Source organism: Acinetobacter sp. AYS6 (assembly GCF_025630795.1).
In the GTDB taxonomy this organism is placed as follows: domain Bacteria; phylum Pseudomonadota; class Gammaproteobacteria; order Pseudomonadales; family Moraxellaceae; genus Acinetobacter.
The window spans coordinates 57,672-115,342 of sequence record NZ_JAOTNV010000004.1; the positions used below are offsets into that span (position 1 = coordinate 57,672).

The following is a 57,671-nucleotide window of genomic DNA, read 5'->3' on the forward strand; positions in this document are numbered from 1 at the left end:
TAAACTGGCTACACGACATACACCCACTTCATGCCAAAGCCCCTAAAGTGATCGTTAAAAGTACCGTTGGTGCAGGTGACTCTCTTTTAGCAGGCATGATTCATGGCTTAATAAATGGCTTCTCTGATGAAGAAACATTAAAAACTGCTACTGCAATTGCGAGCCATGCTGTCACACAAATTGGCTTTCGTATTCCCAATCCTGAAACGCTAAACCAGTTAAAAGCCCAAACTACAATCAATTCATTGAGTGAATCTGATGCTAACTGCTAAACATTTATTATTTGTCATTAATAGTCCGCAACAGCAAGTCAATGCTTTGATTTTAGCTCGGAAACTTGCACAAGTCGCATCCCAACAGGGTTATCCAAATAACATTATTTCGCTTGATGAATTCGAAATAAGTGAAAACTTTGATCAAGTCATTATTGTTGGACAACGCCCGAAAGATCTTAACAGCTTTGGTACACATCCATTATCTTTCATTAGCATTGAAGAAATCAAAAAGGATGCTCACACAGCTTTCCAAACTGCCTTAGATCATGTTAAGCCAGCACAAGATTGGCTAAGTGATAATAACTTGGCAGTAACTGCTGCTAAAAAGTTTGTTGCAATCACTGCGTGCCCTACGGGTGTTGCACATACTTTTATGGCTGCTGAAGCTTTACAACAAGGGGCAGAAAAACTTGGGTATGAGATTGAAGTAGAAACACAAGGTTCAGTTGGCGCAAAAAATATTTTATCAGCTCAAGCTATTGCTGAAGCGGACATTGTGATTCTTGCGACTGACATTGAAGTTAATACAGATCGTTTTGTAGGTAAGCGTGTTTATCGATGTAGTACTGGTTTTGCCTTAAAACAAACAGATAAAGCCTTTGCTGAAGCAATCAGTAATGCACAAGTTTTGGAACAAGGTAAGCAACAAACATCAGCAGAGAACAAAGATAAAACCGAAAAAGTTGGTATATATAAACACCTCTTAACTGGTGTTTCTTATATGTTACCTATGGTCGTGGCTGGAGGGCTTTTAATTGCCCTCTCCTTATGCTTCGGCCTAAATGCTGCTGAACAAGCAGGAAGCTTACCAGCCATATTAAAACAAATTGGGGCAGCTGCCTTCATGCTCATGGTCCCGATGTTATCGGGATATATTGCCTACTCAATTGCTGATCGCCCTGGTCTCGCACCTGGTTTGATTGGAGGTTTACTCGCCTCTCAATTACAAGCAGGTTTTTTAGGTGGTATTGTTTCGGGTTTTCTTGCAGGTTATATCGCACTATTTATCGCTAAAAAACTTAAACTTCCTACAAGTTTAGAAGCACTTAAACCAATTTTAATTATTCCGTTATTAGGTACGTTATTTGTTGGTCTTATTATGTTCTACGTGGTTGGACAACCTGTAGCACATATTTTCGAGCTAATGAAAGACTTTTTAAATAACATGGGTACAACAAATGCTGTGTTAATGGGAATTATATTAGCAAGCATGATGTGTATCGATTTAGGCGGTCCAATCAATAAGGCAGCCTACGCTTTTACTGTCGGATTATTGACAACAAATACCTATATGCCAATGGCAGCAACAATGGCGGGTGGTATGGTCCCTGCAATTGGTATGGCCATTGCGACTTTCATTGCTAAAAATAAATTTAGTACAGGAGAGAAAGATGCTGGAAAAGCTGCTTTCGTATTAGGGTTATGTTTTATTTCCGAGGGTGCTATTCCCTTTGCAGCTAAGGACCCAATGCGTGTTATTCCAACTTGCATTTTAGGTGGCGCTGTAACTGGAGCACTTGTTGCATTATTCCATTGCGAATTAGTTACTCCTCACGGCGGCGTATTTGTTCTTTTAATTCCAAATGCAATTAATCACGCTTGGTTTTACCTCGCTGCCATTGCAGCAGGTAGTATCGTTACAGGCATAAGCTATGCGATTGTTAAGAAAAAAATAGAAGAAAAAATTATGACCAGTGCATAATTTAAAAAGGGAGAATTTTATATTCTCCCTTTTTAAAACTATAACTTTATTAAATAAAACTTTAAATTGAAAACTGCTCAATTAACAGCTTCTACTACTCATATTATTTAATTTGAATAGCTCTTGCCATAATCTGTGCTGGCACTTCTTCTGCCAACATTACAGTTAAAGTTGGTTCTTTTTGAGATTTAGTAGATAAATTCTGCGCCTCTAAAACTGTATTGATATCTTTAGGAGCCAATTTAAACATGGCACCAGTTGCAGGATCTACAATTAAAATTCCGATTAAACCGCCAAAAAGAATATTACCAAAATACCAACCACTCAATGTTCCAGTAACTTCTACAGTTTTAGTTTGATAACCAGCTTTACTAAAGGTTACCTGATAACTTTCAGGTTTAAAATAACCTGCTCCCTTCTTCAAACTTACGGTGGCTGGTGTTTGTCCCGTATGAATTTTTACCCCTTTACGGTTTTTAATCTCAATTGTTGCAGATTCAGGAACACTAGTGAAAGTAAGTGTTTGCGAAGAACCAGAAACAATAGTTGCACAACCATTAATTCCCAAAGTTAGAGCAATCAACGAAGTAAGTAATAATTTATTCATCATTAAGCCAAAAAATTTATCAATAATTATTGGAGTGCGCACTATAATAAGCGAAACAAAAAATAACAATTAAAATACAAACTATTAGGTTAACAATTAAACATTTACTTAAGTAACAGTTGTTAAAATATAATTTATAGATAAAAAAGCTAAATTTACAAAGTTAACTGTTTAACTATCATTTTGATTTTATCTATAACAATCAAACAGTTGAAAAGATAAACTTTTTAAATCATTAAATAATAGATGTTTCATGTTAAATGTATGGTAAATTTTATTAATAGCAATACAGGTTAAGATATTGATATTAATAAATATTTATTATTTAAATATCTTAATTTTTCATAATTATGACTTTAGAGACAAAAACTATCTCGTTCAATGCCACGTTCAAATCATAATTTTTTTTCTACGATGCCTTTGCAAGCAAATATCGTTTAATTAACGATCAAGCAAGCCTAGATGCAATCTTGTATATCTGTTCAAAGATTTGAAGGAATTAATGACTATGACTCATCAAGTCACATTAACTTTCAATAAACTTTGACTATAGAAGAAGAGTATTTGTAGTTTATGCAAAGTATAGCGATGCTTATCAAGACAACGGCACTTAAAACCATGTCATTGTTAAATTTAGCTATATAAATTTTGCTCACCAAGTAAAGTCCTGATATAACTTGCTTGATGAAACTATATTTTTCAACTATTAAAGATAGTTCACCAGAAATGCGATCCACCAAGGTATGGGGAAAAGTCAATGACAAAGAAGTATGCGCGTTTTTTACCTACAACAGAATCTTTTACTCTTGAAGATTTTCCATATTATTGGATTACTCAAGTACATGCTCAGTATGTACAAAACATTGATAATGCTTTAAAAAAATATGGTTTAGATAACTCACGTCGACGCATTATGTTGGCTTTAAGCAGTAAGCCCCATGCAAGTGTTTCTGAACTTTCAGATATGATTATTTCAAAAATGTCGACGACTACCAAAATTGTATATCGTTTGAAAGATGAAGGTTTAGTTGAAACTTATTCTTGTCAGACTGATGGTCGAATCACTCGTGTAGTACTTACAGAAAAAGGTACTGAAATGATCAATAAGATTAATGATCTAACCAGTGTCGTACTCGAACAATCGTTCGAAGGAATCACCCCTTTGCAATTAGAAAAAATGATGGAAAGTTTAAAATTACTTTTAAAGAATCTATCTCGTTAAACTGATATAGATGTCTTATAGTCAGTAATAATTAAGCTCTCTTTAGGAGAGCTTTTTCTTTTTTAATAACTTCTCTAGTTGTCGATAGAAACAACACACCACATAAAATAATCAATTAACTTCTCATCTGTTGACTTGAGACCTCAACTCCAGTAGAAATTCTCTTTCAATAACTGAATAGCAAATTTTTGAAAATGGCTAAAAGAAAATACAAAAGTGACAAGTTTCAAGTGCGTCGTATTAACCGTCAATGGTGGGTACTCGAACAAGATCTTGAATCAAACTATTATTTAAAACATGAGCAAGTGGCAACAAAAACCTTAGCAAACAACTATGCTGATGATTATATTGAACAATACTATATGAATCTTTATATTCAACAACAGTTAAAAAAACCTGAAACTGTATAAAAAAAGCCATTTGGCTTTTTTTATTTTTAATACTTAACATTTACAAGAACAAAAATTACGCATAAAAAAAACCTACATCTTGGGGAAAATGTAGGCTATAAAATGCACAAAAAGGAAATATATATCCTTTTTGACAAAAAGAATTTTACGATAATATAAGCCTTTATTTTATATTACTTTTGTAAACTTAATAGTGATTATTGTATTTATTTAAAATTTTTAAAACCTCCCCTATTTATATATTATGATTAAAATTTGATTTATTAAAATTTTTATCTTTCCAATTACTTCGCAACATTTTTTATAATTTATTTTCATTATATTTATTAAGATACGTTTCTAAAAATAATTATAAGTTTCTGTTTTAATAAGTTTTTTACAAAAATAAGCATAAATCTTTTTTTAACATAAGATAATTAAAAATCAATAAATAACAAAAACATAAATTAAATATTAAGTATATAATATATTTAACGCCTTAAATTTAGTTCAAAAAAAAGCCAACTGAAATTTATTTATTGCTGTTTTGGTTACTACAGAAAGATTACAATAATGACTGATAAATAGATTAACCCCATACGATCTTTTCTAGGCAAGTTATGACTTCAATGTCGAACAACACTCAAAAGCATTTTATTGTTGAGCAAATTCCGCTACCGACTTGGGTGAGTGACGAAAATGGCTTGATATTATATTGCAATGTAGAGTGTACAGAATATTGGCAGGATACTTTTTCTCCATTACCTCAGCAATGGTTAGATTTTATATATCCCGTCGATTTAGAGGAAGTCAAAAATAAATGGCTCGAAGCCATTCGCCTGCAGAAAAGAATAGAACTAAAATGCCGACTTTTACAAATTGGCAATCTATATAGATGGTGCAAACTCTCTATTCAGGCATCCAAGTATCGGGGTTCATCTCTAGCCAGTGAATGGTATGTCAGCTTTTTAGATATTGATCACGATATTCAAGAACAACAAAACTTGCAAAAGAACATTGAAATCCAAAATCAAATGTTAGATATCAGTGTAGATTGCATAAAAGTATTAAATGTAGATGGCACCGTTTCTCATATGAATAAATCAGGATGCCTCGCTTTAGGGGTTCCTGTTGATGAAACAGAGTTTGGAATGAAATGGCTTGAGCTCTTGCCACCCCATATTCGTAAACGTGGACGCGTTGCTTTAAAAAAGGCGCTTCAAGGTAAAGTTGCCAGATTTGCAGGAATGAGCTGTTTACCCGATCAGGAACCTGAATATTGGGATAATATGCTTACCCCGATTCATCGGGAAAATGGTGAAATCGGCCAAATACTATGTGTCTCACGTAACGTTACTCAACAGCATTTGACAGAAAACCAGCTCAGAAATATGAGCGAGAGAGATGAGCTGACTGGTCTATGTAATCGGCGTTCATTTAAATTCCAACTTAAGCGTACCCTTGCATATTCAAAAGATACTCAAACAAGTGTGGGGTTGCTTTTAATTGACCTCGATCACTTTAAACATATTAATGATACTTTAGGGCATAGCGCAGGCGATCATCTTCTAAAAGTTTTATCCAAACGCTTTAGTCATTGTGTTGATGATGAAAGATGTTTTGTTGCACGTTTAGGTGGAGATGAGTTTGCGGTTATTATTAATAACCTCAAATCTGAAAATGATGTGCGTGACCTAGCAGCTATTTTACTTCAGCAGTTAAATCAACCTATCACCTATTTAGGTAATGTCCTAAATGGAGGTATGAGTATTGGTTGTGCTATCTACCCTCAAGATGCAATAGACCAGTCAGGTTTACTCAGTTGTGCAGATATGGCATTGCATGACTTAAAAGCGCGTGGTCGTGGTGGTATTCGCATGTATGATCCATGCATGATGCAAATGACCGAAACAGTCGCTTCTCAGCTTAATTTAGCACGTCAACTTATTCGCCATCATACCATCCAGCCCTACTATCAACCCAAAGTGGACTTAAGCACCCATCGCGTTGTAGGTTTTGAAGCTTTATTACGCTGGCATACCACTTCAGCTCAAAGAGGTTATCCTGCACAAATTGCAGAGGCGTTTAAAGATTATAATTTAGCGAGTAAAATCGGTGAAACGATGCAACATCAAGTTTTACGTGACATCGCAAAATGGATAGATCTTGGAGTTAAACCTCTTCCTGTTTCACTCAATGCTGCTCCAGTTGAGTTTTTAAGAGACAATTATGCTGAACGGCTTTTGAAAAAGATCAATCAATTTCAAATTCCAACACATTATATTGAAGTAGAAGTTACTGAACATATGCTGGGTGACCGAGGTTCAGAGTATGTAATCCGAGCACTTAATAAATTAAAACAGCATGGAGTACATATTGCACTAGATGACTTTGGTACAGGTTTTTCATCGCTAACCCATATTCGTGATTATCCAATTGATAGCTTAAAAGTAGATTGTAGTTTTATACAAAAGATGCAACATGACCCATCAATTTATGCGATTGTTCAAGCAATTGGATTACTTGCTCCAAATTTATCACTGGGACTCATTGCAGAAGGGATTGAAACTCCGGAACAAGAAGAGTTACTTCGACAGTTTGGATATAGTATAGGTCAAGGATTCTTGTTTGAATCTGCTATTGATGCTAATCAAGTTATTTCAATCCTTAAACAAAATCAGCCCTACTTAGAAAGTCATTACAATGCTTTAAGATAAAATTTTAAATAAGTTTTATTGCCTCGATTCATACTAAAAATAAACAATAACATTTTAAAAACTGTTCATAATATAAGCATAAAGATAAAAATTCGGTGTTTTGACACCATACATTGTCATAGGACAATAAGGAGCAATATATGAGTTATCACCATATCTTGGTTCCAGTCGATGGTTCTCCTACTTCACTCATTGCTGTCAATCATGCAGCATCACTTGCTAAGGCCTTTGGTAGTAAAGTCACTCTAGTATATGCACTTACTATAGATCCTTTCATTTCTGTAGAATTCATTGATAGTACAGAATTAGCACAGGATTATTTTAATAAAGCTAGAGCATCAATTCAGGGCATTTTAGACCAAGCAAAAGAACAATTTAGCCAACATGGAATTTCTGTTGAAACAAAAATTGTTGAGGGTCAAACAATTCACACAGAAATTATTAAAGCAGCGACTGAGCTTAAAGCGGACTTGTTAGTCATTGGCTCTCATGGTCGAAAAGGGTTTAAAAAGTTCTTCTTGGGAAGTGTGACTCAAGCTCTTTTAGGAGAAATTCATTTACCGGTACTCGTCGCAACTGAATAGTTTTTCTTAAGCTGAAAAAAAACCGATCTTATGTAGATCGGTTTTTTAATACTCGAGGTTACTGAGCCTTATAGGTAAATTTAATCAGAGATCCTGGGTTTTCTAAGGTGTTCGTTACAGAGCCATCATCTTTTTGAACATTTCCAGCAGTATCTGTCAACACATATAAAACATTCCCATCTGGACTTGCAATCACATCACGATATCGGTTGTTGCTCTTAAACATCGGTACAGCATCATCATAAGTCGCACTATAAGTTGGATCTAACTTAATACGGAAAATGACACCACGTTTTAAAGATGGAACCAATAATGTATTTTCCCAACCAGAAATTGCTTTTTTGCCACCCTTGTAAACATAAGCAGATGCTGGTGCAACCGTTGGCCAGCAAATGTAGGTCATATCCCCACAAGTTGGGTCATTATAATTATAGGTATCTTGGACGGTATATAAAGTTTTTAACGGCGGTACAAAATTTTTACCGGTCCATTCAGACTCTTTAGTTACTGGAACCCCTGCTGCTACTTTTAAACCATTTTGTCCTAAATCTTTAATTTGTGCTTTATTGGTTGCTGCTGAATAATTTGCATACGCATAACCACTGTCATCTTTATAACCGGCTACATTTGGCCAGCCATAGTTGCCACCTTTGACAATGAGATTAATTTCATCATCAGAGTTAGGACCCTGCTCAGATTGCAATAATTTTCCATTTGGAGTAAATGCCAAGCCCTGTGGGTTACGATGACCCAGAGTATAAATATGACTAACTACACCGTTAAAACTTGGATTGTCTTTAGGAATACTTCCATCCAGATTCAAGCGTAATACCTTACCCATATAGGTATGATAATCTTTGCCACTCACTTCTTGTTGAGTAGGCGTATGCTGTGCTTGATTTGGTAAGAATAAATAAGCAAGCTGGTTACGTCCCTGATCACCAATCGTATAGTAAATCTTTTGATCTGGACCAATGACAAGACGACCTGACTGATGGTCTTTCGATGAAGGTAAGCCTGCCAATAAATCGACTGGCTTCTCAAGCGTATCAGTTGATTTATTATAGGTGTATCGACGAATAATCGTTTGGTTCGGTAATTCTTTATCTGTAGATTTCGGATTTTTAAATGTACCTGAAATATAGATATAAGGATTATTTTTAAAGTCAGGATGAAAGACAAAGCCTAACAAACCGTTTTGTCCATCAGCATCATTTACAATCTCAGGCACCTGAAATACTGTTTTCACACTGCCCGACTCAGGATTAACCCTTAGAATCTTGCCTGTTGCCCGCTCAGTTAACCAAATTTGATTATCAGGACCCCACAACAAAGCATGCGGCTTATTTAAATTAGAGAGAATAACTTTTTTGTCAAAATTTTCCGTTTTTGCTTTCGCAAATTGAGCCGGAGTAAGAGGAACATCAGCAAAGGCTGAATTGAGCGTCAGTAGTTGTGCAGCGCCTAATAAAGTAATTTTAGCCAATAAATGTTTATTCATGTGTCCACCTTATAAATTGTCAAAATTTTTCGAGAATTTTTAAACCTGTAATAAAGGGTTTGTATGAGTTCTCTATATGATTTGTATTATGATGAATAACCAATCTATTAAAATCTAAATTTCTGAAAGGCTCTGTTGCATAAAAGTAGCTATTCAAAATAAATAAAGTCTCTTTAAGATGAGTGACTTAAACTCATCATTGATCTATTTTTATCTTAATATTTTTTGAATATGAGTATGATTTTAAATAACCACTTATTAACGAAGTAATTGATAGATAAAAATTAATACCTAAAGAGACAATACTAATTATAAAAATATACATCTAAAAAATTTAAAAGATAGAAGCTGTAATTAAAGATTAGTTTTATAAATAAGGATATTTTATGTGTGCAAACTTTAAGCCTATTAAAAAAACTCATGCCAATCAATTAGACTTATTTGAACCCACTTTTGACTATAAGATGGACATCTACCCAAGCGATGATTGCCCACTCATTTTATCTCATCAAAATGAAGTTGAATGGCGAGAAGCTAAATTTGGGATGCTGCCTCCCTATGCAAAAGAAATTGCATTCAAATATGCAACCTATAATGCAAGAACAGAGACTGTGGAACAAAAGCGTTCTTTTAAACATGCGTGGTTAAATGACCAATTTGCTCTTATTCCTGTTGAAGCTATTTATGAACCTAAATACATTAATGGGAAAGCACATTGGTACGGCATATTCCGTCAAGATGGGCAACCTTTTACACTTGCTGCAATCTATGAAGAAACGCTCATTGATGAACAGAAAGTTAGGTCAATGTCACTATTAACCATTAATGCCAATCACCATCCTTTCATGAAAAAATTTCATAAACCTGATGACGAAAAACGTTCAATTATTGTGATACCTGACCATCTCAGAAATGATTGGCTAAACTGTACCCATTCTGAAGCAAAAGATTTTTTCTTAGATATGCCCTTGGATGAATTTATCTCAATGCCTAAGGCCGAAATGAAAAATTATGATTAACCTGTCTATCTATTCGCTTTTGGTAAGCGCAAGTTAGTCAACCTTAAAAACTTATGCTATTCTTCGGCCACTTTTTAAAGCCTCAAATTTTCTATCATCATGACACTTACGCCACCTTAAGTTTATTTACTCTTATTCATTGTAAATAACTCATCACTGTTTAGTGATGTGGTGTAGCCGCTTGTGTTGATATATCACATCACTAGCCTTTTAAAAATTTAAAACTTAGGCTATTTCTCATGTTATCGAATGTCCGAGAACAATGGTTCTCTAATGTCCGCGCAGATATTCTTTCAGGTCTTGTTGTAGGTCTTGCTTTAATTCCCGAAGCAATTGCATTTTCAATTATTGCAGGTGTAGATCCCAAAGTCGGTTTATATGCTTCTTTTTGTATTGCCGTTATTATTTCATTCGTAGGCGGTCGTCCCGCTATGATTTCGGCGGCTACAGGCGCGATGGCTTTGGTTATGACAACGCTCGTAAAAGAACACGGGCTTCAATACTTATTTGCAGCGACAATATTAACCGGTGGCATACAGATTTTGGCCGGATATTTCAAACTTGCCAAACTCATGCGTTTTGTTTCCAAATCGGTCGTTATTGGTTTCGTTAATGCCCTCGCCATCCTTATCTTTATGGCTCAATTACCCGAGTTAGTAAACGTGACTTGGCAGGTCTACTTATTAGTAGCAATTGGTTTAGGAATTATTTATCTATTCCCCTATATTCCAAAAATTGGAAAGTTTTTTCCTTCCCCACTTATTTGTATTGTGATAGTCACATTACTCGCTATTTTCTTAGGTTTTGATGTTCGAACAGTTGGTGATATGGGTTCGCTACCAGATACGTTACCTATATTTCTAATTCCCGATATTCCTTTTAATTTAGAAACACTTCTTATTATTCTTCCATATTCATTAGCGCTTGCCGCAGTTGGCTTACTTGAGTCGATGATGACAGCAACAATTGTTGATGAAATGACTGATACAGCGAGTGACAAATTTCAAGAGTGTAAAGGTCAAGGTATAGCGAATATTGCCTCAGGTTTTATGGGTGGAATGGCGGGTTGTGCCATGATTGGCCAATCAATGATTAATGTAAAATCAGGTGGTCGTACACGCTTATCTACTTTTTGTGCAGGTATATTTTTACTTATTCTAGTTGTCTTTTTAAGTGATTGGTTAAAAGTGATACCTATGGCAGCTCTGGTTGCTGTCATGATTATGGTATCGATTAGTACGTTTGAATGGAAGTCACTTACCCACTTTAAAGCCAATCCTCAAAGTAGCAACATCGTTATGATTGCCACAGTTATTGTGGTAGTAGCTACTCATAACTTAGCATTAGGCGTATTAACTGGCGTATTACTTTCCGCCTTGTTCTTAGCCAATAAACTTGAAAATGATATTCACGTGAATACTTCACTTGAAGGTAAAACCCGTTTGTATGAGTTAAGAGGACAAATATTTTTTAGTTCGTCTGAAAAGTTTATACAAGGTTTTAATTTTAAAGAAGATATAAATGAAGTCATTATTGATCTTACTCATTCTCATATTTGGGATGTGACTTCTGTGGCAATGCTAGATTCGGTAGTAAATAAATTTCAAAAGAACAATATTAAAGTAACGGTGCAAGGTTTAAACGAAGCCAGTTCAATCATGATTGATAAGTATGGTACCCACGCAAAAATTTAAAAAAAGGTCCTTCGGGACCTTTTCTCCATATTAAAGACTAATTTTTTATTAAGGCGACTTATACAATAAACGATTTGGACTACCAGAAGGATTTTTTACCACATTTGTACTTGCTTGATTTAAAAGATTAGTAGAGATGGTTTGTGGGGTCGCAGTAGGAGTACTTTGCAACATTTCAGCAACTACGCCTACAACATGTGGAGTAGCCATTGAAGTACCATTTAACACTTTAGTAGCTGTATTACTCCCAATCCAAGAAGAATTAATTTGGCTTCCCGGTGCAAATATATCAACACAGCTTCCATAATTAGAATAGCTTGCACGCGTATCAGTATTATCTGTAGCAGCAACTGTAATTGCCTTACTTACTCTTGCTGGAGAAGAATTACATGCATCTGCATTTGAATTACCTGCAGCTACAACCATGACATAACCATTATTAAATAAATTTTCAACTGCGCTGTCTAAAGAGGTACTTGCATCCCCTCCTAATGACATATTCACTACAGCTGGTTTTTTACCATTTTTTAATATCCAATCTAAACCTGCAATCACATTACTTGAAGCGCCAGACCCATCGCATCCTAAAATTCGAATTGGAACCAAGCTTACATTTTTAGCCACACCATAAGTACTACCACCCACTGTGCCTGCCACATGGGTACCATGGCCATTACAATCCGTTGTGCCGTTTCCATCAGATATTGCGGTATAACCACTTAATACTCGTCCAGAGAACTGTTGATGCGTAGACAATATTCCTGTATCAACAATATAAGCCGTTGTCCCAGAACCTGTCTGTAAGTAGGAATAAGCAGAATTTAATGGTAAGGCTTTTTGGTCAATACGATCTAGCCCCCAATCTGGGTTGCTTTGTGTAGTCGCATCAATTTTCATGACTGTGTCATTTTCCACTGAAAGTACCTTCGGATTCTTTTTCATTGCCTCGACAAAAGCAGCACCTGCTGCATCAGGCAGATAAACCGCAAATCCTTTCAATACGGTATCATAGGTTTGTAACACCTTACCGCCATGCTGCTTAGCAATACTTTGGGCCAGATCATTAGGGGGACCAACATCCTTATTGAGAATAACAATATATTGGTTTTTAATAATTCCTTTTGCTTGAGAAGAATCTAGAAGAGAACTTGTTGTATTTGGTGCTGCATGGACTAGATTGACGGCGGCCATTGTTAAGAAAGCAGCCGTTATTTGGCAAAACTTCATGAAAAATCTCCATATCTTTTTATTCATACATCGTTGTTATGATCTATACTGTCGTTATATTTAAGAATTAAACTTTTTTGGAAAGAAATCTTTCTTTGCCTCCCCTCCATCAAAACTAAATCATATTTTCATAAAATTTTATTTTATACAACGCTAGTATCTTTTTTTAATCGGAAATGTGAACCAATTCAAAAAATATAGAGCTAGGTCTGAAAATTAATTATTCTTTAAGGTAAGATTTCAAGCAGGATTCACAATATAAAAATATATAATCATTACCAATAATATAAAAGACGAAATTGCAAGATAAGTACCCACTGTGTTAAAACTTCGCAAAAATTTCCAGATATCCATATATATAACGAGAAGATTGGTTATAAAAATTATTTCAATATTCTACTTAAGCTGCAATAAGAAGAGATTTACAAACTTTTTAACTATAAAAGTTCAGTATGAAATGCGTAAAAATATATTACTCATAAATCCTAGTAAATAAATAAAGCTCAAAAAACATGAATGATTAAATAAAAATATAAAAACAAGTATTATAAATTAGTTTTGTTTTTTAGTTCAGGTAATTCTAACTTATGCCCCGCCAAATGATGTTTACAATTAAAAGCGTACTCAATAAAACCTTCTTTTATAAAATAATGACAGCGCCCAATAATACTTATGTCTGGATTAAATGTTGGTTTTTCAAGGCTACCGTTAAAGGACCACTGACATCCATTAGAAAAAGGATACTCTACCGGAATATAGTGAAGATGCCCACAAGCCGGACACATATGCTCATACATCCCACCTTCAAAATATTGTACCTTCATAAAGGTTCCTTTATTAATAAAAAAACCAACCCTAATAAATCAACTCATCCTAAATAATTAAAAATACTATATATTATTTAATTACTCATGCTAGCTTTTATTTTTTATATTTTAATTTAATTAAAATTTATGACAGATTGATGAAGGCTAAAATTTCATTTTAAAAATCATTAAAATTAGTAAAATATATTTGAGTTTAAATTTTAATTCAGTTTTTTCCTTAATTATTACATCCATAAAATTATTAACATTTCTTATGTAATTGTTTTCATACATTTATATTAAAAGAGAAGAAATCATAAAAAATTAAATAAAAAAGTCCGTATCTTGGGAAGCTACGGACTTGAAACTCAACTAAACAACAGCTAAACATTTTGCCGCTTAGTGAGAAAGCACTATCTTTTTAATCTAATTAACTTTGTCAGTCAGGTCAATAAAAACAAATAATTTCTATAAAAAACAGGTTGAGTTGTGATTTATTTCACATTTATCTTCAAATTAAGCTTAACTTAACTCTCTTATATAATTATATTTCAATTCAAATACTTAAAACAATATAGACTTAAAATAGTGCTCTAAAATAGAATAATGATTAATCTCTGGAATAAGCTTAAAAGAAACAAAATTCGGTTCTTGTCCTTTTTTAATTTCAAAATAATTTTGGCTTTGCCATTTCAACTCTTCGAGTTCAAGTTCACCACATAAAATTGAACATGGAATAGCAATCCGCTTGGTGTAGTAAATAGGACTATATTTTAAAATATCTTCATTTGACAGATTAAGTGCATGATTTAAATGAGTCCTGCGTATAGGTTCTAAATCATAAATTCCGCTTAACAACACCATCTCAGATATGAGTGGATGGCCTACTGACAAGGCAGCAAGATGCGCTCCTGCTGAATGCCCAACCAACACCACTTCATCGGTTCTCCAGTGTTGTTCTCGAATAAAATCGAGAGCTTGATAAACTTGAGAAGCAATATCCGAAATTTTGCTTTGGGGAGCCAGATCATATTCTAAAAGAATGCATTGCACTCCTTTTGAGAGAACATGCGGCACGACAAATGCAAAATCAGATTTATCGCACCATTGCCAATACCCCCCATGAATAAAAATAACAGTCTTCTTGGCTTTCTCTAAAGGAAATAAGTCTAAGGTTGACCTTGGTTGTTTGCCATATTGGATATCTCTAATATGAGTACATGTTTGGTAGACCGCCATGCTTCTGCTTTGAAATTCTGCCAATATCTCATGTTCATTCGCCACGGTACTAGCATTGTCATATGGTCTCATACACTTCTCACTTCAATGGTTTCTCATGAGCATTTAAAGTAAGCTTGGCTGACGAGCGTTTTAAATAATAGAAAAATGTAAGAACAACAACTAATGGGATTCCAAATTGTAAAGTCGACTTAAACTCATTAGTAAACCAAGTCGTAATCGTAATACTTAAAATCGCGATTAATCCCAACAAAGAAATTAACCGACTTGCTGGTACTTTAAACTTTAATACTAGCCCCTGTTGTGCCATATTTTTTCTAAAAAACATATGGGTAACAAAAATACTTCCCCAAGTAAATAATGCTCCAAACATAGAAAGAGCAATCATGATAGGAAAAGCAGAAGCTGGATTAATTGTATAGATAATACTCGCAATGCCAATGCCGACCGCTGACAATAACAACGCATTAACTGGTACACCATTACGACTAATACGACCAAATAGTTTTGGTGCATCACCTGCTCGTGATAAGCTAAATAGCATACGCGTTGAGATATAGAGCATACTATTCATGGCTGATAAAGCCGCAACAATTACAATAAAATTTAAAATACTATCTGCATAGGGAATGCCGACAATTTTCATCACCATCACAAAAGGGCTAGTTGCATCGGCTCCAATTAAAGTTGTCCATGGAACAAGTGCCACAATAAGAAATAGAGACAATAAATAAAATAGGATTAAGCGAATTGCAGTACTTTTAAAAGCTTTCTTAACGGCTCTTTCCGGATCTTTAGCCTCACCTGCCGCAACAGCGATCATTTCGATACTTAAATAACTAAATATTGAAATGATTACCCCAATCCAGACACCACTAAAACCATGCGGGAAAAAGCCACCATGCTCGGTTAAATTAGAGAGAACCTGTTCTGTTCCTCCATGACTTTGAGTCAAAATGCCAATTGCTAAAAGAATAAATACAATAATCGCAAAGACTTTGATCGTTGAAAACCAATATTCAACCAACCCAAAAGCTTTAACACTATAGGCATTTACTACAAGCAAAGTTATCGAGAAAAAAGCGATCCAGATCCAAGAGCCCACATGTGGAAACCATAATTTCATATAGTCAGCAACTGCTGTAATTTCTGTACCAACAGCTAATACAATGCATGCCCAATAACAATAACGGACTAAAAAACCCGCCAGTGGACTCACATAATGCTCAGCATATGCTCCGAAGGAACCCGACGTCGGATGCTGAACTGTCATCTCAGCCAAACAAGCCATAATAGCAAATGCAATTAGACCACCAATCGCGTAACTCACAATAACAGCAGGACCAGCAAAGCTAATTGCAAACTTGCTACCCATGAACAGCCCTGTACCAATCGCTCCACCAATTGCAATCATTCCCATTTGCTTTGCAGATAATTTCTTATGTAAACCTGCTTCTCTATTTTGTATTTCATCAAAACTGCTCATAGGCCCTCCTAGCCATTTTTCTGATAGTGCCCACTAAATATCAGGTCACTTCGCCTCTAACCAGATAACGCTCATTTTTCCATTCGCTATTCAGCATAATCTGCTTAAGATGCTGTACGGCATTCCATATATCTTCAAAACCGAGGTATAGAGGAGTAATCCCAAAACGTAATACTTCTGGCTCTCGATAATCACCAATTACACCTCGAGCAATAAGCGCCTGAATAATTTCATAGCCGAACTCATGTCTATAACTGACATGGCTACCACGATATTGATGATTTAAAGGTGTAATCAGTTCAAAACCAAACTGAGCACATTCTTGTTGAATAAGTTCAATAAATAAATCTGTCAATTTAAGAGATTTCTCACGTATTTTTTGCATATCTACTTGCAAGAAAATATCGACACCACATTCAATCAAACTCATCGAAATGATAGGTTGAGTTCCGCACAAATAACGACGGATACTATTCGCTGGCTCATAATGCTGTGCCATATCAAATGGTTTCTTGTGACTCCACCAGCCTGATAAAGGTTGCCAGAACTCGTCACGATGCTTTTGATTTACCCATAACAAAGCCGGTGAACCTGGCCCGCCATTTAAATATTTATAAGTACATCCAATCGCAAAATCACTATTACTCTGGTTTAGATCCATTGGCACTGCGCCAACCGAGTGACATAAATCCCAAATAATCAAAGCATCTTTAGCGTGAATTTGTTGATTAATAGCTGCCATATCGTAGAAATATCCGGTTCGATAATTCACATGAGAAAGTACAACTACTGCTACATCTTTTTCTAACACACGTGATAAATCATCTGTGCCCTCAATCAATTCAACTTGATAACCTTGGTGAATCAAATCAATAAAGCCTTCAATAATATAAATATCGGTTGGGAAAGCATCTTTTTCCGCCACAATAATTTTACGTTCTGGAAATTTTTCGGCTTGAATTTTTACAGCAGCTGATAAAACCTTAAATAAGTTTAGGGTCGTAGAATCAGAAATTACCACTTCACCCTGCTCTGCACCGATCAGCTTTGCAACCTTGTCGCCTAATCTTGTCGGTAAACCCCACCAGTCTGCCTTATTCCAACTATTAATCAGGTCCTCTCCCCATTCTTGGGAAATAATATGCTGAGCGACTTCTAATGATTTCTTTGGTCGTGCACCTAAAGAATTACCATCTAAATAGATCACTTCTTTTGGAAGCGAAAATTCATCTTTAAATTTTTTGAGTTCATCTTCCTGATCCCAATAGAGGCACTGTTCATGAGTAATCATTTGTTATTTCACCTATTTTCAACATTTCCTTTATTATTGAATTTTATCATGTCAATTCTTATGATTTATTCGATAATATTTGATTAAAATTAGCTATTTTCGTATAAAATTCTAATTAAAATTAGAAAATTTGGATGAAATTCGAAAATGAATGTAGATGCAATCGACCTAAAAATTCTGAAATATTTACAAGATAATGCTCGGTTGAGTAATCAAGAACTGGCCGATCTTGTTAACCTTTCGGCATCAGCTTGTCATCGACGCGTCAAAATTTTAGAAAGCAACGGAGTAATTGAAAAATATCAAGCCAAAGTTAATTATGAAAAATTAGGTATAAAAATTGAGGCGATTATTGAAATAAAACTTGCCCAGCTAACAGAAAATGATCACAACTTTTTTTTAAGTCAGATCAAAAATTTTGATGAAGTCATTAATGCATATATTATTACTGGAGAATCTAATTATGTTTTACATGTTGCAACTAAAGATCTAAATTCCTTTTCTCATTTTGTCATTAATACTTTAAATAAAATTAAAGGCGTGGTGAGCATCAACTCTAAAATCATTTTACAGAAAATTATACAAAAACCACTTTAACCTCTAATTTGCTATTAACGATTTACCCCATGATCGAAACTAAACGTTTAATTCTAAGACAATGGAAAGAAAGTGATTTTGAATCCTTTATCAAAATGGGTCTAGATCAAGACATCATGCAATTTTTCCCCAACCTTCTAACACCCCAAGAAAGTCTTAACTTAATCCAGAAAATTTCACTTCTCATTTATGAAAATGGCTGGGGCTTTTGGGCGGTAGAGCTAAAAGAAAGTCATGAATTTATCGGATTTATTGGTTTACACAACCAACCTGAACAATTTGACTTCTCTCCATGTGTGGAAATTGGATGGCGACTTGCAAAAGAATTTTGGAAACAAGGTTATGCAACAGAAGGAGCAAAAGCCGTTTTAGACTATGCTTTTAATGTGCTCAATTTAGATAAGGTTGCATCGTTCACCGCCTCTATTAATAAACCCTCTGAAACTGTAATGAAAAAACTTGGAATGCAGAAAGTTAAAAACTTTGATCATCCTAAAGTTGCTCTCCATCACGAATTAAGAGCACATGTACTATATGAAATCACAAAAGCATCATTCAACTTACAATTGGAGACTTAGGTCTTTAACAAAACTAATTTTAAAAATGTTTATTCATCAAAATCATAGCCGACAGAGGTCGAACATTCCCAATATTCATGAAGTTTATCCGCTATTTCTTCTTTTTCCATAGTGGTAAGCACATAAAAAAGTTTTGCCTCTTTATTTTTTCTTAGAATTAATAAATTGTAATAATCATACTCAGGTCCATTCAGCCCTAAGGTAAGTTGTGACTCACAATGTTTTTCTGCTTTGTAGTGCCACTCAAGTTTATAAGTATCAAGACCATCGGCAGCATTGATTACAATACCGTCATTGGTTCCGCCAATAAATCCAATTTTCATTGCTTTCTCTAAATTCTTATTAGGATAAATTTCAATATAACGTTAATTGAGTACGCTTCAATTTATATATTGTTTATCAAAAAGTATCGTATGTAACCATAATTAGAAAAGTTCTTAAATAATCCTTTAAATTTCTAATTTAGAAGATTTTGGTTATTGTTTTACTCTGAATGAAAGAAGAATTTTCTATTAAAACCATTTATTATTATTTTTTGTTTTGCAAAATTACACGCTATAATTTCAAACGATTTATCTTCCAATCCATCACATTCATCTATGTAAATTTTAGAAAAATTAATGGTGGAGCTTTACATTAATTTAAATATTCATAATTTTGTTTAATTTATGATTTTAAAAGGATCTATGGTAGATGTGTCATAAAAATTTTGCTTTGAATATTTTTGGAGATTTTTGACTCGTGTCTAAGATTGTAATGTTTGACATGGATGGTACGCTATTAGATCTCGCCTTTGATGATTTTATTTGGAATGAATGTCTTCCTGAACGACATGCAGAAATACATCAACTTCCCCTCGCCCAAAGCCAAAAAACACTGTACCAATTTTATCAATCACATAGGCATACTCTAGTTTGGTATTCATCAACCTATTGGACTAAAACTGTTGGAGTTGATGTACTCAAATTACAACAAGAATTTCAATCTAGGATCCAAGCTCGTAATGGTTGTATTGAGCTTCTGCAACAACTTAAAGATCTAGGGTACACGTGCTGGCTAGTAACGAATGCTGATCGCGCCAGCTTACGTTTAAAACTCGACAATATAGCAATTGAACATTTCTTTGATGTCATCATATCTAGTGAACAAGTTGGTTATGCAAAAGAAGATATTAATTTTTGGCAAGAACTCCAACGATTACATCCTTTCAATCCAAATGAAACGATTTTTATTGACGATACGGCACCCGTATTAAAAACGGCAGAGAAATTTGGTATTAAACACTTGTTTACTATCTCACAGCCCTCAAGTCTAAAGAATGCAAGACAGCATCAAGATTTAGAGTATAAGGCGCTAGATCGACTTACAGACTTGCTGTCTATATTGAATCAAATTGATAGAAAGGATAATGATGTCAAAATTGCTTGAAAACGATGCTGTAGAGACCATGCGTGTTGACAAATGGCTATGGGCTGCTCGTTTTTTTAAAACTCGTTCAATTGCTAAAGCTGCAATCGAAGGTGGTAAAGTACATCACAATAATGAGCGTGTAAAAGTTTCCAAAGAAATTCGTGTTGGAATGGAACTTATTATTCAGCAAGGGTCAGACAAAAAAACTGTTGTGATAAAGGCTCTTTCAAATACACGTGGCTCAGCGCCAATCGCACAGCAACTTTATGAAGAAACCGAAGTGAGTATTGCTAGACGGGAGTTGATTGCATCCCAACGAAAATTGCATAATCTAGCTCGGCCTGATCATAGACCGGGTAAAAAGGATCGTCGACAAATTATTCGATTTAAACAGGAGAATGATCAAAATTGGTCATATGATGATGAATAAAAACGTCGAGTTGTGTCGCACACACACATACAACACATAGAAGCTGTAGAAAAAATCTGTCACTATTAACCTAGTGAAACAAGTTGAGATTCAATGCATCCACTTGGGTTAAACGTGATGAATATAGAGTATTGAGGTTTTTGAGATGGATGAGAATAAAAGCAAAGCATTACAAGCCGCGCTAAGTCAAATTGAGAAACAATTTGGCAAAAATACGGTGATGCGTCTCGGTGACAACACTGTTCAAGCTGTTGAAGCTGTGTCTACAGGCTCTTTGACCTTAGATATTGCATTGGGGATTGGCGGTTTACCAAAAGGTCGTATTGTCGAGATTTATGGTCCAGAATCTTCTGGTAAAACCACAATGACCCTACAAGCGATTGCACAATGTCAAAAAACTGGCGGTACTTGTGCATTTATCGATGCAGAGCATGCATTAGATCCACAATATGCACGTAAACTTGGTGTAGACATTGATAATTTACTTGTATCACAGCCTGATAACGGTGAACAAGCACTTGAAATTGCGGATATGCTAGTTCGTTCTGGCGCAATTGATATGATTGTTGTCGACTCAGTCGCTGCACTTACACCTAAAGCAGAAATTGAAGGTGAGATGGGTGACTCTCATATGGGCTTACAAGCTCGTTTAATGAGTCAGGCACTTCGTAAAATTACGGGTAATGCTAAACGCTCAAACTGTATGGTTATTTTCATTAACCAGATCCGTATGAAGATTGGGGTAATGTTTGGTAGTCCTGAGACCACGACTGGTGGTAACGCATTGAAGTTCTACGCTTCTGTCCGTTTAGATATCCGCCGTATTGGTCAAGTAAAAGAAGGTGATGAAATCGTCGGTTCTGAAACTCGAGTTAAAGTTGTTAAAAACAAAATGGCTCCTCCTTTCAGAGAAGCTATTTTCCAAATCCTATATGGTAAAGGCACAAACCAACTAGGCGAACTTGTAGATTTAGCTGTACAGCAAGATATCGTACAAAAAGCGGGTGCTTGGTATTCATATCAAGGTAACAAAATTGGTCAAGGTAAGAACAATGTTATTCGCCACTTTGAAGAGAATCCTCAAATGGCTGGAGAGATTGAACGTAATATCCGTGAACAGCTGTTAACAACAGGTACGAATACTGCTCAAGTTGAAGATGAAGAAGAAGCTGATCTTCTATTAGAATCTTAATTATTTATGAGCATTAAAACGCCCTTCGGGGCGTTTTTTTACAAGGGAATCCTACTACCATGTTCAAAAGAACTGAAGAACAGTCTCAACAACGAGCACTGCTTACAGGTCAGCGTTTGCGCTCCTATGCTTTTGCTTTATTAACTCGTCGAGATTACTCCAAAGCAGAGCTTACTGAAAAATTAACTCGTTATGCACAAAATCCTGAAGAAGTTAAGCAACTTGTTGAGGAGTTATCTGAACAGAACTATCAAAGTGATCAACGTGTTGCTGAGCAAATGCTAGCTAGCCAAATTCGTAAAGGCAAAGGTCCTATGCGTATTAAGCAGGCTTTAAAAACTAAACAAATCGAAAATGATTTAATTGCAGATGATATTCAGAATATTGATTGGATAGAACAAGCGTATCAACTGAAAGTGAAAAAATTTGGCGTAGAAGTAGAAAAAGATCCAAAACTTAAAGCAAAACAGATTAGGTTTTTACAATATAGAGGATTTGATTTAGATGTAATTATAAAAGCAGTCCAACGGAGAGTGGACTAAAAGAATGGTGGCAGCCCCACTAGCAAAACTTCGGCACATCATAGATCTGCTACCGTTGCTACCTTCCGGTCCTGGCGGGGTTCACAGAGTACAATTGCGAAGCTACCAGCAGGGCTACCATTGCAAAACAGAGTATAGAGATTTTTAAAAGAGTTGCAAGCCTTCTTCACAGTTTTAAGCAAGTTTATGTTTCGATTGATTAATTCATCAGCAAAAAATCATAATTTTCTATACTTCCCTCTCCTATATTCCTTTCTTGTACCTTATTTTGGATAAAATATGCTTGAAGATTGTAAACTATTCTTGCATTTATATTGTTAGCTGTTTTAATTGCATTGACCAATTAAAATCTTAGATAGTTAAGTGAATAGTTTATATATTCCTTTCTCAAGTTGGCTTTTACATAAAATTATGGACCTATCCTCATGCGATTGATGAAGCATTCTTTATTATTTATTGCCTTAATGAGCACTACCTCTCTCTATGCCAACATTCCAATTGAGTCTCGCGGTTTAAGCCAAAGTGGTGGTAGTTCAACTAACACTTCTTCTAATAATGGTTCAGTACCTAGTAATTTAAACTGGGAATTAATGCAAAAAAACCAACAATTAGAAAATGATGTACGTACCTTACGTGGGCAATTAGAAGAGCAATCAAACGATATTGAACAATTGAAAAAAGATTTAACTAATCGTTATACTGACTTAGATCAACGTTTAGAACTACTTAATCAGAAAGTCGATCCTGAAAGTGCCCCATCAGACAATCCTGCAACCAGTGATGCTCCAGGTACGGCAAACACAGAAGCCTCTACAGTAGATAACAAAGTAGTGAATGCTGCTCCAACAAGCACCCCTTCCACTACTCCTCCACCACAACCGGAAGCGTCTCAGCCAGCTTCACAAAACCAATCAAACCCTGTAGAGCTTGAAAAGGCAGCTTATACTGTAGCTTTGGACGCCTATAAGCAAGGTGGTGCAAAAAAAGCGATTGCTCCAATGCAAAACTTTATCAAAAATCATCCTAATAGCGTCTATACAGGGAATGCCTATTTTTGGTTAGCTGAGTTTAATTTAGCAACTGATCCGGTAAACTATAATGAGGCAAAAAAGAACTACAATGTAGTAGCAACTCGATATCCAAATTCGAGTAAAGCTCCTCGTGCTCTTTATCAACTCTATAGCATTGCTAAAGATGTAGATAAAAATACAGCTTCAGCAAACCAATATAAAACTAAAATTTTAAGTCAGTATCCAAAATCTGAAGAAGCTAAATTTTTTAATAAATAATAATTTTAAGAAAAAAAAGACACCGCATATTGCGGTGTCTTTTTTTAATATATTTTCTTAGCGAACAATACCACGTTCTGACTGTTCAATAGAGTCAATCAATAATTGAGCTTCAGGAACATTCGGGAGAATATCATTTTTAATCTGCTCAACAGCTTGAACAGAAGTAAGTCCTGATTTAAAAATTAACTTATAAGCCTCTCTGAGACCTTGAATTGTATTTTTAGACCAACCCTTTCTACGCATTCCTTCGATATTAATACCAAATGCATGAGCTGGGTTACCAGAAGCCATAACATAAGCTGGTACATCTTTTAAAATTAGTGATGCTCCACCCACCATACTGTAAGAATCGATTTTACAGAATTGATGAATACCAGAATTACCACCAATAATGATGTGATCACCTATATGTACGTGTCCAGCAACACCAACGTTATTCGCGAAAATATTATGGTCACCAACAATACAATCATGTGCAATATGTGTATTAACCATCAATAGGTTATGACTTCCTATTTTAGTTAAAGCATTATCTTGCACAGTTCCTCTATGTAAACTGCAATGTTCACGAATTAAATTATGATCACCAATCTCTAACCAAGTTTCTTCACCTTGATATTTCAAGTCTTGGCAAACTTCACCAACACTTGCAAACTGGAAAATCTCATTATTTTGACCAATTTTGGTAAAACCGCCCACTACTACATGCGAATGTAGCTTAGTACCCGCACCAATCGTCACATTTGGACCGATAATGCAATAAGGTCCTATCTGGACATCTGGAGCAATCACTGCAGATGGATCAATAATGGCCGTAGAATGAATTAAGTCGTGATTGCTCATGCCTGCTCTGTTTTTTGGTGTGAAATCATAATTTCAGCGGTTGTTGCTACAATACCATCCACGGTAGCCGTACAATTATATTTGTAGATACCGCGTTTTTGCATTACTAATTCAGATTTTAATACAAGTTGGTCACCAGCAACTACTTGTTTTTTAAATCTAACTCTTTCCGCACCAGCAAAAAGAAATAAAGAACCAGGTTTTGGCGTTTCATTGTTCATAATAAACCCTAGAACACCTGAAACTTGAGCTAATGCTTCTACAATTAGAACACCAGGCATAATTGGATATTCTGGGAAATGCCCCTGTAGGAACTCTTCATTGATAGAAACATTTTTATAACCAACAATACTATTGTCAGTAACTTCAGTCACACGATCAACCAATAAGAAAGGATAACGATGCGGCAAATATTGACGAATCGTTTGAATCTGCATTGGTAATTCAGGGATGGCAAATTTAGGTGTAGTTGACTCGGTCATAATATTCTATTTACGCAAATTAAAGGTTGATTCAAGAGACTCTATTTGAGCTTGTATATGATCAAGTCGTTTAGTGATTTGGGTCAATGGCACATCTGCTAATTGTCGCAAGCGTACAATCGTCTTTTTCCAATGGCTATTTTCAAATAAACCAATTCCTGAAGAGTAAGTTCCAGCTTCAGAAATATTTTTTGTGACCATTGACATTCCTGTCAAAGTCACATTATCAGTAATAGAAAGGTGACCTGATACACCACAAGCCCCTGCCAGAATACAGTTTTTGCCAATTTTCACACTACCAGCAATTCCGCATTTAGCAGCGATAGCCGTATTTGAACCAATATGAACGTTATGCGCGATTTGCACAAGATTATCAATAATTACCCCATCTTCCAAAATTGTGTTGTCGAGTGCACCTCGATCAATACTGCAATTTGAACCAATACGAACATCATTACCAATAATAACTGAACCCAATTGAGCAATACGATGCCACTTTCCTTGATATGGCGCAAAGCCAAAGCCTTCACTACCAATTACAGTACTTGCGTGAACTCGCACACGATCAAATAATTTAGATCCACCAGTAATGGTGACATGGGCATCAATAAAACAATCTTTTCCAATTTCCACATTATCATCTAGTCGAGTGTGTGACTGAATAATCGTATTATCGCCTACCACACAATTTTCACCAATGACGACGTAATGACCAATATATGCTGTTTCGGAAATGATCGCAGAAGGATGAATTTGAGCCGTACTTTCTATACCCACCGATGTGATTTTTTTATCGAAAACATGAGTAAGTATGGCAAAAGCTAAATAAGGATTATCAACAATAATAAAATTTTGTTTGTCAGGAAGCTGTTCTTTAATAAGGCTTGTAACAATGTACGCACCCGCACGGCTAGCCTTCGCTTGATCAATATACTTTTCGCCATTCACGAAAGCAATTTGATGAGTTTCAGCATTTTCTAAACTTGCTAAGTTTATAAATTGAAGACTACCCGTACCTACTAGCTCACCATTTACGAGGTGAGCTAGTTCATCTAAACGATAATGTTGCACTTTCATTAATTTATTTCATTGAATTAACCTTTTGTATCATTTTATCAGTTAAATCATACTTAGCGTCATAGGCAACGGTTGAATTTTTATTCAAAATGAAGTCAAGATTATTTTCTTTTCGTAATTGTTCAGCTGCTTGCTTCACCCGAGTCTCAAAAGTTGAATTCATGCCTTGCAAACTAGTTTGAACTTTAGACTGCAAACCTTGTTGAGTAGAATTAAATTCATTGAGTTTTGACTGATATTGCGCTTGGAGCTTTTTAATATCATCTTCTTTCATTTTTTGGCCTTGAGTTTGGGCTTGACGTTGAAGACCTTCTAATTCTTTACCTAACTGCTCAAGACGAGTTGTGGTTGGCTTAACTGACTGATTTAAACTTGCGTTTTGTTGTTTCAAATATGCACTGTTTTCAACAACTTTAGCAAGATCAATAACACCATAACCCGCAGCGTTGGTCATAGCAGAAACTGTCAGACCTAGTCCTAACATTAATATATTTAATTTTTTCATTTAAATTTGTGTCCTTATTTCATGTTTAGTCAAGTCGTACTTAGAAAGTACGACCGATTTCAAACTGGATCTCTTTAGTTTCATCACCAGGCTTATCATTTAGAGGGAATGCATAGCTAAGAGATAATGGTCCAATCATGGTGATCCATGTGAAGCCAACACCTACGCTATAACGCATATTGCCTAAGTCGAAGCCATAGTTATCTTCACAGTATTTTTTAGCATTTGCAATTTGCTGACCATTCATAATCATAGAATAAGAACCAACATCACACTTGGTATCAAATACTTGACCGCCTTCAGCAAATAAAACTGGACGTACTTGACGAGTCCAATCACCTTTGAAAGGCAATGGTAAAGCGAGCTCTGTACCAAATTGAACTAAAGCATTCCCCCCAACTTCTTCCGGAGAAGAGTCATCTTTACCTTCTTCTTGTAAATTTACGCTTGAATATTTCGGACCCAAGGTACTGTTATCATAACCACGGACAGAGCCATAACCGCCGGCATAGAAGTTCTTATAAAATGGCAAATCATTACCATAACCCAACTTACCATAGCCACGAAGTACAAAACCTGTACTACCGATAGGGAAAAATGCCTGAGCATCATAAGTTGCTTTTTGATATTCAACATCACTACCAGGTAAACCAATTTCCAGACCTACACGATGTGACATACCTGAAGTCGGGAAAATTGGGCGGTTTAATGTGTTATATGACCAACCTAAATTTAAGTTATAGGTAAAGAACTCGCCTTCGAATGCATTCTCATAAGTTCTTTCGCCACCTTCCTCACATTTAGTGCTGGTAATATTACCTTTATCATCTTTTATAGGAATTTGTTTATCAAGTGGGCAATAGCTTTCTTTACCTGTTGCTTTACCACCATTTGCCTTCAAGTAATCACGAACATAGGTAGAGACATAAGGACCAGTCGTTACCTTAGTATTATCAATACCCAACGAAGCACTTAAACTTTGGTTTTCGTCAATTGGATAACCAAAACTTAAACTACCACCGAAACTATCAGTAACATAATTATTAACATTATAGTCATCATTTAGTTTTGTTTTACGATAGTAAACGTTATAACCGCGGCTTACCCCATCAATTGTAAAGTAAGGGTCAGTAACACTTAAGTTATAGTAATCTTGAGTTTCAGAACGAGATAAATCGATCGCAACACGATTACCCGTTCCCATAAAGTTAGTTTGACTCAAACCTGCCTGGAATGTGATACCACCACTTTGTGAGTAACCTACAGCTAATGTTGTAGTTCCCGAGTGCTGCTCTTCAACATTGACGTTTAAATCCACCTGATCTGGTGAATTTGGAATTCGTGCTGGTTTAATATCAACAGTTTTGAAGAATCCTGTACGTTCTAAACGAACCTTAGATAAATCAATTTTTTCATTGCTTGCTAAAGCACCTTCCATTTGACGCATTTCGCGACGTAATACTTCATCGGCAGTTTTACTGTTGCCTGTAAAGTTAATACGACGTACAGTCACTTGCTGACCTGGGTTTACATAGTAATTTAAGTCAACAACACCTGTATCGTTATTAATTTGCGGAACAATATTTACATCTGCAAAGTAATAACCAGCATTACCGTATTTACGCAATAATAATTGCTTAACAGCATTCACTTTTTCTTGTGAATACGTATCACCATCTTTATAGATTTTTAAAGCTTGTAACTCTTCTGGTTTATAAAGTGCATCACCCAAAAATTTGGTTTGTCCAAATTTAAACTGGCTGCCTTCATCTACAGCAACTTCAATAAAGATATTCTTTTTATCTTCACTAATATTAAGCTGCGAGTTATTGATATGGAAATTAATATAACCTTTATTAAGATACATAGCGCGCAAAGCTTCAAGGCTTGCTGCCATTTTCTCTCTCGCATAACGGTCATTACGCGTTACAATAGAAGCCCAACCACTTTCTTTAACTGCAAAGGCTTGTTTAATTTCGCTGTCTTTAAAAACAGTATTACCAATAATATTGATATTAAAAACTTTAGCGGCTGTACCTTCATTAAAATTTAATTTAAGTTCAACACGGTTATTTGGACGAGCTATCGTATCAACAGTTACATCAGCATCGTAACGACCCTGCTGGGTATATTGCTGCTCTAGTTCAGTTTCAATTGTTTGTAAAGCCGATTTCTTGAAAACTTCACCTTCAGCAATTCCCATCTTTTTAAGGCCTTGTTCCAATGCCTCTTTAGGAATAAGTTTATTACCCTTAAATTCAAGTTTTGAAATAATTGGGCGCTCTACAACATTAAAAACTAAAGTATCGTTATCTCTTGATGCTTTAATATCGTCAAAAAGTCCAGTGGCATACAATGTTCGAATTGCTTCTGCGATCATCGGTTCATTAACGCGATCGCCACTGTTGATTGGCAACATGGTATAAACATTTGCAGGAGTAAGACGGACCAATCCATCTACACGAATATCTCGAACAACGAAATCATCAGCTGCATATGCTTGTTGTACCGCTGCCATAGCGCTAACAAGTGCCAAAGGCATTAAAAAATGTGTGTGCCGCATGCCAGTTTTTTCCAGTAAGTTATAAATCCATATACGTTTACAAACGCATAAAATCGTTAAATAAAGCCAAAAGCATCATACTACCGAGCAGTACCATACCAATTTTTAGACCAAACATTTGTATTTGTTCAGAAACAGGCTTCCCACGAATAGCTTCAATAAAGTAATAAACTAAATGTCCACCATCTAGCATTGGAATTGGTAATAAATTTAAAATTCCAAGACTTACACTCATCAAAGCCATAAATGAGATAAAAGTCTGCCATCCCATTTCTGCACTTTGTCCCGCTACTTTCGCAATTGTAATTGGCCCAGAAAGATTCTCTAAACCAATTAAACCCTTAACCATTTTTACTATTGAACTCAATATCATGCTAGAGATTTGACCAGTTTTATCTAGTGACATTTCAAAAGCTTGTATTGGAGTATATTGAATTGTTTGCTTATATTCGTCAGGAATTGTAATTTTTCCTGCATCACTTTTCACGCCCAAGACACCGCTTACTTGCCCCATGTTATCCCGTTTTCCTTGAGGCATAATTTGCAAATGAACTACTTGACCATTACGTAACACATCAATATTGAGTAATTTTTCTGGAGAATGTTGCACAACCTCTACAACATCAAACCAATCTTTCATTGCTTGACCATTAATAGAAACAATACGATCACCTACTTTCATTCCTTGACGAATTGCAGCTCCATCTTGAGTCAACTCAGTAACAACAGCTGGAATAATAGGACGATATGGTAAAAAACCTAACACATCTAAAGCTGATTCATTCTGGTTTTTTAAGAAGTCTTTAATCGGTAAAACAATATTTTTTTCAGTACCTGCACGATCTACATCAATATTTACACTACCGGTTTCACCTACACGATCAATCAAAGCAAAGTTAAGCTTTTCCCAAGTTTGTGTTTCTTTTCCATCAACTGCAATAATCTTATCACCTACTTGCATTTGTGCAGTTGCTGCTGGTGAATTTGGTATAACCTTACCAACTCTAGTGTTCAGTTGTTCTTGTGCTGGTAAAAATAAGATCCAGAAAAGTAAGACAGCAAAAATCAGGTTAATTAAAGGACCAGCTGCAACAATTGCTATACGTTTCCATGGTTTTTGACGATTAAATGCATAAGGTAAATCCTGCTCTGCAACATTACCTTCACGCTCATCGAGCATTTTTACATAGCCGCCCAATGGTAAAGCTGAAAGTTGATATTTGATTCCAGATTTTTTTGATGTCCATTTGAGTAAGGTAGGCCCAAAACCAATGGAATATACTAAAACCTTAACACCTAGTTTTCGTGCAACCCAATAATGGCCGAACTCATGGATTGCAATTAAAGGACCAAGTAAAAGAGCCGCTGCTGCAATCATAAATAATGCGCTCATTTCAGCCTCCTATACTTGATATATATTGCTGTGCTACATGTCGTGCTATTTCATCTTTATCTAAAATGCACTCAATATTTTCAGCAACTGAATTTTCCAATTTTTGCAAAGTATGCTCTACCACTTGTGGGATATTTGTAAATCCAATTTGTTCCTTTAAAAATGCAGCAACAGCAACTTCATTTGCAGCATTTAAAATAGTAGGTGCCAAACCTCCCGCCCGCATTGCTTGGCGTGCCAAATCAAGTGCTGGGAATTTTTGAATATCTGGTGCTTGAAAATTAAGTTGAGAATATTCAAATAAATTTAAAGCAGGAACACTAGTCTGTAAGCGCTCAGGCCATGCTAAAGCATGAGCTATGGGCGTACACATATCAGGATTACCCATTTGTGCCAATGTTGAACCATCCACATATTGCACCATAGAATGAATGATACTTTGTGGGTGAACAACAACTGTAACAAAATGTTCGGATATTGAAAACAAATGGCATGCTTCAATCAATTCCAACCCTTTGTTCATAAGTGTAGCTGAATCAACTGAAATTTTTTGCCCCATTGACCAATTGGGATGTTTACAGGCTTGCTGAGGAGTAACTTTTTTTAGTTGCTCTAAAGAATGGTTTAAAAAAGGGCCACCAGAGGCTGTTAATAAAATTCTAGATACGCCTTGCTGTGGTTGCCCATTTCTTTCGGCTTCTAAATAATTATGAGGTAATGACTGAAAAATAGCGTTGTGTTCGGAATCTACTGGTAATAACAATGCCTGATGATCACGTGCTGCTTGCATCATGATTTCACCAGACATAACCAAAGCTTCTTTATTCGCTAATAATACACGTTTACCAGCTTTCACAGCGGCCAACGTTGGCAACAAACCTGCAGCACCAACAATTGCAGCCATAACCACATCAACTTCTGGATGTGAAGCAATACTGACTAAACCTTGCTCGCCAACCAAAATTTCAATATTTTGTAATTTATTATATGCAAATAGAGCTGTTAATTCGGCAACTTTTTGCTCAGGCACAACTACAACTTTTGGTTGAAAAAGTTTACAAATTTCAACCAGCTCAGAAATTCGGCTATGAGCTGAAACTGCAAACACTGAATACTTATCAGGATGTTGATTTAAAATTTTTAAGGTACTTTGACCAATGGAACCGGTTACACCTAATATGCAAACAGATTGTGTCATCTATAAATCTACACCAATAAGTTTTAATATATACATTCCCGTTGCAAAGATCGGGGCTGCAGCAAGTAAAGAATCAATACGATCTAAAACACCGCCATGTCCTGGCAGAACACGACCAGAATCTTTAATACCGGCACGACGTTTAATCATTGATTCAAATAAGTCACCCAAAACTGAACCAAATACTGTAATTAATGACAATATAAGAAACAGAATTTGCTGAATTAAAGTTAAATTTAGATAATGATATTGCACAACTACCATTATTAATATGGTCGTAAGAATACCCCCATACAAACCTTCTACTGATTTGTTTGGACTTACAGTTGGAGCTAGTTTTCTTTTTCCAAATTTACGACCAACAAAGTAAGCCCCACTATCTGCACCCCACACGAGTAAAAACAGATACATTAACCACCATGGTGAACTTTGCCATACTACAAAAATTGACGTTACCGCAGCGCAGACTAAAATTATGCCAATTACATACAAGGTTGCGTTATACCAGCCATCAAATTCAGGAAATGACTTGACCCAATATACACTTACAATCCAAGTCAAAATTGAAGCAGACCACAAAAGTAATGCAATATCATGAAAAAATAGGGCGACACCTGAAACAAATGCAACAAGCAGACCGTAGCACCAAGCTTTGGGTTTAACAGCATTTGCAGTTTCACGTGGCATTAATTTATACCACTCATACCCCGCAACCCCTGCTGCAACAATCATAAGAACCAACATTGGATAATGTGATTGCGTAGCAAACATACAGCCTAAAACAACTGCAACAAGTACCAATGCGGTAACAATCCGCTCTAACATTATAAATTCTCTATTTTCTCTTGCTGAATTTGTTCAGATGTTTTGCCAAAACGACGCTCACGCCCTGAAAAAACATTCAATGCATGGTCGAACTCTTTTACTGTAAATTCTGGCCATAAAGTATCCGTAAAATACAGTTCCGCATAAGCTGCTTGCCATAGCAAGAAATTAGATATGCGATAATCTCCACCTGTACGGATTAATAGGTCCACAGCTGGCAGATCGTTTAGACTGACATATTTTTCGAACAAATCAACATTTATTTGATCAGCACCAAATTCACCACGGGAAACAGCCTCTGCAACCTGTTTTGCCGCATTTGCAATGTCCCACATCCCACCATAGCTTATTGCAATAGTGAGCGTCATAGTGTCATGGTGTGCTGTCTGTTGCTCTGCATCTTCCATTAAGGCAACTAAGTGTGAAGATAATCGAGAACGATCACCAATAAAACGCAAAGCAATATTAAATTTCTTCATGCGAGGTATTTGCTCATGAATACTTTCTTCCAAAAGCTTCATAAGTAGATCGACTTCATACTGCGGTCGATTCCAATTTTCACTTGAAAATGCAAAAACAGTTAGAGCACGTATACCAGTTTTTTTACAATGTTCAACGATAGGATCAAGAACATTTTTACCTTCCCGATGCCCATCACCTTTTTGCATTTGATTTTTTTTTGCAAAGCGGTTGTTGCCATCCATAATGATGGCAACATGCTTGGGAAGATGATACTCTTCAGAATCGGTCATAAAATTAGACCTTCATCAATTCTGCTTCTTTCGCTGCAAGACGTTTGTCTACTTCTGCAACATATTTGTCAGTAATTTTCTGAATATCATCACCTGCACGGCGCTCATCATCTTCAGAAATTTCTTTTTCTTTTAACAATGCTTTGATGTCACCTAATACATCACGACGGATATTACGAATCGCAACTTTTGCATTTTCAGCTTCGTTACGCGCAACTTTTTGCATATCACGACGTGTTTCTTCAGTTAAAGCTGGTAAAGGTACACGAATTGCATCTGCTGTAATCGGGTTTAAACCAAGATCACTTTCACGGATTGCCTTATCAATAGCTGAAACCATTGTACGCTCAAATGGCTGAACAATAAGTGTACGAGAGTCTTCAATACCCACGTTTGCTACTTGATTTAATGGCACATCAGAACCGTAGTAAGGAACCATCACACCATTTAAGATTGATGGGTGTGCACGGCCGGTACGAACTTTAGCAAACCCGAGTTCCAAAGACTCTAGAGTTTTTAACATACGCTGTTCGCTGTCTTTTTTCAGATCGTTAATCATATGATCTACCTTACTTATTTATTCAAAGATATATTTAACAAATTTAATTTAGCGCTAGTATAAAGAGCTTTCGGTAACACGTACATTATTTAGTAACGCGCGTCCCTTCTTTTTCACCCATCACTACTGACAATAACGCACCTGATTTATTCATATCAAAAACTTGCAATGGCACGTTATGGTCACGACATAAACAAATCGCTGTCAAATCCATAACACCAAGTTTCTCATCTAATACTTGGTCAAACGTTAAATGATCGTATTTAACAGCATCTTCAAATTTACTTGGATCTTTATTATAAACGCCATCTACTTTGGTCGCTTTTAAAATTAAATTCGCTTCAATTTCAATTCCGCGTAAACATGCTGCTGTATCGGTTGTGAAAAATGGATTTCCTGTACCCGCAACGAAAACACAAACTTCACCTTGGCTTAAATGACGAATCGCATCACGACTTGAATAAGACTCTACGACTGTACCAATTGGTAATGCAGACATAAGACGAGTTCTGATATTACGGCGAACTAGAGCATCACGCATAGCTAAGCCATTCATCACAGTTGCAAGCATACCCATTTGATCGCCTGTTACACGACCAACCAAGCCATCTTTTTGCAACTGACTACCACGGTACAAATTACCGCCACCCACAACGATACCCACTTGCACACCCAAGCCAACCAAGTGTGCAATTGAAAGTGACATATGATCTAAAACTTGGGCATCAATACCCATATCTTTATTACCTGACAATGCCTCACCAGATAATTTTAATAGAATACGTGAATAACGAGGGCTAATTGTTTCCGCCATGACTTTGCTCCAAAACCTCTTAAACTGAATGCTCTTTAAATATATTTCGATTAAACCGATTTAATTTTAATTAACTTTGCAAATAAATCGTATTCGTCTGCATCGGTAATTTCGACTTCCAACATATCGCCCGGTTGAATAGTGCTCTTATCGATATCTTCTACAAACACATTACCGTCAATTTCCGGAGCATCGGCATAAGAACGTGCAACGGCAACAGGATATTCATCTTCCAAACCATCAACTAGTACAGTCATCGTTTGACCAATACGTTTTTGTAATTTTGCAGCAGATATTTGCTGCTGCACTTGCATAAAGCGCTCGTAACGCTCTTGCTTAATTTCTTCTGGCACATGATCGGGTAAATCATTTGCCGTAGCGCCTTCTACTGGTGAATAGGTAAAGCAGCCTACACGATCAAGTTGAGCTTCAACTAACCAATCTAACAAAATCTGGAAGTCTTCTTCAGTTTCACCTGGGAAACCCACCACAAAAGTAGAACGAATCACAAGATCAGGGCATTTTTCACGCCATAGCTTAATTTTTTCTAGTGTATTTTCACTATGTGCCGGACGCTTCATTAATTTAAGAACGCGTGGGCTTGCATGTTGGAAAGGAATATCTAGATATGGCAGGATTTTACCTTGTGCCATTAAATCAATTACCGCATCCACATGTGGATATGGATAAACATAGTGTAGACGCACCCAGATGCCCAATTGGCCTAGTGCTTCACACATATCGAAGAATTTTGTCTTAACAGGCTGACCATTCCAGAAGTCAAGTTTGTACTTGGTGTCTACGCCATAAGCCGATGTATCTTGAGAAATAACCAAGATTTCTTTAACACCTGCTCTTTTAAGTGCCGCAGCTTCTTCTAATACACTACCGACTGGACGAGAAACCAAGTCACCACGCATACTTGGGATGATACAGAAGGTACAACGGTGGTTACATCCTTCAGATATTTTTAAGTAGGCATAATGCTTTGGTGTTAAGCGAATCCCTTGTTCAGGAACCAAATCAATAAACGGATTATGTTTAGGTGGCGCTGGTACATACTCATGCACAGCTTCCATCACATCTTGATATGCTGCTGCACCAGTAACCTTTAAAACGTTTGGATGCATTTGACGAATTTTATCTTCATCTTTACCTAAGCATCCGGTAACGATCACTCGACCATTTTCACTCATGGCCTCGCCAATTGCATCTAGCGACTCTTGTACCGCAGATTCAATAAAACCACAGGTATTAACAACTACTAAATCAGCACCATCATAATCTGATGCAACTTGATAACCTTCAGTCTTTAACTGAGTTAAAATTCGTTCAGAATCTACCAATGCCTTAGGACAACCTAAAGAAACAAAACCGACTTTGGGGGTCTTCATGAATCTGCGCTCCACTTGAATGCGCGTATTGTATGTCTTTTCTTGTCTCAAGCATAGGTGGAAAGCCTACTCTTTGTGTAATGCACCAAAATACAACCAACATTTGCACCAAAACTCACCTTTGCACCAATTTAGATCATGTTATTATCTAAACTTAAGCTACCCGTTTTGATCAAAAGATATAAAGAACGATTTCAGCGCGTTTTTAAGTACCTTAAAACTTTAAAATAACCCATAAACAAAGTTGGCGTATATTTTGCATCGTTCATGTTCTATAACGGTGAAAATCCGATAACCAATGAAGATGCCATTGCGCTATTTTAAGACAGGAACGATTCGCTAATGGATCAACACAACCCTATCGACTATCGCCTCTTGGTAGACAATTTAACTACTGCGATTTTATTAATCGATAGTAATTTGAACATTTTTTATTTAAATTCAGCCTGCGAAGCACTATTTGACATTAGTTTGCTTCGTGCTTCAGGACAGCCCGTTTTAAACTTGCTTCATGCCCCTGACGATACTTTTAATACGCATGAAGCTTTATTAAACACTATAAAAACCGGCCAACCTTATACACGTCGAGAAGCTGTCATTAATGTCAACTTTAAAGATCTCCATGTGGATTACACGGTTTCTCAATTAAATGCAGGTAAAAGCTACCATCCACTACTGTTGATCGAGCTCAATCCAATTGATCGCATGTTAAAGATTTCAAAAGAAGAAAATCTGGTTCAACAGCATCAAGTAGCTAGGCAGCTCGTGCGTGGTGTTGCACATGAAATTAAAAACCCCCTTGCAGGTATTCGGGGAGCAACCCAGTTACTCGCTCGCAGTTTAAATGATAAGACTTATGCGGAATTCACCGATGTCATCATTAATGAAGTAGATCGTTTAACCAACTTGGCTGATACCATGTTAGGTTCTAGACAACTGCCAAGTTATGAAAATGTTAACGTACACGAACCCTTAGAACGGGTACGCTCTCTTATTGCAAACCAGACAAAGAAGAAAATTAAAATTATACGTGACTATGATTTGTCTTTACCCGATGTTAATGCTGATCGTGATCAGTTAATACAAGTCATGCTCAACATTAGTGTAAATGCAATTCAAGCCATCACTGAAAACAAAGCATTTTTTATAGATCAGGAACCAGAGCTAATTTTACGTACCCGCATACAACGGCTTGTCACAATTAATGGTGTGCTAAATCGGTCTACAGTGCGGGTCGATATTGAGGACAATGGGCCAGGTATCCCTGAGAGTATTTTAGAGTCTGTGTTTTACCCGTTGGTTACCGGACGAGCAAAAGGTACTGGGCTTGGCCTGAGTATTGCACAGAATATTATGCATCAACATAACGGAATGATTGAATGCCAATCTGTTCCTGGAAAAACTATTTTTAGCTTATATTTACCTTGGGAGTCAGACCGTGTCGCGAAATAAAATATGGGTTATTGATGATGATCGCGCCATGCGATGGGTATTAGAAAAGACCTTTAAAGAAGAAGGTTTTGATGTCACTAATTTTGAAGAAGCTCAAACTGCACTTGAACGTTTGCACCACGAAGCGCCCGATGTCATTTTAACTGACATTCGAATGCCTGGAATTGATGGTTTAACTTTCTTATCTAAAGTTAAAAACTCTCATCCAGATTTACCTGTCATTATTATGACTGCCCACTCCGATTTAGAGTCTGCTGTATCAAGTTATCAAACAGGTGCATTTGAATATTTGCCAAAGCCATTTGATATTGATGAAGCTTTAGCTTTAGTGAACCGTGCAATTCTGCATATCAACAAACTACAGCAGCAAGAAGCCACAAAAACAGCTTCGCCTCTTCAATCAACAGAAATTATTGGTGAATCTCCAGCAATGCAGGAGGTTTTCCGCGCTATTGGTCGTTTATCTCAATCTCATATTACTGTTTTAATTAATGGTGAATCTGGTACAGGTAAAGAATTAGTTGCGCATGCTTTACACAAGCACTCACCACGCCGTGCAAAGCCTTTTATTGCCTTAAATATGGCGGCAATTCCAAAAGATTTGATTGAAACCGAGTTATTTGGTCATGAGAAAGGTGCATTTACAGGTGCAAACACTCAACATCAAGGCCGCTTTGAGCAAGCAAATGGTGGAACTCTATTCCTTGATGAAATTGGCGACATGCCATTTGAAACACAGACTCGACTACTTCGTGTGCTCGCTGACGGTGAGTTTTATCGTGTAGGTGGACATATTCCAGTTAAAGTTGATGTTCGAATCGTTGCAGCAACGCATCAGGATTTAGAAAAGCTGGTAAATGAAGGCCGCTTTCGTGAAGACTTATATCACCGTTTAAATGTGATTCGCATTCATATTCCTAAACTTGCCCATCGCAGTGAAGATATCCCAATGCTGGCTCAGCATTTTCTTGCACGTGCTGGCAAAGAACTTGGCGTGAGTCCAAAAATCTTACGTACCGAGACAACAGACTATATGCAACAGCTGCCATGGCCCGGTAATGTTCGACAACTTGAAAACACGTGCCGCTGGTTAACTGTAATGATTACCGGACGTGAAGTTTATCCGGAAGATTTACCTTCTGAACTCAAACAGGTTCCATTGCAAAAAAATAGTGACTCTGCACAACCTGCTCCTTCATTTGAACGCATTTCTTTACACCATTGGGATGAATTACTCAATCAATGGGCAATTCAAAAGCTTAAGAATGGTGAAATGAAGATTTTGGATATTGCTACACCAATGTTTGAGCGCACTTTAATTAACGCCGCTTTACAACAAACGCGTGGACGAAAACGTCACGCAGCAGAATTATTAGGTTGGGGCCGCAATACCTTAACTCGCAAGTTAAAAGAACTTGGAATGGATTCTGCTGACGATGATGAAGAAGATGAACATAAGGTTACCCAAACTGAAGCCTAAAAAACTTATCCTCTAATTTGAAAGCGGCTAAGAGTATCTTAGCCGCTTTCAATTTGCGGTTAGATTTTTATTAATTTTAAAAATGAACATAAGGTTACATCATTAGATCTTTTTAAAACTCCCCTTAAGCTTATATTTCCTATTGGTTTATTTTTTAAAGTACATGTTTACTGTTCAGCAGATGAACTAAAAAAATAGCGATGACCATCCTTAAAGATAGTTTTGCTATACTAAATAAGCAAAGTTAACCGTTGTTATGAAATTTTATGCATGATTCCGTCCTTGAGTCACATCATTCAATATGTGAAAAACCCCAAACACGTCGAGGTATAGAACGTCGCTTAGCTTTATTGCTAAGTGCAACCGAGCTGTTTTTGGATAAAGGATATGATGCCGTTTCTCTTGATGACATTGTTAATCATGCTGGTGGTTCAAAAGCTTCTATCTATAAATATTTTGGCAATAAAGATGGCTTATTTACCGCAATTTGCGATTATCGCCGTGAAATGTTCTTTAAAGATATTTGTGTACCCTTTCAGCCTTCCCAAACATGTTTACGCAACTATTTAATTCAAACTCTCATTCGCTTTTATACTCATATTATTCAACCCGAACATATCGCTTTTTTACGTTTAGTTATTGAACAAACACAATGCAATGCAACTTTGAGCAAATACCTATATGAAAAATGTGCTCAAGATGTACAAAACACAATTGCTCAGGCACTTCTAATTTCCCATCAGGCTGAAGAAATTCTTTGCACTTCTCCTAATCATTCTTCATTAATGTATTTTGGAATTTTACGTGATATAGAATGGCGCATGATTATGGGGATGCCGCTACCACCGGATGAGAAAGAAGTAATTGATTATATTCACTATTGTGTTGATGTTTTCTTAAGAGGTCATCATAAAGCCTAATTCTTTTGCATTTTAAAATGCTTATAGTATAGTAGACTTCTTTTTTCCCACATCCACCCAGCCAACAACAGATAATTGTTGTATTTCATAACAATTATTATGGAGTAGCTACATGGCTCTAAGACATTTCCTGACTTTACGTGATCTATCCACTCTAGAACTTAATCGCATTTTAGAACGCGCAAGCGAACTTAAAAAAATGCAGCATGACAATAAGGTATATCAGCCTTTTGTCGGTAAAGTATTGGGAATGATTTTTGAGAAATCAAGCACGCGTACACGTATCTCTTTTGAAGCAGGCATTAATCAATTTGGTGGTAGTGCGATTTTCTTATCGCCTCGCGACACACAACTAGGTCGCGGTGAACCAATTGAAGACTCAGCACGTGTAATTTCAAGTATGCTTGATATTGTGATGATTCGTACTTTCGGTCATGACATTGTTGAACGTTTTGCATCATATTCAAAAGTTCCAGTGATTAACGGTTTGACAGATGACCATCACCCTTGTCAGTTACTTGCAGATTTACAAACTTATAATGAACACCGCGGTAGCATTAAAGGAAAAACTGTTGCTTGGATTGGTGATGGCAATAATATGTGTAACTCATATATTGAAGCTGCACACATGATGGGCTTTAAACTCAAAATTGCATCACCGAAAGGATATGAGCCTAAACCTGAATTTTTAGCAGAGTTTGGTCATTGTGCCGAAGTTTTTGACAATGCAGAAGATGCGGCTGTAAATGCTGACCTTATCGTTACAGATGTATGGGCAAGTATGGGGCAAGAAGAAGAACAGAAGCTTCGTGAAAGAGCCTTTGCTGCTTTTCAGGTCAATGAAAAATTAATGAGCCTTGCTCATCCTGACTGCTTATTTATGCACTGTTTACCAGCCCATCGCGGCGAAGAAATTTCTGAAACCATGCTCGATTATAAAAATGCAGTCGTATGGGATGAAGCAGAAAACCGTCTCCATGCTCAAAAAGCTTTAGTCGAATTTTTATTGAATGAAAATCTAAAAAAAGCTTAAATTTTGAGTTAAAAAAACAGCATCTTTATGATGCTGTTTTTTTATTTTATAGGACTTGTACTTTTCCAGTTAATTATTTTTAAAAATTTGATAACGTTGCCGAATATATAAGCAGGCTGTATTTCAACTATTCTCTAGAATCGTGTATAACATTCTACACAATAAGCTAAGCCTACTCTTGTAGAGTGCGATCATGACAACCCTTGAACAATCATTATCTCAAATTCCCGCATTTTCGATTATTCATGAACATTTATTTAGCTCGGCCCAGCCTTCTGCTGAACAACTAAAATTGATTAAAGAGTTTGGTTGTAGCACAGTCATTAACCTTGCTTTAACTAATGCTTCAAATCACCTTGAAAATGAAGACCGTATTTGTTTAGACCTTGGTTTAAATTATATTCATATTCCAATTGATTGGGAGACGCCTTCTGCTGAGCAGTGCTTATTAGTTTTAGATTTGATTGATCATTTAGTGCAAAATGAAATTGTTTGGATACATTGCGCCAAAAATAAACGCGTAAGTTGCCTTATGTATGTCTATAGACAGTTTTATATGAATATTGACATGCCTACTTCTCAGGATTTATTGCACGAAATTTGGGAACCTAATGAGACTTGGACTGGACTCATTCATAGTATTACCTTACAGCTACAAGGCCGTAAGGCAACTCTCGAGCTTCAGCAGTCTTTGCAACAGGCAGATCACTTAGTGTGATGAGAAATTAAAACAGTCGCTGTAGCCAAAATACCTTCTTGACGACCGGTAAACCCAAGTTTTTCGGTTGTCGTTGCTTTAATGCTAATTTGATTAATATCCACATTTAAAACATCAGCAATGCTTTGGCGCATTTCCAAATTATGCTTAGCTAATTTGGGGCGTTCACAAGCCACCGTAATATCGGCATTATTTAACTGATAACCACGATCCAAGATTAGCTGGTAAACATGCTTTAACAATACTCGGCTATCTGCACCCTTATATTCCGGGTCTGTGTCAGGAAAATGTTGTCCAATATCTCCGAGTGCCAAAGCGCCCAACAAAGCATCACATAGGGCATGGAGTACTACATCACCATCAGAGTGTGCTTTCAAACCATGTGTATGTGGAATTTGAATGCCAGCTAATGTAACGAAGTCCCCCGCTTCAAAGGCATGTACATCCATTCCTTGACCAATGCGAATTTGAGCAACCATATAACTATTACCTTCCATAAAAACTTAAGAAATCTTGTATTCAGCCTTTCTGTTTCGCTATAGTACACCTAGCAAAGTAGACTGAAAGTATAAGCGATCATGCTGTCTAATACTGATATGAATCAATTGAAAAGATTAAGTTTTGCCGTGACATTGAGTTGTTTATGTTCATCTCCTGTTTTTGCAGAATCAATAGACTGCTCCAATTCTGGGACTGAGCTTAAAATCTGCTCAAAAACATTTAGTGAATCGAGAACGCAACTCAATAATAAATATCTTTCTGCATATTTAGTTACTGATGCCCCCCTACAACTTTTACAGGATACACAAAAGTTATGGTCTAAATATACTCAGCAATGCAAGAGTAATACGTGTATTCAACAACAGTTTGATTTACGTACAGATGACCTAAATTTTTATGCATCACTTAAGCAAACGCTTACCCAGCATTACCTTAAGTTTGAAAATGGACGTATAGCAGCACAACCTGTTCATATTCAAGTCCATCAGCTCGCAAAGGATAAAATCAAGATTGAAGGAATAGCATATCGCAATCCAAATAACCGCAAAGAAACTCAAACGATTTCTTTGATGGCCTATAGTTCGCCTGAACAAAAAAGTGAAATTTTAGACAATGAACATAACTGTAAATATCAGTTTGATTTTCAAAAAGCTTTACTTCATGTGAAAACCCAACAGAAAGGCTGTGAGCGTTTTAGCGGAATCTACCGATTATATGATTAGCGCGTTAAATAAAAGCCAGTGTTGAACACTGGCTTTTTACTTTCTAGACTGGATATTTTTGAGCAATATCTTGACCAACCAAAACCGCTGTCGCCGCTGACAAAGTCCACCCTAAGTGCCCATGTCCTGTATTGTAGAAAATACGAGGCTGTTTAGCCTGCTTCACTACAGGCAGCATATTAGGCATCATTGGTCTTAACCCAGCCCAAGGCACCACATGCTCAGTTGAAATATCAAAGTTACGGTTTACCCAATTCACCAAAGGTTGAATACGATCAGCCCGTATATCGCGGTTGTAACCGTTAAATTCAGCAGTTCCCGCCACGCGCAACCGATCTTTACCTAAACGAGAAGTCACAATTTTAGCGCTCTCATCTAGTAAACTAACCCACGGTGCATTCTTTACACTTTGCTCATCTTTTAATTGCACGGTAATTGAATAACCTTTTACTGGGTACACATTTACCCGCTCTCCAATCATATCGGCGAGTTGATAACTTCCTACACCACCGCAAACTACAAGCACATCACCTTCGATTTGGATGCTATCGGTTTCAACAAGATAAGGATGCTCTGCGCTTGGCTGACAACTTACGATCACTTTGTCTGGATGACATTTAATATCTGTGACTTCCAGACCGAATTTATACTGAACGCCATATTGTTTAGTCTTTTCAGCCAAAGAAGTTGAATATTTATGAATATCCCCTGTTGCATCACTTGGCGTGTAATAGCCACCAAAATATTCGCCTGTTAACGACGGTTCTATGGTTTTCATCTCATCAGGTGAAACTGAATAACGCTCTAATGTACCCTTGTTCAATACACTGTTTACTTGTTTAGCAATCTCGTAGTCAGCCTTACTATGATACATATGGAGAATTCCACGTTTCTCCAAATCAAACTCGAGTTGCTCTTTTTCAGCAACCTCGAATAAACGCTTACGAGCAAGCAATGCCAAACGGACTGTCTCAATCGTGTTTGCTTCATAGTTTTTAATATGGGATAAAAACTCAACTAGCCAGCTATATTTATGCAAACTAAATGAAGGATTCAGCAGTAGTGGTGCGTCTTTTTGTCTCATCCATTTAAAGCCTTTAACTACAGTGGCTTTTTGGTTCCATACTTCGGCATTACAAGCCGATAATTGCCCTCCATTGGCAAATGATGTTTCCATTGCAGGATATAGATGTCGATCAATCACTGTGACTTGATAACCCAGTTGCGATAATTCATAAGCAGAGGTAACCCCTGTGATTCCCGCACCTATCACAATAACATGTGGCATAACAGACTCCTCAGAAATGCAGAACATTTCATCAGTACAGCCCATCTGTCATTGGTACCTGAGAGTTTCGACCCCAACGTTACCTTTTAACGTTTAGATCTTCCCCTTCGGTGAGTTTATAATTTATAAGTTATTATTTTCAATTCTTATAAATCTAAGCTTCTCTCCAGATTTTTTAATTATTACAGTCCTTCTGCCTGAGAGTTTCCGGGCTTGTTGCTCCTTCGGCGGGTTCTTTCGAACCTCTCTCCCGCAATAATTTTGTATTTATATAAGCAATGTATCTGCCACTTTAGAAAAAACGCATTCTTTTCTTGTAAACTTTTGTACCAGCAATTATCAAGTGATAACTCATTAATTTAATTATAAAAATAAAAAAGGTGAATTTCCATAAATTCACCTTTTGTGTTTAATTAGAATTTTCCATTGAGCACTGGATCTGAAACTATGCCTTTCCATTGCTCACGCAAGGTTGGTAAATAAAATTTCTCACCAATAGTGACCAATTCCGCATCAATTAATGCATGAACTTCATGCATAAAAATATAATCAAGTGCAACCAAAGAGAGTTGATGGTTTTTTTGTGCTGTTTTCTTACGTTTTGCTTGAGCTTGTTTCACTAACTCATTCGCAAAGTTTTTATCTTTATAAGCCGTAATTGCATTTAAACGAAGTTCAATAACTCCCCATCCAGCCAATAGCTTTTTAAAGACATCAAAATCTTCTGAAGTTGATTCCCAAGTTACATTTTCTAGATCATTATCATCAGGTAAAACTGGTAATAATAAGTCACCTGTACTCGGGAAAATCTTTTTAAGATTTAACAGAAACTTAACAGGCTGATCACCAGGATAATCATTAAATTGCACATGTTGTTGAGTATCTGTCAAATAAATAGAGAGCATTCAAAAATCCTTAGCTAAGCTTCTGTTTTAATTAGTTTATTTAAAATATCGCAAAAAGATGCAAAACTAAAAACAACATAAAAACAGGACAAGGTGCGCATTTTAACAATTATGACAGCTTATTCAACGCTAATTCGCCTTTAATTAGTGAAAGTTTAAGCTTTATTGATAAAAAGCCCTCCGAAAAGAGCTCTTCGTTGTTATGTGTTTAATTATTGTCATGGCTATCTCCTCCCTACCAAGAACTAGTCTTTGGCGGGCTTCTTATACGGTAATAGATATACAACCAATAAGAATTTTTTAATAACGTTGTTCGCTTTATTATTAAGAAGTATTTTTTACTCTTACCTAATTCCTAAAGAAATAATTCATCATAAAAAACCAGTTTATTTAACCGAAAGTAAGTATTCGTATGCTGTTTTTTCATTACTTTCTAATTTAATGACTGCATCAGTTTCATCATTCAAAGTAAGGTTGAATATCTTTTCACCATCATAAGAAATTTGATGACCCATACGAAATCCTGAATCAATTGACTCAAGAATAATAAAATTTCCTTCGATATTCGAAGCGACATAGTAAGTATTGTTCCGATGAACATATCTAATTGTGTACATCACTATCCAAATTCCATCTAAAAATTATGTTTTTTCTTAAATAATAATAAGCCCACTTCCTCATCTCAATCAGAAATGGGCCTAGCAAAGAAGATGCTTAAATCTAAAATTGAAAGATGTATACAATCATCTTCCAATTTCGTTACAGCTAAACACCAGCAATGTGAATCAAATTAAAAATAAAATAATTCAAACATTTAAAAAACATAAATATTTGAATATATGTGTATTTTAAAACTCCACTTTTTTTTGATTCCTAACACTAATCATTCAGTGCTAAACCAATACATAGATATTACAGAAATACTTAATAATAAAAAACCCCGCCATTAGTCGATACCTGCTTGGTTTTCTTATAGCGTCATACGTCTGACAGAATTGACTTACTAATGGGTTAACTACTATTTAAATTAATCTTTACACTTAACTTTCAAAACGGCTGCTTTGGCATGCACTGGAAAAGTATTTATGAATTGAGACAGTATAATGATTTACGATTTCTTTATTGTTAGAACAATTATTGATTTGGGCTTAAAATAACCTAGCAAAAATAAAGCCTAGATATGACATTTATATTTAAAGATATAAAAAAAGCCTACTTTTTCAAGCAGGCCTTCCCCTTATGATTTTTTGCGCTGATCATTCAGGACTTTTGTTGTACTTAGCAACTCGCGGATATTACCCAAGTATTTGCTAATAAAAAAGTCCATTAGAAAAGATTATTTACTATTTGGTGAAACCATTTTTTCAGGTTTAACCACTTCATCAAATTGTTCTGCTGTAACCAAACCGAGCTCAACAGCGACCTGCTTTAAAGTTTTATTTTCTTTATAAGCAGTCTTTGCAACTTTTGCAGAGTTTTCATAGCCAATCACTGGATTTAAAGCGGTTACCAACATAAGAGAGTTATGTAAGAAGTGATCAATTTTATCCTGATTAGGTTCAATTCCTACCGCACAGTGATCATTAAAACTATTACAAGCATCGCCAAGCAACTGAATAGACTGTAATAGGTTGTAGGCAATCACTGGCATAAATACGTTTAATTCGAAGTTACCTGAAGCACCTGCCACATTAATAGTCGTGTCATTTCCAAGTACTTGTGCAACAACCATGGTCATTGCTTCACTTTGTGTCGGGTTTACTTTACCCGGCATAATGCTTGAACCAGGTTCATTTTCAGGAATACGGATTTCACCGAAACCACAACGTGGACCACTAGCCAACCAGCGAATATCGTTTGCAATTTTATTTAAACTGACTGCAAGCGTTTTTAATGCACCAGAAGCAAAAACAGCAGCATCACGTCCTGCAAGTGCTTCAAATTTGTTTGGAGCCGTTACAAATGGTAAGCCTGTAAGCAAAGCAAGCTGAGCAGCTGCTTTCACTGCATACTCAGGATGTGCATTTAGCCCAGTCCCTACCGCAGTACCGCCTAATGGTAATTCATATAAGCCTGTTAACGCCTGTTGCAAGCGAACTAATCCATGCTCAAGCTGAGACACATAACCACTAAATTCTTGACCCAATGTTAACGGCGTTGCGTCTTGTAAATGGGTACGACCTATTTTAACAATAGACTGAAACTCATTTGATTTTTTTTGCAAAGTCGCTTTAAGCTGCTCTACGGCAGGAATGAGTAATTCATTAATTTGCAAACTTGCTGCTACGTGAATAGCGGTTGGAAATGAATCGTTCGTTGATTGAGCACGGTTGACATGATCATTTGGATGTACAGGTTTTTGGGCACCCAATGCTTGACCTAATTTTTGGTTTGCAATATTGGCAATTACTTCATTACAGTTCATGTTACTTTGTGTACCAGAACCTGTCTGCCAGACCACTAAAGGAAACTGTGAATCCCACTTACCATCAATGACTTCTTCAGCCGCGCCGACAATATATTGACTCAAATCTTGCGGTAACTGTTCAAGTTCAGCATTAGTTAACGCAGCAGCCTTTTTGACCAGCCCCATTGCTCGAATCATGGCACGGGGTAAACGCTCTTGCCCGATTTTAAAGTTCTGTAAGCTGCGTTGAGTCTGTGCTCCCCACAATGCTTCATTTGGAACTTCAATCTCACCCATAGTGTCATGTTCAATTCGTGTTTGCATAGAAACCTCAGTTATCTGGTTAAAGAACTCACGGGCTGAAGCAAGTTTTGCTCTGGCTAGTTAATTTTAATATCGTACTCAAGCATTCCATTGTTGTAAATAAGAATCATTATCTTATCTTCCATTTAATGTATTTTGATAAAAGCGCCATTCATCTTCAATCATTTGTTTTAATGGACGTTTAGGTGACCATTGTAATAATGTTTTTGCTTTCGTTATGTCTGCCCCAACTTGGCCTAACTCAACATGCTTATAAATCGCAGGTTGAGTCGGAATTTCGGCTTGAGTGACTTGTGAAATTTCATCGAGTAATTGACGAATAGAGTGTACTTGGTCATGGGCAATATTGAATGCCTCACAACAATGGGTTTGATCGCGCAGCCAATGTAAGCTTGCAGTTACAGCTTCACATACATCTAAAACATGTAGAAAACTACGTTCAGTCGTATGGTCCGATGTTTCAGCTTGATCTTGTAATTCGATTAAATCACGTTGCATTGCGGCAACTTGCATAGCAAGCGGTACAATATTTTTAGGAAGCTGTGCAACATATTCACCGAGCACCCCATGTTCAAATGCACCTACAATATTAGATAAGCGCAAGATCGCAATTTTCCACTCATGATCAATTTTATAAGTATCACGGATAATTTCTTCAATCATCTGTTGAGACTTAATATAGGGATTAGGATAAGTATAATTAAATTCTTCTGTTTCGCTTAATTGCAGACCAGATTTTCCATAGGCTGCAAGGCTAGACAGATGAATAAAGTGACGGACACCTGTGCGTTGCATGGCACGTAGTAAGCTCATGATGCAACTTACATTATCATTATAATATTCAAGAGGTTTAAGATTAGATTCTTCAATTGATTTGAAACCAGCCGTATGAACAACTGCATCAATTGAATATTGCTCAAAGACCTTATTCAATGCGGGTGTATTACGTACATCAAGTTTAACAAATGGAACGTACATACCAGAAATAAACTCTAGGCGCTCCAGCGTTTGCAAGGTTGAATTAGCCAAATTATCGACAATTACCACTTCTTGCCCATGGGCCATTAGACTCAAAGCAATATGTGAACCGATAAAGCCTAAACCACCTGTCACTAAAATCATTGTATACTTACCTTTCTCTTAATGCATCTACGCCCATTTAGACGTATGACCATAGTGAATTCTCAATGAGTACATTACTACTAATTACCTCTGCTCCTACTTCCATTCATGCTTGGCATGCGTTAGGACTTGCTCAGGCACTCAAAAGTAAAAATGAAGACTTTCGTGTATTCTTTTACCAAGACGGCGTGCAGGTTGCTAATGATTTTCAATGGGTTCCTGACGACCAGCGCAATTTAACGCATGAATGGCAAAAGCTCTCGATTCGACTTCCTGTTTGTGTGAGTGCTGCCCTCGCTCGTGGTATTACAGATGCAGAAAATGCCAGTCGCCATCACCTTACTCATCACAACCTTGCCAAAGACTTTCAACTCGTCGGGTTAGGTGAACTTGCTGATGCGGTACAGTCAGCATCTCGTCTTATTCAATTTTAAGTTACTTTGTTTGCTTAGATTGTTGCTTTTAAAAGGTATATTGTGTGAAATCTGTACTCGTCATTTTAAGCCAAGCCAATTTAACCAGTCTTCAAATCAATGAAAGCCTTTCTGCTACTATGGTTTTAGCAACCTTTGGCTCGCCAGTCAAAGTATTATTGAAAGATGCTGCACTTAGCCTTTTACAAAATGATTTAAGCTTTAGTCAACTTCATCATACTTTCAAAGTCGCATCAAATATGGTCGAAAGCTTTGAATTTTATGATTTAAGCCCAATTCTGATCGAAAGCAAAAATCAGCAAAATCCTTTTGTTCAACAAACAGAACAAGAGCTCGAATTCATTGAGTTAAATCATGAGTTCATTCAGTCTTTTGACCATGTCTTATATTGGTAGATGAAGGTGTAATTTTAATGAATCCATCAACACTTTATCTTGTGCAATCTACTTATCACAATACACCGAATATTATTGGTGAATTAAGTCATCTTTATCAGGAAGGCGACCAAATTATTTTTATGGGTGATTCTGTTGCACGGCTTTCAGCCCAAATGATTCAACAGTTTGAATCTGTTTCGTGCTTGAGTCTTGAAAAAGATTTACTCGATACAGATACTTTAGCTCAGATAAATGTATTGGACTATGATCAATTTGCAGATCTGGTTTTAACGTTTAATCGCTGTATTTCTCTTAAATAATATATTTAGGCTGGTTTCATGAATTTAGAATTAGACCAAGATGGTCATTTGGTTGATTATACAATCTGGAATCCTGAAGTGGCACAAGAGCTTGCTAAGTCACTTGATATTGAATTGACCGAGTGGCATTTCGAAGTTTTAGCTGCTGTGCGTCAATTTTATCAACAGTTTGGACACTCTCCAGCAACTCGCCCACTTATTAAATTTTTAATGAAGACGGTAAGTCCAGAGATTAATAATGCTGTTTTGCAGCAACAATTTAATACTGGTTTAGTTGCCCGTCATTTAAGTCGTTTAGCAGGTGTTCCTAAACCAGCAAATTGTTTATAAAGTTAAGTAAATTTTTTAGCAGCAGCGACACATAAAATAGTTGCTGCTGTGACCATTAACATTGACCAGCTCACATGTTCGTGCAATAAAGCCGCTGCAATACCTAACCCCATTAAAGGCTGTAAAAGTTGTAGTTGGCTTATGGCAGCAATACCGCCTTGTGCCATTCCTTTGTACCAAAAGAAAAAGCCAATGAGCATACTAAACAAAGACACATAAATAAGACCAACTAAAGCAGATGGAGACACACTTTGGAAGGAAGCTGGCATATAGAAAATAGTAAGCAACAACATAAAAGGTAAAGACAAAATCAGCGCCCAACAAATGACTTGCCACCCGCCTATTTTTCTTGAAAGTACACCACCTTCTGCATAGCCAAAGCCACAGAAAATAATTGCCATCAACATATAAAAGTCCCCTATTCCAAGTGATGTATCACCAGAAAGGAAGAACATATAAGCGAAAACAACTGCACTCCCCAAAACTGCAAATATCCAGAAAAATTGATTTGGTTTTTCTCCACCTCTTAGCACAGCAAATATTGCAGTTGCCAACGGTAAAAGACTAACAAAGACAATTGAATGGGCTGCATTCATATATTGCAAAGCAAGTGCTGTAAACAACGGAAAACCAATCACAACCCCTAAAGCAACAATGGCAAGAGGCCACCAATCTTGCTTCGCTGGCTTTTTTTGTTTTAAAACTAAAATAAGAATAAGTCCTAAAATACCCGCAATTGCTGCACGTGCTGCGGTTAAAAAGCCGGGTTCAAACCCCATTACGGCTACACGTGTTGCTGGTAATGACCCAGCAAAAATAGCCACGCCAATAAAACCATTCACCCAGCCATTCATAAACCTATTCATAATTTTCTCCGTCACTATACGAAGAATTTAAGCTGTGCTAAGGTGATTAAACCAGATACAAAGCAGTACAATTTAAAAGAACTGTTATGTATTAATAACCAGTACAGTTCGGATTGTAAGTCAGTGAACCAGAACAAAACCAAAATTGAAATTGTCATTTCAGAGATTGAACAGCAAATAAAAAATCGGTCTTTAATGCCTGGAGCACGCTTACCCTCCGTCCGCAAATTAGCACATGATCTGGGCTTTTCAGTCTCAACCATCTTAGAGGCGTATGAAAGATTAATTGCTTTGGGAAAAATTGAATCGAGAACTGGATCTGGATTTTATATTGTTGGCCCTCTCGCCCCTTTAGCTTTAAGTGAGTTGAGCCCTCAATTAGAACGTTCAGTAGATCCTTTATGGATTTCTCGTCAGTCTTTGGAAGCGAAAGCAGACGTATTTAAGCCTGGCTGCGGTTGGCTCCCCGACGACTGGATGCCATTAGACAGTATTCGTAAAGGATTAAGGGCAGCTGCAAGGAGTACAGACGCTTGTTTAATGGGTTATTCAACCCCGTTAGGATTACCAGCTTTACGTGATTTACTAGCAAGGCGTGCCCAAACAAAAGGAATAGATGCAAATCTAAACCAAGTACTTTTAACAGATTCGGGAACTCAAGCGATTGATTTAGTTTTCCGGTTTTTACTAAAGCCTGATGACGTCGTTCTGATTGACGATCCTTGTTATTTTAATTTTCATGCATTACTCAAAGTTCATCAAGTTAAAGTAGTTGGAGTTCCTTACACAGCTACAGGCCCTGATTTAGAAGCATTTAAAGAAGCAATTGATACTTATAATCCACGTCTTTATATCACCAACTCAGGAATACACAATCCAACTGGTGCAGTACTTTCTCTTTCTACCGCACACCAACTATTAAAGCTGATTGAGCAATCAAATTTAATTGTAGTAGAAGACGATATTTTCTCAGATTTTGAATATAACGCTGCTCCTCGGCTTGCGGCTTTGGATAATCTTTCACGTGTAATCTTTATTGGAAGTTTTTCTAAAACCTTATCCGCCTCTATTCGCTGTGGTTATATTATTGCCAAGCCAGAATGGATTGATCAACTCACCGACCTAAAAATTGCTACGAGCTTTTCTCACAATGGTGTGTCTGCTGAAGTTTTGCTTACTGCTTTAACGGATGGTTCTTATCGCAAGCATTTAGAATTACTCAAAGTTCGTTTAGCAAAAGCGATGCACGATACCATTACAAAACTCGAGCCTCTGGGTATAAAGCCATGGATTAAGCCTCAAGCAGGAATTTTTGTATGGTGTCATTTACCGGAAGGTTTAGAAGCTTCAAAAATTGCGAAATATTGTATTAATCAGAATGTTATTCTTGCGCCCGGCAATGCTTTTAGCCAAGCTTCTAATGCGGGTCAATTCATACGATTTAATGTAGCACAGTCAAATCATGAACATATTTATAAGACTCTTGCTGATGCTATTCAACAAGAGCCTTTATAAAGTATGGCGGGGGAAATTAAGCTTGTTTCTGCTTTTGTTCAATATATGCAAAATAGCCCGGTCCAGCTGAAACTTGCACTTGTTTGGCATGTAAAGGTTCATGGCAAACCGAACATACCATAACCGGTTCGAACTTATGGCCACAAGTTTTATGACGATACTCTAAAGGTTTGCCTAAACCTTGATCCATCCATTTATCTGCCCAATTCGCCATAGACAAGATAATTGGATAAAGTTCAAAACCTTTATCAGTGAGGCGATATTCAAAGCGTTCTTGACGATCAAAATAAGGGGTTTTCGCTAATATTTCATATTCAACCAAACGCTTTAAACGATCTGAAAGGACATGACGAGTTACGCCTAATGATTTTTGAAAATCGTCAAAACGGCGTATTCCCATAAACGCATTACGCAATATTAGCATCGTCCATCGATCGCCAATCACTGATAGCATACGAGCAACCGAACAAGGTTGATCACCGATGTCATCCCATTTCATCTTTATGCATTCCTCAATATTTCCTAGCCTAACGGCCCTATTGTTTATACCCTAAACCACTTACCACGAGTTATGCAACATTCATTATAAAAATAACTTCTTATCAACTTTATAAAAGAATTTTTATTATAAAAAAATAGAAAGCTATTATATAAATTCGCTTAACAAATATAACTCACCCAATTGTATAGTGAGTTATATCTATTATTATTCATCATTAATTTGAGATGAATACACCCTTTAAAATATGACCTGCTTCTAGTTTCACACTTGCTGGAATTCGTACTAGACAATTGGCCTGCATTAAATTACTGAGCATGTGAGATTGCTGTTTTGCCAGACTTTTAACTTTAAGTTGTCCATTGTCAAAATAAGCATGCATTCGTAAAAAACGTTCGCGCGCATCTTCTTTTAAGTCATGATCCAAAATTGCACTAAACCACTCTGGCCCTGCCGAGTTTCCCTGCAAAGTGTCAAGCAATGCTTTACCGTAAACCTGCATAGAGACATAGACCGCAGCAGGATTACCCGGCAAACCGAGCAAATAACAATAGTGATCTTTTTCTGAATTTGAATATTCAGCAAAAAACAGGGGTTTACCCGGTTTCTGTTTTACTTTCCAAAAGATCTGTTCAAAGCCAGTCTCAAAAGCGCATGGCCGAACAAAGTCATAATCACCTACAGAAACTCCGCCTGTGGTTATGATGACATCATGGCTATCTTTTAACTGATTAAAGTAATGTGTGACTTGCTCTGCCTCATCTGCCACATGAATGAGTTCAACCTCTAGGCCGTAATCTTCAAACCAAGCTTTTAATAATGGACCATTTGCATCAAAGATTTTGCCTTCTGCCAAATCTTCTGCTTTTTCGGCTACTTCGTCGCCAGTGACTAAAACAGCGACTTTTGGTGCACGGTAAACGTCAACCGTTTGTACACCCGCCATACTTAAGGCAGCTAAACTTCCAATATTCAGAAACTGACCAACTTGGGCAAGTAACTGCCCATTCTTGATTTCTTCACCCATAAAACGAATATCGGCTTGCGGACGTATATGCTCAGTTAAACAAATTTCCTGTGCTGAAAGAACCGATACAATTTCTTGCCTCGCAACATGTGTTGTGCCTTCAGGAATTTTGCCACCAGTAAATATACGAATTGCCTGCCCTTCATTCAGTACGTCATGACTTTCGCTTCCCGCACGAATCTCGCCTGTAACCTGAAACTTGTGATTATTTAAATCTTCTGCATGGCTACAAAGTGCATAACCATCTACAGCACTTTGAGAAAAGCTTGGTAGATTAATTTCTGAATAAATTTCTTTAGCAAGATATCTACTGAGGCTATTTTGAAGAACTTGCTGAATCGACTCTAATTTTTTAGGTCGGTTACTCATCAGCTCAATTGCTTCATTTACGCTAATCAACCCACGTTCTGCACCACAACCTGACATTATTCATAGCCTCCCGGATGTGGTAAGTCACGGCAAACATCAAAAATATGAACTAACGCTGGTAAAATAGCAGCCATTGATTCACTTGCTCCACCACGGCTTCCGGGTAAAGTCACCACTAAAGAGCGATCAATAAAACCAGCTACTCCACGCGACATTGCAGCATATGGTGTACGTTTTTGTCCAAATGAACGCGCAGCTTCCATTAAGCCATCTAGCTTTCGTTCTAAAAGTGGCTCTAGCGTATCAACCGTAATATCACGCTTACCAATTCCAGTGCCACCAACGGTCATAATGCAAGCATATGACTTGCTCAACTCAAGCACTAAATCCTTTAAAGTTTCAGCTTCATCGGGCAAAATCTGATAATGAATTGGATCGAATCCTGCTTCTGTTAAAGTTTCAACCACAGATTTTCCAGCTGTATCGGGTTTTCTACCCGCTGCAACCGTGTCAGATAACACAATAACCGCTGCCGATACGGGCTGACGAAGAACTCGCTTAAAGTGTGATTTGCCACCTTTTTTCTTAAGCAATTTACATTGATCCATCCAGAGTTCTTCTGGTTCACAATGTGGTTTTAACATGTCGTAAATGGTTAATCCCGCAAGGCTTGCAGCCGTTAGAGCTTCCATTTCCACACCAGTCGGACCAATGGTTTCGACCACGGTAATAATCTTTACAAAATCATGTTCTAATTCATATTCAACATCTGCACGATAAATCGGCAGTGGATGACACAAAGGAATCAGCTCATCAGTTCGTTTCGCTGCTAAAATTCCTGCTACACGTGCAGTTTTTAATGCATCCCCTTTTTCAGTGTTTCCTTGTCTTAATAATTCAATACAGTGTGGGGGCGCATATAAAATTGCTTGTGCTTCAGCAACACGATAACTTTCCGGCTTCATTCCTACGTTTTTCATTATTTATCCTAGTTGTGCATATTTCAGTGTGAGTGTTCATGGCCGACATGATGGTGATGCTTGTGTTCTTGCGGTGCATCCTTACGAATACAGCAGCCTTCTACATAATGACTTGTACCGTCTGTAAAGAACTCTTCTTTAAAAACTGGCACTTCATGCTTCACTCGCTCAACCGCTTCTTCACATGCTTGAAAAGCTTCACGGCGATGGGCTGCATAAGCAATTGCAATGATTGCTGTTTCACCTACATCCAGATAGCCGATTCGATGAATCACTCGCACATAAGATACCTTATACTTTTTCTCAATTTCCAGTTCAATTTCACGTATCATTTTTTCAGAAAGCGGTTTATAAGATGTATATTTCAATGCTTTAACAGCTTTTCCTTCATGGTGATTACGAACCGTACCCATAAAAATATCGATTCCACCGCATTCAGGAAATGATTCAATAGGATCAAAGGTATCTAAACTTAAAGCCTGCTCTTGTATACGTGCAAAATCTCGCATGGTTCACCCCCCTGCAACTGGTGATAATAAAACCAAAGTACATGGCTCACTTAAGGTGGATTGCCGCGTTATGACATTATCGCCAATAGCACACGCACATTTTTCCATGGCTTTTATACATTCCGGATGTAATAAAACAATTTCATCTAATACATCCTTAACCAGAATCTGGTTAGGACAAACTAACGAAAGATTTTGAGGAAGCAATTTTTCAATTGCACCAAATGCTTCGACTTTAATTTGGATAGATTGTTGCATTTATCCCCCAAGCATATGCATGCTGATTTTACGGGTTTGTTGATGTTGTAAGGCATGAAAACCTTTGGCTTTTTGCCAGATATAAGGATGAACCAAATTCTTTAAATTTTGGATATACACATCGTATTCTGGCATGTACTGATTACTTACCAATGCTTGAAGCTGAGGCTTAATATTTAAACCTTGCGGTGCAAAGAGACAGTTATATAACTCACCTTGTGCGGTTAGTCGTATACGGTCACATTGATGGCAAAATGAGTGAGTAATTGTGGAAATAATTCCTAGAGAGTAGCTTTTGTTAATCAAATATTGGCGTGCGGGTTCATGCTGCTGCTCGATAACCTGTACTGAATAGTGGGGTTGTAAAGCCTGTAAAATTTCTGCTTCACTCACTACATCTTTATTTGACCAGAGTGCATCGCCATCAAGTGGCATAAATTCAATGAAACGTAAAGGAATATGGTTATCGATCGACCACTTCACCATCGGCAGGATTTGATCGTCATTTTTATTTTTCATTAACACGCAGTTTATTTTAAAGGGTAGTCCTGCATCTTTTGCAGCTTGAATACCCTCAAGAACTGGTTCTAATTTTTTCTTGGTCAACTCTTTAAATTGAATCGGATCAAGGCTGTCTAAACTAATATTTAGGTCATCTAATCCAGCATCTTTTAATTGCTTAGCGTATTTAGCAAGATAGTGTCCATTGGTGGTCATTGAAATCCGTTTTAAACCTAATGCTTTTAAGGCTTGCAAATCACGAACGAAATGGACAACACCTTGACGCATTAATGGTTCACCGCCCGTAATGCGGATACTTTCAATACCTTGCTGCACCATAAAATGGCAAAATTGAAAAAGCGCTTCAAAACTAAGCAGGTCTTGTTTATTTAACCATTCAGGATGCTCAGGCATGCAATATACACACTTAAAATTACAGCGATCAGTTACTGAAATTCGTAACTTCCGCTTGATGCGCCCATATTGATCTTGCAAAAGCATTGGCGCAGTTTCAGAGTGATATTGTTTCATCATTTGCACTCATGTCGAGAACAGTTCAAATATTGCTGGCACTTTTTATGGGCAATTAAAATAGCAAATTGCTCTCCA

General features: G+C 36.8%; 60 protein-coding genes, 1 other RNA gene and 1 riboswitch (1 of these 62 only partly in view). Of the genes, 26 read left to right on the plus strand and 35 right to left on the minus strand.

Translation table 11 applies throughout. The features are described from left to right. Together pfkB and OD757_RS01125 are read left to right on the plus strand one after the other, a co-directional pair. A protein-coding gene (gene pfkB / locus OD757_RS01120; protein WP_263030578.1) for a 1-phosphofructokinase crosses the window boundary here: on the plus strand, positions 1 to 272 show its 3' portion. Its footprint begins 676 nt before the window's first position; 272 of the gene's 948 nt are visible here — the last part of the coding sequence; its start codon lies off the left edge, out of view; it ends in the stop codon at positions 270 to 272. Further along, the gene (locus OD757_RS01125; RefSeq protein ID WP_263030579.1) at positions 259 to 1,977 is read left to right on the plus strand and encodes a fructose-specific PTS transporter subunit EIIC; all 1,719 of its coding nucleotides are present in this window, start codon (positions 259 to 261) and stop codon (positions 1,975 to 1,977) included. Before pfkB ends, OD757_RS01125 begins: the two co-directional genes overlap by 14 nt. 103 nt (positions 1,978 to 2,080) lie before the next feature. Here OD757_RS01125 and OD757_RS01130 read toward each other — a convergent pair whose 3' ends face one another. Beyond that, entirely contained in the window at positions 2,081 to 2,584 is a 504-nt protein-coding gene (locus tag OD757_RS01130; protein ID WP_263030580.1) for a hypothetical protein, read from the minus strand. Between the two features lie 757 nt (positions 2,585 to 3,341). On the opposite strand from OD757_RS01130, the gene OD757_RS01135 reads away from it, so the two are divergent. From OD757_RS01135 to OD757_RS01150, 4 genes are all read left to right on the plus strand, one after another. Then, entirely contained in the window at positions 3,342 to 3,806 is a 465-nt protein-coding gene (locus tag OD757_RS01135; protein WP_002121027.1) for a MarR family winged helix-turn-helix transcriptional regulator, read from the plus strand. Positions 3,807 to 4,000: 194 nt separating this feature from the next. After that, positions 4,001 to 4,216 carry a hypothetical protein gene (locus OD757_RS01140; RefSeq protein ID WP_263030581.1) on the plus strand — a complete coding sequence of 72 codons (216 nt, stop codon included), beginning with the start codon at positions 4,001 to 4,003 and terminating at the stop codon, positions 4,214 to 4,216. A gap of 599 nt (positions 4,217 to 4,815) precedes the next feature. Next, positions 4,816 to 6,912 carry an EAL domain-containing protein gene (locus OD757_RS01145; RefSeq protein WP_263030582.1) on the plus strand — a complete coding sequence of 699 codons (2,097 nt, stop codon included), beginning with the start codon at positions 4,816 to 4,818 and terminating at the stop codon, positions 6,910 to 6,912. A gap of 140 nt (positions 6,913 to 7,052) precedes the next feature. After that, entirely contained in the window at positions 7,053 to 7,496 is a 444-nt protein-coding gene (locus OD757_RS01150) for a universal stress protein (protein ID WP_263030583.1), read from the plus strand. 58 nt (positions 7,497 to 7,554) lie between these two features. Here OD757_RS01150 and OD757_RS01155 read toward each other — a convergent pair whose 3' ends face one another. Continuing rightward, on the minus strand, positions 7,555 to 8,997 hold the full coding sequence (locus tag OD757_RS01155) for a glucose/sorbosone family PQQ-dependent dehydrogenase (RefSeq protein ID WP_263030584.1): 1,443 nt from the start codon (positions 8,995 to 8,997) through the stop codon (positions 7,555 to 7,557). Between the two features lie 386 nt (positions 8,998 to 9,383). Between OD757_RS01155 and OD757_RS01160 the strand changes: the two genes are divergently transcribed. Both OD757_RS01160 and OD757_RS01165 read left to right on the plus strand, forming a co-directional pair. Continuing rightward, entirely contained in the window at positions 9,384 to 10,016 is a 633-nt protein-coding gene (locus OD757_RS01160; protein ID WP_263030585.1) for an SOS response-associated peptidase, read from the plus strand. A 239-nt stretch (positions 10,017 to 10,255) separates the two neighbouring features. Next, positions 10,256 to 11,710 (plus strand): SulP family inorganic anion transporter, encoded by a 1,455-nt coding sequence (locus OD757_RS01165; RefSeq protein WP_263030586.1) that lies wholly within the window; start codon positions 10,256 to 10,258, stop codon positions 11,708 to 11,710. Positions 11,711 to 11,758: 48 nt separating this feature from the next. Here the strand turns inward: OD757_RS01165 and OD757_RS01170 are convergent, their stop codons facing one another. From OD757_RS01170 to kynU, 6 genes are all read right to left on the minus strand, one after another. Next, positions 11,759 to 12,937 (minus strand): S8 family peptidase, encoded by a 1,179-nt coding sequence (locus OD757_RS01170; RefSeq protein WP_263030587.1) that lies wholly within the window; start codon positions 12,935 to 12,937, stop codon positions 11,759 to 11,761. A gap of 240 nt (positions 12,938 to 13,177) precedes the next feature. Next, the gene (locus OD757_RS01175; RefSeq protein WP_249364766.1) at positions 13,178 to 13,291 is read right to left on the minus strand and encodes a hypothetical protein; all 114 of its coding nucleotides are present in this window, start codon (positions 13,289 to 13,291) and stop codon (positions 13,178 to 13,180) included. A 191-nt stretch (positions 13,292 to 13,482) separates the two neighbouring features. Continuing rightward, positions 13,483 to 13,761, minus strand: coding sequence for a DUF6527 family protein (locus OD757_RS01180; protein WP_263030588.1), 279 nt, complete (start codon positions 13,759 to 13,761; stop codon positions 13,483 to 13,485). Between the two features lie 546 nt (positions 13,762 to 14,307). Continuing rightward, positions 14,308 to 15,054, minus strand: a complete 747-nt coding sequence (locus tag OD757_RS01185) for an alpha/beta hydrolase (RefSeq protein ID WP_263030589.1) — start codon at positions 15,052 to 15,054, stop codon at positions 14,308 to 14,310. Between the two features lie 7 nt (positions 15,055 to 15,061). Beyond that, a complete protein-coding gene (locus tag OD757_RS01190) occupies positions 15,062 to 16,468 on the minus strand; it encodes an amino acid permease (protein ID WP_009392823.1) in 1,407 nt (468 codons plus the stop codon). A 40-nt stretch (positions 16,469 to 16,508) separates the two neighbouring features. Further along, complete coding sequence (gene kynU, locus OD757_RS01195) at positions 16,509 to 17,759, minus strand: kynureninase (protein ID WP_263030590.1); 1,251 nt, start codon at positions 17,757 to 17,759, stop codon at positions 16,509 to 16,511. Positions 17,760 to 17,906: 147 nt separating this feature from the next. Between kynU and gigD the strand changes: the two genes are divergently transcribed. Together gigD and OD757_RS01205 are read left to right on the plus strand one after the other, a co-directional pair. Next, positions 17,907 to 18,356, plus strand: coding sequence for an Lrp/AsnC family transcriptional regulator GigD (gigD, locus tag OD757_RS01200; RefSeq protein WP_009390205.1), 450 nt, complete (start codon positions 17,907 to 17,909; stop codon positions 18,354 to 18,356). 29 nt (positions 18,357 to 18,385) lie between these two features. Then, entirely contained in the window at positions 18,386 to 18,934 is a 549-nt protein-coding gene (locus OD757_RS01205) for a GNAT family N-acetyltransferase (RefSeq protein ID WP_263030591.1), read from the plus strand. Between the two features lie 29 nt (positions 18,935 to 18,963). On the opposite strand, the gene OD757_RS01210 is transcribed toward OD757_RS01205, so the two are convergent. Further along, a complete protein-coding gene (locus OD757_RS01210) occupies positions 18,964 to 19,257 on the minus strand; it encodes a hypothetical protein (RefSeq protein ID WP_009390215.1) in 294 nt (97 codons plus the stop codon). A gap of 418 nt (positions 19,258 to 19,675) precedes the next feature. Between OD757_RS01210 and OD757_RS01215 the strand changes: the two genes are divergently transcribed. The 4 genes from OD757_RS01215 to OD757_RS01230 all read left to right on the plus strand — a co-directional run bounded on the left by OD757_RS01215 (position 19,676) and on the right by OD757_RS01230 (position 22,508). Then, positions 19,676 to 20,362: an HAD-IA family hydrolase gene (locus tag OD757_RS01215; protein ID WP_263030592.1), complete on the plus strand. Its 687-nt coding sequence runs from the start codon at positions 19,676 to 19,678 to the stop codon at positions 20,360 to 20,362. Beyond that, positions 20,346 to 20,774, plus strand: a complete 429-nt coding sequence (locus OD757_RS01220) for an RNA-binding S4 domain-containing protein (protein WP_263030593.1) — start codon at positions 20,346 to 20,348, stop codon at positions 20,772 to 20,774. Before OD757_RS01215 ends, OD757_RS01220 begins: the two co-directional genes overlap by 17 nt. Positions 20,775 to 20,919: 145 nt before the next feature. Continuing rightward, complete coding sequence (recA, locus tag OD757_RS01225) at positions 20,920 to 21,966, plus strand: recombinase RecA (protein WP_009390221.1); 1,047 nt, start codon at positions 20,920 to 20,922, stop codon at positions 21,964 to 21,966. Positions 21,967 to 22,025: 59 nt separating this feature from the next. After that, on the plus strand, positions 22,026 to 22,508 hold the full coding sequence (locus OD757_RS01230) for a regulatory protein RecX (protein ID WP_263030594.1): 483 nt from the start codon (positions 22,026 to 22,028) through the stop codon (positions 22,506 to 22,508). Between the two features lie 14 nt (positions 22,509 to 22,522). On the opposite strand, the gene ffs is transcribed toward OD757_RS01230, so the two are convergent. Beyond that, positions 22,523 to 22,619, minus strand: an RNA gene (gene ffs / locus OD757_RS01235) — signal recognition particle sRNA small type. 314 nt (positions 22,620 to 22,933) lie between these two features. Here ffs and OD757_RS01240 point away from each other — a divergent pair. After that, entirely contained in the window at positions 22,934 to 23,797 is an 864-nt protein-coding gene (locus OD757_RS01240; RefSeq protein ID WP_263030595.1) for a YbgF trimerization domain-containing protein, read from the plus strand. Between the two features lie 57 nt (positions 23,798 to 23,854). Here OD757_RS01240 and lpxA read toward each other — a convergent pair whose 3' ends face one another. The 12 genes from lpxA to rimO all read right to left on the minus strand — a co-directional run bounded on the left by lpxA (position 23,855) and on the right by rimO (position 36,205). Next, positions 23,855 to 24,643 carry an acyl-ACP--UDP-N-acetylglucosamine O-acyltransferase gene (gene lpxA, locus OD757_RS01245; RefSeq protein WP_009390301.1) on the minus strand — a complete coding sequence of 263 codons (789 nt, stop codon included), beginning with the start codon at positions 24,641 to 24,643 and terminating at the stop codon, positions 23,855 to 23,857. After that, the gene (gene fabZ / locus OD757_RS01250; protein WP_003652176.1) at positions 24,640 to 25,125 is read right to left on the minus strand and encodes a 3-hydroxyacyl-ACP dehydratase FabZ; all 486 of its coding nucleotides are present in this window, start codon (positions 25,123 to 25,125) and stop codon (positions 24,640 to 24,642) included. Before fabZ ends, lpxA begins: the two co-directional genes overlap by 4 nt. 6 nt (positions 25,126 to 25,131) lie before the next feature. Further along, positions 25,132 to 26,202: a UDP-3-O-(3-hydroxymyristoyl)glucosamine N-acyltransferase gene (lpxD, locus tag OD757_RS01255; RefSeq protein WP_263030596.1), complete on the minus strand. Its 1,071-nt coding sequence runs from the start codon at positions 26,200 to 26,202 to the stop codon at positions 25,132 to 25,134. A gap of 4 nt (positions 26,203 to 26,206) precedes the next feature. Then, positions 26,207 to 26,707 (minus strand): OmpH family outer membrane protein, encoded by a 501-nt coding sequence (locus OD757_RS01260; RefSeq protein WP_005039993.1) that lies wholly within the window; start codon positions 26,705 to 26,707, stop codon positions 26,207 to 26,209. A 40-nt stretch (positions 26,708 to 26,747) separates the two neighbouring features. Beyond that, entirely contained in the window at positions 26,748 to 29,270 is a 2,523-nt protein-coding gene (gene bamA, locus OD757_RS01265; RefSeq protein ID WP_263030597.1) for an outer membrane protein assembly factor BamA, read from the minus strand. A 37-nt stretch (positions 29,271 to 29,307) separates the two neighbouring features. After that, entirely contained in the window at positions 29,308 to 30,663 is a 1,356-nt protein-coding gene (gene rseP, locus OD757_RS01270) for an RIP metalloprotease RseP (protein ID WP_263030598.1), read from the minus strand. A 1-nt stretch (position 30,664) separates the two neighbouring features. Beyond that, the gene (gene ispC / locus OD757_RS01275; RefSeq protein ID WP_263030599.1) at positions 30,665 to 31,861 is read right to left on the minus strand and encodes a 1-deoxy-D-xylulose-5-phosphate reductoisomerase; all 1,197 of its coding nucleotides are present in this window, start codon (positions 31,859 to 31,861) and stop codon (positions 30,665 to 30,667) included. Next, complete coding sequence (locus OD757_RS01280) at positions 31,862 to 32,686, minus strand: phosphatidate cytidylyltransferase (RefSeq protein ID WP_009390306.1); 825 nt, start codon at positions 32,684 to 32,686, stop codon at positions 31,862 to 31,864. It lies immediately after the preceding gene. After that, the gene (gene uppS / locus OD757_RS01285) at positions 32,686 to 33,438 is read right to left on the minus strand and encodes a polyprenyl diphosphate synthase (protein ID WP_009390100.1); all 753 of its coding nucleotides are present in this window, start codon (positions 33,436 to 33,438) and stop codon (positions 32,686 to 32,688) included. Before uppS ends, OD757_RS01280 begins: the two co-directional genes overlap by 1 nt. Positions 33,439 to 33,442: 4 nt before the next feature. Continuing rightward, on the minus strand, positions 33,443 to 33,997 hold the full coding sequence (frr, locus tag OD757_RS01290; protein WP_004791853.1) for a ribosome recycling factor: 555 nt from the start codon (positions 33,995 to 33,997) through the stop codon (positions 33,443 to 33,445). 85 nt (positions 33,998 to 34,082) lie between these two features. Continuing rightward, entirely contained in the window at positions 34,083 to 34,811 is a 729-nt protein-coding gene (gene pyrH, locus OD757_RS01295; protein WP_003652185.1) for a UMP kinase, read from the minus strand. Positions 34,812 to 34,861: 50 nt separating this feature from the next. Next, positions 34,862 to 36,205, minus strand: a complete 1,344-nt coding sequence (gene rimO / locus OD757_RS01300; protein WP_004701193.1) for a 30S ribosomal protein S12 methylthiotransferase RimO — start codon at positions 36,203 to 36,205, stop codon at positions 34,862 to 34,864. 342 nt (positions 36,206 to 36,547) lie between these two features. Here rimO and glnL point away from each other — a divergent pair, with 342 nt between their 5' ends. From glnL to OD757_RS01330, 5 genes are all read left to right on the plus strand, one after another. Then, complete coding sequence (gene glnL / locus OD757_RS01310) at positions 36,548 to 37,657, plus strand: nitrogen regulation protein NR(II) (protein WP_003652188.1); 1,110 nt, start codon at positions 36,548 to 36,550, stop codon at positions 37,655 to 37,657. After that, positions 37,644 to 39,137, plus strand: coding sequence for a nitrogen regulation protein NR(I) (gene glnG / locus OD757_RS01315; RefSeq protein WP_034678061.1), 1,494 nt, complete (start codon positions 37,644 to 37,646; stop codon positions 39,135 to 39,137). Before glnL ends, glnG begins: the two co-directional genes overlap by 14 nt. Positions 39,138 to 39,403: 266 nt before the next feature. Further along, positions 39,404 to 40,057 carry a TetR/AcrR family transcriptional regulator gene (locus OD757_RS01320; protein ID WP_263030600.1) on the plus strand — a complete coding sequence of 218 codons (654 nt, stop codon included), beginning with the start codon at positions 39,404 to 39,406 and terminating at the stop codon, positions 40,055 to 40,057. A gap of 112 nt (positions 40,058 to 40,169) precedes the next feature. Beyond that, positions 40,170 to 41,090 (plus strand): ornithine carbamoyltransferase, encoded by a 921-nt coding sequence (gene argF / locus OD757_RS01325; RefSeq protein WP_009390265.1) that lies wholly within the window; start codon positions 40,170 to 40,172, stop codon positions 41,088 to 41,090. A gap of 193 nt (positions 41,091 to 41,283) precedes the next feature. After that, complete coding sequence (locus OD757_RS01330) at positions 41,284 to 41,808, plus strand: protein tyrosine phosphatase family protein (RefSeq protein WP_263030601.1); 525 nt, start codon at positions 41,284 to 41,286, stop codon at positions 41,806 to 41,808. On the opposite strand, the gene ispF is transcribed toward OD757_RS01330, so the two are convergent. Continuing rightward, on the minus strand, positions 41,796 to 42,287 hold the full coding sequence (gene ispF, locus OD757_RS01335) for a 2-C-methyl-D-erythritol 2,4-cyclodiphosphate synthase (RefSeq protein ID WP_263030602.1): 492 nt from the start codon (positions 42,285 to 42,287) through the stop codon (positions 41,796 to 41,798). The two genes, OD757_RS01330 and ispF, sit on opposite strands and share 13 nt — an antisense overlap. A 99-nt stretch (positions 42,288 to 42,386) precedes the next feature. On the opposite strand from ispF, the gene OD757_RS01340 reads away from it, so the two are divergent. Further along, positions 42,387 to 43,031: a hypothetical protein gene (locus tag OD757_RS01340; RefSeq protein ID WP_263030603.1), complete on the plus strand. Its 645-nt coding sequence runs from the start codon at positions 42,387 to 42,389 to the stop codon at positions 43,029 to 43,031. Positions 43,032 to 43,074: 43 nt separating this feature from the next. On the opposite strand, the gene OD757_RS01345 is transcribed toward OD757_RS01340, so the two are convergent. The 5 genes from OD757_RS01345 to OD757_RS01365 form a co-directional block, all read right to left on the minus strand. After that, the gene (locus OD757_RS01345) at positions 43,075 to 44,319 is read right to left on the minus strand and encodes a D-amino acid dehydrogenase (RefSeq protein ID WP_009390244.1); all 1,245 of its coding nucleotides are present in this window, start codon (positions 44,317 to 44,319) and stop codon (positions 43,075 to 43,077) included. A 175-nt stretch (positions 44,320 to 44,494) separates the two neighbouring features. Beyond that, a riboswitch (glycine riboswitch) is annotated at positions 44,495 to 44,582 on the minus strand. Positions 44,583 to 44,732: 150 nt separating this feature from the next. Then, positions 44,733 to 45,224: a hypothetical protein gene (locus OD757_RS01350; RefSeq protein WP_009390283.1), complete on the minus strand. Its 492-nt coding sequence runs from the start codon at positions 45,222 to 45,224 to the stop codon at positions 44,733 to 44,735. 386 nt (positions 45,225 to 45,610) lie between these two features. Next, positions 45,611 to 45,841 carry a hypothetical protein gene (locus tag OD757_RS01355; RefSeq protein ID WP_263030604.1) on the minus strand — a complete coding sequence of 77 codons (231 nt, stop codon included), beginning with the start codon at positions 45,839 to 45,841 and terminating at the stop codon, positions 45,611 to 45,613. A 719-nt stretch (positions 45,842 to 46,560) separates the two neighbouring features. Continuing rightward, positions 46,561 to 47,955, minus strand: a complete 1,395-nt coding sequence (gene fumC, locus OD757_RS01360; RefSeq protein ID WP_263030605.1) for a class II fumarate hydratase — start codon at positions 47,953 to 47,955, stop codon at positions 46,561 to 46,563. Positions 47,956 to 48,069: 114 nt separating this feature from the next. Further along, positions 48,070 to 49,077, minus strand: a complete 1,008-nt coding sequence (locus OD757_RS01365; RefSeq protein ID WP_263030606.1) for an NAD-dependent epimerase/dehydratase family protein — start codon at positions 49,075 to 49,077, stop codon at positions 48,070 to 48,072. Between the two features lie 65 nt (positions 49,078 to 49,142). Here OD757_RS01365 and tusD point away from each other — a divergent pair, with 65 nt between their 5' ends. The 4 genes from tusD to OD757_RS01385 are packed head-to-tail and all read left to right on the plus strand — an operon-like array spanning position 49,143 to position 50,538. Further along, entirely contained in the window at positions 49,143 to 49,511 is a 369-nt protein-coding gene (gene tusD, locus OD757_RS01370) for a sulfurtransferase complex subunit TusD (RefSeq protein WP_009390281.1), read from the plus strand. Between the two features lie 44 nt (positions 49,512 to 49,555). Next, positions 49,556 to 49,906 carry a hypothetical protein gene (locus OD757_RS01375; RefSeq protein WP_263030607.1) on the plus strand — a complete coding sequence of 117 codons (351 nt, stop codon included), beginning with the start codon at positions 49,556 to 49,558 and terminating at the stop codon, positions 49,904 to 49,906. A 17-nt stretch (positions 49,907 to 49,923) separates the two neighbouring features. Then, positions 49,924 to 50,208 carry a DsrH/TusB family sulfur relay protein gene (locus OD757_RS01380; RefSeq protein ID WP_263030608.1) on the plus strand — a complete coding sequence of 95 codons (285 nt, stop codon included), beginning with the start codon at positions 49,924 to 49,926 and terminating at the stop codon, positions 50,206 to 50,208. 18 nt (positions 50,209 to 50,226) lie between these two features. Next, positions 50,227 to 50,538 carry a TusE/DsrC/DsvC family sulfur relay protein gene (locus OD757_RS01385; RefSeq protein WP_005306315.1) on the plus strand — a complete coding sequence of 104 codons (312 nt, stop codon included), beginning with the start codon at positions 50,227 to 50,229 and terminating at the stop codon, positions 50,536 to 50,538. A 2-nt stretch (positions 50,539 to 50,540) separates the two neighbouring features. Here OD757_RS01385 and OD757_RS01390 read toward each other — a convergent pair whose 3' ends face one another. Beyond that, positions 50,541 to 51,404 carry a DMT family transporter gene (locus OD757_RS01390; RefSeq protein ID WP_263030609.1) on the minus strand — a complete coding sequence of 288 codons (864 nt, stop codon included), beginning with the start codon at positions 51,402 to 51,404 and terminating at the stop codon, positions 50,541 to 50,543. A 123-nt stretch (positions 51,405 to 51,527) separates the two neighbouring features. Here OD757_RS01390 and OD757_RS01395 point away from each other — a divergent pair, with 123 nt between their 5' ends. Next, positions 51,528 to 52,919, plus strand: a complete 1,392-nt coding sequence (locus OD757_RS01395; RefSeq protein WP_263031008.1) for a PLP-dependent aminotransferase family protein — start codon at positions 51,528 to 51,530, stop codon at positions 52,917 to 52,919. Positions 52,920 to 52,935: 16 nt separating this feature from the next. Here OD757_RS01395 and OD757_RS01400 read toward each other — a convergent pair whose 3' ends face one another. From OD757_RS01400 to moaA, 6 genes are all read right to left on the minus strand, one after another. Beyond that, positions 52,936 to 53,418 carry a winged helix-turn-helix transcriptional regulator gene (locus tag OD757_RS01400; protein ID WP_263030610.1) on the minus strand — a complete coding sequence of 161 codons (483 nt, stop codon included), beginning with the start codon at positions 53,416 to 53,418 and terminating at the stop codon, positions 52,936 to 52,938. 217 nt (positions 53,419 to 53,635) lie between these two features. Next, on the minus strand, positions 53,636 to 54,871 hold the full coding sequence (locus OD757_RS01405; RefSeq protein ID WP_263030611.1) for a molybdopterin molybdotransferase MoeA: 1,236 nt from the start codon (positions 54,869 to 54,871) through the stop codon (positions 53,636 to 53,638). Continuing rightward, entirely contained in the window at positions 54,871 to 55,794 is a 924-nt protein-coding gene (gene moaCB / locus OD757_RS01410) for a bifunctional molybdenum cofactor biosynthesis protein MoaC/MoaB (protein ID WP_133973013.1), read from the minus strand. Before moaCB ends, OD757_RS01405 begins: the two co-directional genes overlap by 1 nt. A gap of 23 nt (positions 55,795 to 55,817) precedes the next feature. Next, positions 55,818 to 56,303, minus strand: coding sequence for a molybdenum cofactor biosynthesis protein MoaE (locus OD757_RS01415; RefSeq protein ID WP_263030612.1), 486 nt, complete (start codon positions 56,301 to 56,303; stop codon positions 55,818 to 55,820). Positions 56,304 to 56,306: 3 nt separating this feature from the next. Further along, positions 56,307 to 56,561 (minus strand): MoaD/ThiS family protein, encoded by a 255-nt coding sequence (locus OD757_RS01420; RefSeq protein ID WP_263030613.1) that lies wholly within the window; start codon positions 56,559 to 56,561, stop codon positions 56,307 to 56,309. Then, a complete protein-coding gene (moaA, locus tag OD757_RS01425; RefSeq protein WP_263030614.1) occupies positions 56,562 to 57,602 on the minus strand; it encodes a GTP 3',8-cyclase MoaA in 1,041 nt (346 codons plus the stop codon). Between the last annotated feature and the right edge of the window lie 69 nt (positions 57,603 to 57,671).

Excerpts from the sequence above, each read along its gene's own strand:
- OD757_RS01340 (WP_263030603.1), top strand. The coding sequence starts at position 42,387 with ATGCTGTCTAATACTGATATGAATCAATTGAAAAGATTAAGTTTTGCC.
- lpxA (WP_009390301.1), bottom strand. The coding sequence starts at position 24,643 with ATGAGCAATCACGACTTAATTCATTCTACGGCCATTATTGATCCATCT.
- glnL (WP_003652188.1), top strand. The coding sequence starts at position 36,548 with ATGGATCAACACAACCCTATCGACTATCGCCTCTTGGTAGACAATTTA.
- OD757_RS01240 (WP_263030595.1), top strand. The coding sequence starts at position 22,934 with ATGCGATTGATGAAGCATTCTTTATTATTTATTGCCTTAATGAGCACT.
- OD757_RS01350 (WP_009390283.1), bottom strand. The coding sequence starts at position 45,224 with ATGCTCTCTATTTATTTGACAGATACTCAACAACATGTGCAATTTAAT.
- pyrH (WP_003652185.1), bottom strand. The coding sequence starts at position 34,811 with ATGGCGGAAACAATTAGCCCTCGTTATTCACGTATTCTATTAAAATTA.
- OD757_RS01330 (WP_263030601.1), top strand. The coding sequence starts at position 41,284 with ATGACAACCCTTGAACAATCATTATCTCAAATTCCCGCATTTTCGATT.
- OD757_RS01320 (WP_263030600.1), top strand. The coding sequence starts at position 39,404 with ATGCATGATTCCGTCCTTGAGTCACATCATTCAATATGTGAAAAACCC.
- bamA (WP_263030597.1), bottom strand. The coding sequence starts at position 29,270 with ATGCGGCACACACATTTTTTAATGCCTTTGGCACTTGTTAGCGCTATG.
- OD757_RS01190 (WP_009392823.1), bottom strand. The coding sequence starts at position 16,468 with ATGAGCAGTTTTGATGAAATACAAAATAGAGAAGCAGGTTTACATAAG.
- OD757_RS01400 (WP_263030610.1), bottom strand. The coding sequence starts at position 53,418 with ATGAAATGGGATGACATCGGTGATCAACCTTGTTCGGTTGCTCGTATG.
- OD757_RS01405 (WP_263030611.1), bottom strand. The coding sequence starts at position 54,871 with ATGTCAGGTTGTGGTGCAGAACGTGGGTTGATTAGCGTAAATGAAGCA.
- OD757_RS01140 (WP_263030581.1), top strand. The coding sequence starts at position 4,001 with ATGGCTAAAAGAAAATACAAAAGTGACAAGTTTCAAGTGCGTCGTATT.
- OD757_RS01380 (WP_263030608.1), top strand. The coding sequence starts at position 49,924 with ATGAATCCATCAACACTTTATCTTGTGCAATCTACTTATCACAATACA.
- OD757_RS01220 (WP_263030593.1), top strand. The coding sequence starts at position 20,346 with ATGTCAAAATTGCTTGAAAACGATGCTGTAGAGACCATGCGTGTTGAC.
- OD757_RS01280 (WP_009390306.1), bottom strand. The coding sequence starts at position 32,686 with ATGTTAGAGCGGATTGTTACCGCATTGGTACTTGTTGCAGTTGTTTTA.
- OD757_RS01415 (WP_263030612.1), bottom strand. The coding sequence starts at position 56,303 with ATGCGAGATTTTGCACGTATACAAGAGCAGGCTTTAAGTTTAGATACC.
- OD757_RS01170 (WP_263030587.1), bottom strand. The coding sequence starts at position 12,937 with ATGAAGTTTTGCCAAATAACGGCTGCTTTCTTAACAATGGCCGCCGTC.
- fumC (WP_263030605.1), bottom strand. The coding sequence starts at position 47,955 with ATGCAAACACGAATTGAACATGACACTATGGGTGAGATTGAAGTTCCA.
- rseP (WP_263030598.1), bottom strand. The coding sequence starts at position 30,663 with ATGAGCGCATTATTTATGATTGCAGCAGCGGCTCTTTTACTTGGTCCT.
- OD757_RS01160 (WP_263030585.1), top strand. The coding sequence starts at position 9,384 with ATGTGTGCAAACTTTAAGCCTATTAAAAAAACTCATGCCAATCAATTA.
- OD757_RS01210 (WP_009390215.1), bottom strand. The coding sequence starts at position 19,257 with ATGAAAATTGGATTTATTGGCGGAACCAATGACGGTATTGTAATCAAT.
- frr (WP_004791853.1), bottom strand. The coding sequence starts at position 33,997 with ATGATTAACGATCTGAAAAAAGACAGCGAACAGCGTATGTTAAAAACT.
- OD757_RS01230 (WP_263030594.1), top strand. The coding sequence starts at position 22,026 with ATGTTCAAAAGAACTGAAGAACAGTCTCAACAACGAGCACTGCTTACA.
- OD757_RS01175 (WP_249364766.1), bottom strand. The coding sequence starts at position 13,291 with ATGGATATCTGGAAATTTTTGCGAAGTTTTAACACAGTGGGTACTTAT.
- lpxD (WP_263030596.1), bottom strand. The coding sequence starts at position 26,202 with ATGAAAGTGCAACATTATCGTTTAGATGAACTAGCTCACCTCGTAAAT.
- OD757_RS01145 (WP_263030582.1), top strand. The coding sequence starts at position 4,816 with ATGACTTCAATGTCGAACAACACTCAAAAGCATTTTATTGTTGAGCAA.
- OD757_RS01390 (WP_263030609.1), bottom strand. The coding sequence starts at position 51,404 with ATGAATAGGTTTATGAATGGCTGGGTGAATGGTTTTATTGGCGTGGCT.
- OD757_RS01130 (WP_263030580.1), bottom strand. The coding sequence starts at position 2,584 with ATGAATAAATTATTACTTACTTCGTTGATTGCTCTAACTTTGGGAATT.
- tusD (WP_009390281.1), top strand. The coding sequence starts at position 49,143 with ATGAGTACATTACTACTAATTACCTCTGCTCCTACTTCCATTCATGCT.
- OD757_RS01205 (WP_263030591.1), top strand. The coding sequence starts at position 18,386 with ATGATCGAAACTAAACGTTTAATTCTAAGACAATGGAAAGAAAGTGAT.
- OD757_RS01385 (WP_005306315.1), top strand. The coding sequence starts at position 50,227 with ATGAATTTAGAATTAGACCAAGATGGTCATTTGGTTGATTATACAATC.
- OD757_RS01150 (WP_263030583.1), top strand. The coding sequence starts at position 7,053 with ATGAGTTATCACCATATCTTGGTTCCAGTCGATGGTTCTCCTACTTCA.
- ispF (WP_263030602.1), bottom strand. The coding sequence starts at position 42,287 with ATGGTTGCTCAAATTCGCATTGGTCAAGGAATGGATGTACATGCCTTT.
- OD757_RS01260 (WP_005039993.1), bottom strand. The coding sequence starts at position 26,707 with ATGAAAAAATTAAATATATTAATGTTAGGACTAGGTCTGACAGTTTCT.
- OD757_RS01135 (WP_002121027.1), top strand. The coding sequence starts at position 3,342 with ATGACAAAGAAGTATGCGCGTTTTTTACCTACAACAGAATCTTTTACT.
- rimO (WP_004701193.1), bottom strand. The coding sequence starts at position 36,205 with ATGAAGACCCCCAAAGTCGGTTTTGTTTCTTTAGGTTGTCCTAAGGCA.
- OD757_RS01185 (WP_263030589.1), bottom strand. The coding sequence starts at position 15,054 with ATGAGACCATATGACAATGCTAGTACCGTGGCGAATGAACATGAGATA.
- kynU (WP_263030590.1), bottom strand. The coding sequence starts at position 17,759 with ATGATTACTCATGAACAGTGCCTCTATTGGGATCAGGAAGATGAACTC.
- OD757_RS01365 (WP_263030606.1), bottom strand. The coding sequence starts at position 49,077 with ATGATTTTAGTGACAGGTGGTTTAGGCTTTATCGGTTCACATATTGCT.
- OD757_RS01420 (WP_263030613.1), bottom strand. The coding sequence starts at position 56,561 with ATGCAACAATCTATCCAAATTAAAGTCGAAGCATTTGGTGCAATTGAA.
- OD757_RS01155 (WP_263030584.1), bottom strand. The coding sequence starts at position 8,997 with ATGAATAAACATTTATTGGCTAAAATTACTTTATTAGGCGCTGCACAA.
- recA (WP_009390221.1), top strand. The coding sequence starts at position 20,920 with ATGGATGAGAATAAAAGCAAAGCATTACAAGCCGCGCTAAGTCAAATT.
- argF (WP_009390265.1), top strand. The coding sequence starts at position 40,170 with ATGGCTCTAAGACATTTCCTGACTTTACGTGATCTATCCACTCTAGAA.
- OD757_RS01355 (WP_263030604.1), bottom strand. The coding sequence starts at position 45,841 with ATGTACACAATTAGATATGTTCATCGGAACAATACTTACTATGTCGCT.
- OD757_RS01165 (WP_263030586.1), top strand. The coding sequence starts at position 10,256 with ATGTTATCGAATGTCCGAGAACAATGGTTCTCTAATGTCCGCGCAGAT.
- uppS (WP_009390100.1), bottom strand. The coding sequence starts at position 33,438 with ATGACCGATTCTGAAGAGTATCATCTTCCCAAGCATGTTGCCATCATT.
- OD757_RS01345 (WP_009390244.1), bottom strand. The coding sequence starts at position 44,319 with ATGCCACATGTTATTGTGATAGGTGCGGGAATCACAGGGGTTACCTCT.
- gigD (WP_009390205.1), top strand. The coding sequence starts at position 17,907 with ATGAATGTAGATGCAATCGACCTAAAAATTCTGAAATATTTACAAGAT.
- OD757_RS01125 (WP_263030579.1), top strand. The coding sequence starts at position 259 with ATGCTAACTGCTAAACATTTATTATTTGTCATTAATAGTCCGCAACAG.
- OD757_RS01180 (WP_263030588.1), bottom strand. The coding sequence starts at position 13,761 with ATGAAGGTACAATATTTTGAAGGTGGGATGTATGAGCATATGTGTCCG.
- moaCB (WP_133973013.1), bottom strand. The coding sequence starts at position 55,794 with ATGAAAAACGTAGGAATGAAGCCGGAAAGTTATCGTGTTGCTGAAGCA.
- fabZ (WP_003652176.1), bottom strand. The coding sequence starts at position 25,125 with ATGACCGAGTCAACTACACCTAAATTTGCCATCCCTGAATTACCAATG.
- ispC (WP_263030599.1), bottom strand. The coding sequence starts at position 31,861 with ATGACACAATCTGTTTGCATATTAGGTGTAACCGGTTCCATTGGTCAA.